This window comes from Nocardia sp. NPDC046473 (assembly GCF_040645995.1).
Classification (GTDB): Bacteria; Actinomycetota; Actinomycetes; order Mycobacteriales; family Mycobacteriaceae; genus Nocardia.
The window spans coordinates 56,903-112,605 of record NZ_JBEYZJ010000013.1; the positions used below are offsets into that span (position 1 = coordinate 56,903).

Annotated in this window: 55 protein-coding genes and 1 riboswitch (2 of these 56 running past the window's edge); of the genes, 37 read left to right on the plus strand and 18 right to left on the minus strand. The window is 67.8% G+C overall.

Features of this window, described 5'->3' with window-relative positions:
* On the minus strand, positions 1-1,992 hold the 5' portion of the coding sequence (locus ABZ942_RS39010; RefSeq protein ID WP_357391279.1) for an AAA family ATPase. 696 nt of this gene lie to the left of the window's left edge; the window shows 1,992 of its 2,688 coding nt (coding positions 1-1,992); the start codon lies at positions 1,990-1,992; its stop codon lies off the left edge, out of view.
* A gap of 119 nt (positions 1,993-2,111) precedes the next feature.
* Here ABZ942_RS39010 and ABZ942_RS39015 point away from each other — a divergent pair, with 119 nt between their 5' ends.
* Together ABZ942_RS39015 and ABZ942_RS39020 are read left to right on the plus strand one after the other, a co-directional pair.
* Complete coding sequence (locus ABZ942_RS39015) at positions 2,112-2,723, plus strand: MspA family porin (RefSeq protein ID WP_357391280.1); 612 nt, start codon at positions 2,112-2,114, stop codon at positions 2,721-2,723.
* A 126-nt stretch (positions 2,724-2,849) separates the two neighbouring features.
* Entirely contained in the window at positions 2,850-4,061 is a 1,212-nt protein-coding gene (locus tag ABZ942_RS39020; protein ID WP_357391281.1) for a DUF2235 domain-containing protein, read from the plus strand.
* Here ABZ942_RS39020 and treY read toward each other — a convergent pair.
* From treY to ABZ942_RS39035, 3 genes are all read right to left on the minus strand, one after another.
* Complete coding sequence (gene treY / locus ABZ942_RS39025) at positions 3,981-6,413, minus strand: malto-oligosyltrehalose synthase (RefSeq protein WP_357391282.1); 2,433 nt, start codon at positions 6,411-6,413, stop codon at positions 3,981-3,983. The genes ABZ942_RS39020 and treY overlap by 81 nt on opposite strands.
* A gap of 11 nt (positions 6,414-6,424) precedes the next feature.
* Positions 6,425-8,545: a glycogen debranching protein GlgX gene (gene glgX / locus ABZ942_RS39030; RefSeq protein ID WP_357391283.1), complete on the minus strand. Its 2,121-nt coding sequence runs from the start codon at positions 8,543-8,545 to the stop codon at positions 6,425-6,427.
* 214 nt (positions 8,546-8,759) lie between these two features.
* On the minus strand, positions 8,760-9,704 hold the full coding sequence (locus ABZ942_RS39035; RefSeq protein ID WP_357391284.1) for a helix-turn-helix domain-containing GNAT family N-acetyltransferase: 945 nt from the start codon (positions 9,702-9,704) through the stop codon (positions 8,760-8,762).
* Positions 9,705-9,869: 165 nt separating this feature from the next.
* Between ABZ942_RS39035 and ABZ942_RS39040 the strand changes: the two genes are divergently transcribed.
* Positions 9,870-11,162: an adenosylmethionine--8-amino-7-oxononanoate transaminase gene (locus ABZ942_RS39040; protein ID WP_357391285.1), complete on the plus strand. Its 1,293-nt coding sequence runs from the start codon at positions 9,870-9,872 to the stop codon at positions 11,160-11,162.
* Positions 11,163-11,193: 31 nt separating this feature from the next.
* Complete coding sequence (locus ABZ942_RS39045) at positions 11,194-13,023, plus strand: glycosyltransferase family 39 protein (protein ID WP_357391286.1); 1,830 nt, start codon at positions 11,194-11,196, stop codon at positions 13,021-13,023.
* A gap of 13 nt (positions 13,024-13,036) precedes the next feature.
* On the opposite strand, the gene ABZ942_RS39050 is transcribed toward ABZ942_RS39045, so the two are convergent.
* Positions 13,037-13,408, minus strand: coding sequence for a cupin (locus ABZ942_RS39050; RefSeq protein ID WP_357391287.1), 372 nt, complete (start codon positions 13,406-13,408; stop codon positions 13,037-13,039).
* Between the two features lie 62 nt (positions 13,409-13,470).
* Here ABZ942_RS39050 and ABZ942_RS39055 point away from each other — a divergent pair, with 62 nt between their 5' ends.
* From ABZ942_RS39055 to bioD, 3 genes are all read left to right on the plus strand, one after another.
* On the plus strand, positions 13,471-13,950 hold the full coding sequence (locus tag ABZ942_RS39055) for a MarR family winged helix-turn-helix transcriptional regulator (protein ID WP_357391288.1): 480 nt from the start codon (positions 13,471-13,473) through the stop codon (positions 13,948-13,950).
* Between the two features lie 54 nt (positions 13,951-14,004).
* Positions 14,005-15,159 (plus strand): 8-amino-7-oxononanoate synthase, encoded by a 1,155-nt coding sequence (locus ABZ942_RS39060; protein WP_357391289.1) that lies wholly within the window; start codon positions 14,005-14,007, stop codon positions 15,157-15,159.
* 121 nt (positions 15,160-15,280) lie between these two features.
* Positions 15,281-15,955: a dethiobiotin synthase gene (gene bioD, locus ABZ942_RS39065; protein WP_357391290.1), complete on the plus strand. Its 675-nt coding sequence runs from the start codon at positions 15,281-15,283 to the stop codon at positions 15,953-15,955.
* 357 nt (positions 15,956-16,312) lie between these two features.
* Here bioD and ABZ942_RS39070 read toward each other — a convergent pair whose 3' ends face one another.
* From ABZ942_RS39070 to ABZ942_RS39080, 3 genes are all read right to left on the minus strand, one after another.
* Positions 16,313-17,338 (minus strand): ABC transporter substrate-binding protein, encoded by a 1,026-nt coding sequence (locus tag ABZ942_RS39070; RefSeq protein WP_357391291.1) that lies wholly within the window; start codon positions 17,336-17,338, stop codon positions 16,313-16,315.
* Between the two features lie 50 nt (positions 17,339-17,388).
* The gene (locus tag ABZ942_RS39075) at positions 17,389-18,339 is read right to left on the minus strand and encodes an ABC transporter ATP-binding protein (protein WP_357391292.1); all 951 of its coding nucleotides are present in this window, start codon (positions 18,337-18,339) and stop codon (positions 17,389-17,391) included.
* Positions 18,340-18,482: 143 nt separating this feature from the next.
* Positions 18,483-19,514 carry an iron ABC transporter permease gene (locus ABZ942_RS39080; protein WP_357391510.1) on the minus strand — a complete coding sequence of 344 codons (1,032 nt, stop codon included), beginning with the start codon at positions 19,512-19,514 and terminating at the stop codon, positions 18,483-18,485.
* Between the two features lie 122 nt (positions 19,515-19,636).
* Positions 19,637-19,694: riboswitch (cobalamin riboswitch) on the minus strand.
* A 114-nt stretch (positions 19,695-19,808) separates the two neighbouring features.
* Here ABZ942_RS39080 and ABZ942_RS39085 point away from each other — a divergent pair.
* From ABZ942_RS39085 to ABZ942_RS39105, 5 genes are all read left to right on the plus strand, one after another.
* On the plus strand, positions 19,809-20,978 hold the full coding sequence (locus ABZ942_RS39085) for an alpha/beta hydrolase (RefSeq protein ID WP_357391293.1): 1,170 nt from the start codon (positions 19,809-19,811) through the stop codon (positions 20,976-20,978).
* Between the two features lie 70 nt (positions 20,979-21,048).
* Positions 21,049-22,143, plus strand: a complete 1,095-nt coding sequence (locus ABZ942_RS39090; protein WP_357391294.1) for an ABC transporter substrate-binding protein — start codon at positions 21,049-21,051, stop codon at positions 22,141-22,143.
* Complete coding sequence (locus tag ABZ942_RS39095) at positions 22,143-23,003, plus strand: ABC transporter permease (RefSeq protein ID WP_357391295.1); 861 nt, start codon at positions 22,143-22,145, stop codon at positions 23,001-23,003. The genes ABZ942_RS39090 and ABZ942_RS39095 overlap by 1 nt, the downstream gene beginning before the upstream one ends.
* Positions 22,979-23,740: an ABC transporter ATP-binding protein gene (locus tag ABZ942_RS39100; protein ID WP_357391296.1), complete on the plus strand. Its 762-nt coding sequence runs from the start codon at positions 22,979-22,981 to the stop codon at positions 23,738-23,740. Before ABZ942_RS39095 ends, ABZ942_RS39100 begins: the two co-directional genes overlap by 25 nt.
* Positions 23,737-25,086, plus strand: coding sequence for an LLM class flavin-dependent oxidoreductase (locus ABZ942_RS39105; RefSeq protein WP_357391297.1), 1,350 nt, complete (start codon positions 23,737-23,739; stop codon positions 25,084-25,086). The genes ABZ942_RS39100 and ABZ942_RS39105 overlap by 4 nt, the downstream gene beginning before the upstream one ends.
* A gap of 32 nt (positions 25,087-25,118) precedes the next feature.
* On the opposite strand, the gene ABZ942_RS39110 is transcribed toward ABZ942_RS39105, so the two are convergent.
* Positions 25,119-25,703 (minus strand): TetR/AcrR family transcriptional regulator C-terminal domain-containing protein, encoded by a 585-nt coding sequence (locus ABZ942_RS39110; protein WP_357391298.1) that lies wholly within the window; start codon positions 25,701-25,703, stop codon positions 25,119-25,121.
* Positions 25,704-25,898: 195 nt separating this feature from the next.
* Between ABZ942_RS39110 and bioB the strand changes: the two genes are divergently transcribed.
* The 5 genes from bioB to ABZ942_RS39135 all read left to right on the plus strand — a co-directional run bounded on the left by bioB (position 25,899) and on the right by ABZ942_RS39135 (position 28,769).
* On the plus strand, positions 25,899-26,912 hold the full coding sequence (gene bioB, locus ABZ942_RS39115) for a biotin synthase BioB (protein WP_357391299.1): 1,014 nt from the start codon (positions 25,899-25,901) through the stop codon (positions 26,910-26,912).
* An 8-nt stretch (positions 26,913-26,920) separates the two neighbouring features.
* Entirely contained in the window at positions 26,921-27,148 is a 228-nt protein-coding gene (locus ABZ942_RS39120; protein WP_357391300.1) for a hypothetical protein, read from the plus strand.
* A gap of 20 nt (positions 27,149-27,168) precedes the next feature.
* Positions 27,169-27,813 carry a DUF2567 domain-containing protein gene (locus tag ABZ942_RS39125; protein ID WP_357391301.1) on the plus strand — a complete coding sequence of 215 codons (645 nt, stop codon included), beginning with the start codon at positions 27,169-27,171 and terminating at the stop codon, positions 27,811-27,813.
* A 94-nt stretch (positions 27,814-27,907) separates the two neighbouring features.
* Positions 27,908-28,441 (plus strand): DUF1353 domain-containing protein, encoded by a 534-nt coding sequence (locus ABZ942_RS39130; protein WP_357391302.1) that lies wholly within the window; start codon positions 27,908-27,910, stop codon positions 28,439-28,441.
* Between the two features lie 160 nt (positions 28,442-28,601).
* Positions 28,602-28,769: a hypothetical protein gene (locus ABZ942_RS39135; protein ID WP_357391303.1), complete on the plus strand. Its 168-nt coding sequence runs from the start codon at positions 28,602-28,604 to the stop codon at positions 28,767-28,769.
* A gap of 19 nt (positions 28,770-28,788) precedes the next feature.
* Here ABZ942_RS39135 and ABZ942_RS39140 read toward each other — a convergent pair whose 3' ends face one another.
* Positions 28,789-29,547 (minus strand): NUDIX domain-containing protein, encoded by a 759-nt coding sequence (locus ABZ942_RS39140; RefSeq protein WP_357391304.1) that lies wholly within the window; start codon positions 29,545-29,547, stop codon positions 28,789-28,791.
* 76 nt (positions 29,548-29,623) lie between these two features.
* On the opposite strand from ABZ942_RS39140, the gene nadA reads away from it, so the two are divergent.
* From nadA to ABZ942_RS39165, 5 genes are all read left to right on the plus strand, one after another.
* Positions 29,624-30,682: a quinolinate synthase NadA gene (gene nadA, locus ABZ942_RS39145; protein ID WP_357391305.1), complete on the plus strand. Its 1,059-nt coding sequence runs from the start codon at positions 29,624-29,626 to the stop codon at positions 30,680-30,682.
* A 148-nt stretch (positions 30,683-30,830) separates the two neighbouring features.
* The gene (locus ABZ942_RS39150; RefSeq protein WP_357391306.1) at positions 30,831-32,459 is read left to right on the plus strand and encodes an L-aspartate oxidase; all 1,629 of its coding nucleotides are present in this window, start codon (positions 30,831-30,833) and stop codon (positions 32,457-32,459) included.
* A 100-nt stretch (positions 32,460-32,559) separates the two neighbouring features.
* On the plus strand, positions 32,560-33,420 hold the full coding sequence (gene nadC, locus ABZ942_RS39155; RefSeq protein ID WP_357391307.1) for a carboxylating nicotinate-nucleotide diphosphorylase: 861 nt from the start codon (positions 32,560-32,562) through the stop codon (positions 33,418-33,420).
* Between the two features lie 102 nt (positions 33,421-33,522).
* Positions 33,523-34,524: a prolyl oligopeptidase family serine peptidase gene (locus ABZ942_RS39160; RefSeq protein ID WP_357391308.1), complete on the plus strand. Its 1,002-nt coding sequence runs from the start codon at positions 33,523-33,525 to the stop codon at positions 34,522-34,524.
* A 77-nt stretch (positions 34,525-34,601) separates the two neighbouring features.
* Complete coding sequence (locus ABZ942_RS39165; protein ID WP_357391309.1) at positions 34,602-35,603, plus strand: prolyl oligopeptidase family serine peptidase; 1,002 nt, start codon at positions 34,602-34,604, stop codon at positions 35,601-35,603.
* Here the strand turns inward: ABZ942_RS39165 and ABZ942_RS39170 are convergent, their stop codons facing one another.
* Complete coding sequence (locus ABZ942_RS39170) at positions 35,604-36,782, minus strand: winged helix DNA-binding domain-containing protein (protein WP_357391310.1); 1,179 nt, start codon at positions 36,780-36,782, stop codon at positions 35,604-35,606.
* A gap of 41 nt (positions 36,783-36,823) precedes the next feature.
* Complete coding sequence (locus ABZ942_RS39175; protein ID WP_357391311.1) at positions 36,824-37,165, minus strand: helix-turn-helix domain-containing protein; 342 nt, start codon at positions 37,163-37,165, stop codon at positions 36,824-36,826.
* Between the two features lie 109 nt (positions 37,166-37,274).
* On the opposite strand from ABZ942_RS39175, the gene ABZ942_RS39180 reads away from it, so the two are divergent.
* The 9 genes from ABZ942_RS39180 to hisH all read left to right on the plus strand — a co-directional run bounded on the left by ABZ942_RS39180 (position 37,275) and on the right by hisH (position 48,981).
* Positions 37,275-38,498, plus strand: a complete 1,224-nt coding sequence (locus ABZ942_RS39180) for an MFS transporter (RefSeq protein WP_357391312.1) — start codon at positions 37,275-37,277, stop codon at positions 38,496-38,498.
* A 458-nt stretch (positions 38,499-38,956) separates the two neighbouring features.
* Positions 38,957-39,949, plus strand: coding sequence for a prolyl oligopeptidase family serine peptidase (locus ABZ942_RS39185; protein ID WP_357391313.1), 993 nt, complete (start codon positions 38,957-38,959; stop codon positions 39,947-39,949).
* 734 nt (positions 39,950-40,683) lie between these two features.
* Positions 40,684-41,550 carry an arylamine N-acetyltransferase gene (locus ABZ942_RS39190; protein ID WP_357391314.1) on the plus strand — a complete coding sequence of 289 codons (867 nt, stop codon included), beginning with the start codon at positions 40,684-40,686 and terminating at the stop codon, positions 41,548-41,550.
* A gap of 73 nt (positions 41,551-41,623) precedes the next feature.
* Positions 41,624-43,372 (plus strand): penicillin-binding transpeptidase domain-containing protein, encoded by a 1,749-nt coding sequence (locus ABZ942_RS39195; RefSeq protein WP_357391315.1) that lies wholly within the window; start codon positions 41,624-41,626, stop codon positions 43,370-43,372.
* 99 nt (positions 43,373-43,471) lie between these two features.
* Positions 43,472-45,106 carry a protein kinase gene (locus ABZ942_RS39200; protein WP_357391316.1) on the plus strand — a complete coding sequence of 545 codons (1,635 nt, stop codon included), beginning with the start codon at positions 43,472-43,474 and terminating at the stop codon, positions 45,104-45,106.
* A gap of 137 nt (positions 45,107-45,243) precedes the next feature.
* A complete protein-coding gene (gene hisD / locus ABZ942_RS39205; protein ID WP_357391317.1) occupies positions 45,244-46,581 on the plus strand; it encodes a histidinol dehydrogenase in 1,338 nt (445 codons plus the stop codon).
* Positions 46,578-47,711, plus strand: a complete 1,134-nt coding sequence (locus ABZ942_RS39210) for a histidinol-phosphate transaminase (RefSeq protein ID WP_357391318.1) — start codon at positions 46,578-46,580, stop codon at positions 47,709-47,711. The genes hisD and ABZ942_RS39210 overlap by 4 nt, the downstream gene beginning before the upstream one ends.
* Positions 47,712-47,731: 20 nt before the next feature.
* Positions 47,732-48,349 carry an imidazoleglycerol-phosphate dehydratase HisB gene (hisB, locus tag ABZ942_RS39215; protein WP_357391511.1) on the plus strand — a complete coding sequence of 206 codons (618 nt, stop codon included), beginning with the start codon at positions 47,732-47,734 and terminating at the stop codon, positions 48,347-48,349.
* A complete protein-coding gene (hisH, locus tag ABZ942_RS39220) occupies positions 48,346-48,981 on the plus strand; it encodes an imidazole glycerol phosphate synthase subunit HisH (protein WP_357391319.1) in 636 nt (211 codons plus the stop codon). The genes hisB and hisH overlap by 4 nt, the downstream gene beginning before the upstream one ends.
* 10 nt (positions 48,982-48,991) lie before the next feature.
* Here hisH and ABZ942_RS39225 read toward each other — a convergent pair whose 3' ends face one another.
* Positions 48,992-49,453: a hypothetical protein gene (locus ABZ942_RS39225; protein ID WP_357391320.1), complete on the minus strand. Its 462-nt coding sequence runs from the start codon at positions 49,451-49,453 to the stop codon at positions 48,992-48,994.
* 149 nt (positions 49,454-49,602) lie between these two features.
* Entirely contained in the window at positions 49,603-50,094 is a 492-nt protein-coding gene (locus ABZ942_RS39230) for a nuclear transport factor 2 family protein (protein ID WP_357391321.1), read from the minus strand.
* A 97-nt stretch (positions 50,095-50,191) separates the two neighbouring features.
* Here ABZ942_RS39230 and ABZ942_RS39235 point away from each other — a divergent pair, with 97 nt between their 5' ends.
* The 4 genes from ABZ942_RS39235 to hisF all read left to right on the plus strand — a co-directional run bounded on the left by ABZ942_RS39235 (position 50,192) and on the right by hisF (position 53,001).
* Positions 50,192-50,632, plus strand: coding sequence for a MarR family transcriptional regulator (locus tag ABZ942_RS39235; RefSeq protein ID WP_357391322.1), 441 nt, complete (start codon positions 50,192-50,194; stop codon positions 50,630-50,632).
* Between the two features lie 62 nt (positions 50,633-50,694).
* Positions 50,695-51,426: a bifunctional 1-(5-phosphoribosyl)-5-((5-phosphoribosylamino)methylideneamino)imidazole-4-carboxamide isomerase/phosphoribosylanthranilate isomerase PriA gene (priA, locus tag ABZ942_RS39240; protein WP_357391323.1), complete on the plus strand. Its 732-nt coding sequence runs from the start codon at positions 50,695-50,697 to the stop codon at positions 51,424-51,426.
* Positions 51,423-52,223, plus strand: coding sequence for an inositol monophosphatase (locus ABZ942_RS39245; protein WP_357391324.1), 801 nt, complete (start codon positions 51,423-51,425; stop codon positions 52,221-52,223). The genes priA and ABZ942_RS39245 overlap by 4 nt, the downstream gene beginning before the upstream one ends.
* Before the next feature lie 4 nt (positions 52,224-52,227).
* Entirely contained in the window at positions 52,228-53,001 is a 774-nt protein-coding gene (gene hisF, locus ABZ942_RS39250) for an imidazole glycerol phosphate synthase subunit HisF (protein WP_357391512.1), read from the plus strand.
* A 130-nt stretch (positions 53,002-53,131) separates the two neighbouring features.
* Here the strand turns inward: hisF and ABZ942_RS39255 are convergent, their stop codons facing one another.
* Together ABZ942_RS39255 and ABZ942_RS39260 are read right to left on the minus strand one after the other, a co-directional pair.
* The gene (locus ABZ942_RS39255) at positions 53,132-53,452 is read right to left on the minus strand and encodes a multidrug efflux SMR transporter (protein ID WP_357391325.1); all 321 of its coding nucleotides are present in this window, start codon (positions 53,450-53,452) and stop codon (positions 53,132-53,134) included.
* A 35-nt stretch (positions 53,453-53,487) separates the two neighbouring features.
* Complete coding sequence (locus ABZ942_RS39260) at positions 53,488-53,838, minus strand: multidrug efflux SMR transporter (RefSeq protein WP_357391326.1); 351 nt, start codon at positions 53,836-53,838, stop codon at positions 53,488-53,490.
* Between the two features lie 71 nt (positions 53,839-53,909).
* Here ABZ942_RS39260 and ABZ942_RS39265 point away from each other — a divergent pair, with 71 nt between their 5' ends.
* Together ABZ942_RS39265 and hisI are read left to right on the plus strand one after the other, a co-directional pair.
* Entirely contained in the window at positions 53,910-54,329 is a 420-nt protein-coding gene (locus tag ABZ942_RS39265) for a MarR family transcriptional regulator (RefSeq protein ID WP_357391327.1), read from the plus strand.
* 16 nt (positions 54,330-54,345) lie between these two features.
* Positions 54,346-54,693: a phosphoribosyl-AMP cyclohydrolase gene (hisI, locus tag ABZ942_RS39270; protein ID WP_357391328.1), complete on the plus strand. Its 348-nt coding sequence runs from the start codon at positions 54,346-54,348 to the stop codon at positions 54,691-54,693.
* Position 54,694: 1 nt separating this feature from the next.
* Here hisI and ABZ942_RS39275 read toward each other — a convergent pair whose 3' ends face one another.
* Positions 54,695-55,135 (minus strand): MarR family transcriptional regulator, encoded by a 441-nt coding sequence (locus ABZ942_RS39275; RefSeq protein ID WP_357391329.1) that lies wholly within the window; start codon positions 55,133-55,135, stop codon positions 54,695-54,697.
* A gap of 201 nt (positions 55,136-55,336) precedes the next feature.
* On the minus strand, positions 55,337-55,703 hold the 3' portion of the coding sequence (locus ABZ942_RS39280; protein ID WP_357391330.1) for a permease. 206 nt of this gene lie beyond the right edge of the window; only the last 367 of its 573 coding nucleotides appear in the window; its start codon lies off the right edge, out of view; the stop codon is at positions 55,337-55,339.

Sequence of the window (55,703 nt, forward strand, 5' to 3'; positions counted from 1 at the left end):
CGTCCACGGCGCACCGGGGGCGGCACCGCCGCCGAACTCCTCGGCGAGTGCCCGGTCGACCAACTCCCGGCATTGCTCCGCCCGACCTTCCAACGCAGCCAGATACGCCAGATACGCCGACAACTGGCTGATCCACTGCCCGTGCCCGAGGTCGGTCGCGATTCGCAGCCCTTCGGTCGCGGCAACTCGGCCCTCACCCGGCCTGCCGAGGAAGGCCTCGGCCTCGGCGCGGAAGAACAGCAGCGTCGGCAGCAACGCGATCCGACCCTGCTCGCGGCATTCGGCGATGAGCTCGCCCGCCGATTCGGCGACCTGATCGTCCTGACCGACCACCAGACCCATCCCGCACAGCTGCACCAGATCCCGGGGACTGTCCGCGCCCGCGTCCTTGGCCGCGGCGGCCGCTGCACGCAGGTCGACTGTGAACCGACCGTTGATCGCCGCGACCATGTACCGCGCGATAGGCGCCAGCGGTTCACCGTCCGGCAGCGCGAGCGCCGTCAGAGAATCGACCACCTCCGCCAACTCCGGCGCACCGAGATACCAGGCCGTGTGCAACGCCTGAGCGAGAATGCGGGCCGCCCGCGGTGGTTCGGACTCGCGCACCGCCGCGGCCGCGCCGAGCAACAGTCGATGCGCCGAAAGTGGCTTGCCCGCACCGAATTCCGCGACACCGCGAACGAGATCGAGACGCGCGAGTACCAGCGGATCGGTCGTCTGCGCCGCCGCACGCTCGGCAAGCTGCCTGGCCAGATCGGGCAGGCCTGTCTCGCCGGCGGTCTCGGCGGCGAGCAGCAACCTGCGCAACCGGTCCGCCGGGACGGTACTGAGTCCGGCCGCGCGCTCGTAGGCCGCGACAGCGCCGTGATAACCACTACGCTCGCGCGCCCGATCCGCCGTGAGTTCCAGTGCGGCAGCGGTGGTTTCATCCGGACCGGTCGCCGCCGAGGCCAGCTGCCAGGCCCGCAGATCGGCGTCCTCGGCCGAGGTGAGTGCCTCGGCGAGTGCGCGATGCGCGGTGAGCCGCTGGGCGAGTGGCGCGCCCTGATAGACCGCCGAGCGCAGCAGCGGATGACGGAAGGTCAGCGTCCGTCCGTCGCTGTGCACCAGCCCGGCGTCTTCGGCGGGCGCGAGATCGGTGAGCTGCGCATCGAGTGCGGCACCCGCGCGCAAGACCGTGCCGAGTTCGGCGTTGCTCGCAGCGGCCGCGACCAACAGCAGCAATCGCGTGCGCGTGGGCAGCCTGCTCACCTGACCGTGAAAGGCGACCTGCAGCCGCTGCGTCAACGGCAGCGGATTCGGGCCTGCCCCAGGCGATTCCGCCGCGAGCACGGCGGGCAGTTCACGCAACGCCAGCGGATTGCCGCCCGCCTCGCCGAGCAGCCGATACCGCAGCACCGGCGACAGATCGGGAGCGTGGCTGTCCACCAGGGCGGCCGCGGCCTCTTGCGGCAACCCGGTCACGATCAGCTCGGGCAGGCCGGGCGCGGGGAAAACGTCCGCGCCCTGGCGGGTCGCGAAGATCATCACCACGCCCTCCGCATCGAGCCTGCGCGCCGCGAACAGCAGGGCCTCGGCGCTCGCGTGATCCAGCCAATGCGCGTCATCGATCAGGCAGAGCAGCGGCCCGTCGGTCGCTTCCTCGGCCAGCAACGACAGCACGGCGAGCCCGATCAGCAGCCGATCACCCGGATCTTGCTGTGCCAGGCCGAAAGCGCCACGCAGCGCGTCGCGCTGCCGATCGGGCAGCGTGTCCAGCAGCTCGATGCCGGGCCGAACCAGCAGATGCAGTCCGGCGAAAGGCAATTCGGCCTCGGATTCGATACCCGCGCTGCGCACCGTCGGAAGGCCTTGGGCCGCCGCGTAATCCAGCAGCGCGGTCTTACCGATCCCGGGTTCGCCGCGTACCACCAGCGCGCTGCTCCGGCCGTCTCGTGCCGCCGCGAGAAGCCGATCGATATGTGCTTGTTCGGCCTGTCTTCCCTGGAGCATCTGCCCACCGTAGCGCTGCGCTGGACGAGCGTTCAGTGTCGGCCCGAGTCGAGGTCGGCGCACGGTTCTACCGTGTCGTACGCAGAGGAAATAGCGATCGGCTACTAAGGTTCGAGGCTATGGGGTCGAATGTGAAAAGGACTGTCCAGGCATTGGCGGGCGTCGCTGTGACCTGCGCGTCCGTTGCTGCCCTGGCGCCGACGGCGACCGCCGAGGTGATCAGCATGCCCCCACACGAGAAGTCGTTCACCCCACCGGGTGACGGCGCTAAGAAGTTCACCATCGGCAGCCGGGAAGAGTACATCTATCGGATCCCGCCGCTGAACTTCATGGGCACCACCCGTGAGGCGCTGGTCAGTTCGATCGGCTACGGCCAGGTCGAGGGCGCGACGGCGGGCAAGCTCCGGATCGGGTATCACGTCGGCTGTGCGGTGACCATCGGCGCAGGGACCCTCGGCGCGACGCCCGACCTCGTCATCGGGCAGCAGCCCAGCTTCAACCCGAATCCGGTCGCCACCCTGAATCTCGCGCCGGGTGAGGTCGGCGAGGTCGCGATCGCGGAGAAGGACATGATCCCCGGCAAGCTGATTCAGCTCAGCTTCCGCGATTTCCACATCAAGGTGAACTCGTGCACCGGCCCGGTCACCCTCCGGCAGTACGCCTACGTGGATTACAAATCCCCCGAGGTCGACGATTCCGGCGCCGTTTTCGGCGAACCCACCTGGCTCTGAGGCGCCGAGTCCCGCCGCTACCTGTTGAAACACGCGTTGTTCATTAACGCTGTTCACCGCGCGCTCGATTATTCGAGTAGTCGAGTACGCGGGCTCACGTAGGGGCCCGGCGGGAGGATCTGGTTCATGAAACGCCTGGTCGTATGTTGTGACGGCACCTGGAAAGCGGAGTCGAGCACGACGGTATCCAACATCATCAAGATCGCCCAGACGATCCGGTACGACGCGCCCGGTCCGCTGGGCGAGACGATCCAGCAGTGGGTCACCTACGTGTCGGGGCCGGGCGCCCGCGGCTTCCTGTCCGATCGGCTGATGGGTGGTGCATTCGGGCTCGGCCTGGAGGCGAACCTGTCGTCCGCGTACTGGCACCTGGCGTTGAACTGGCAGCCGGGCGACGAGATCTACATCTTCGGGTTCAGTCGCGGTGCGTTCACCGCGCGCAGCCTGTCCGGCCTGATCGACCGCATCGGGATCCTGACGCCCGCGGCGATGATCAACGGCAAGTATCCGGAGGCGTTGCGGATTCATCAGCAAGTGGCGCCGAAGGACGGCACGATCCCGCAGGAGTGGGTGGACTTTCGCAGGGACAACTGCCACAAGGTCGCTCCCAAGATCAACTTCCTCGGTGTCTTCGACACCGTCGGCGCGCTCGGCGTGCCGGGACTCACCTCGCTGCGGTACAAGTTCCACGACGTCAAACTCGCACCGAGCGTGCACTGCGCCAGGCAGGCGCTGGCCATCGACGAGCGGCGGCGCAACTTCGAGCCGTGCCTCTGGGAGGTGCCGGTCGAACCGAATATTAAGTACCGCAGGGGATTCCAGCGAGTGAAGCAGGTCTGGTTCGAAGGCGTGCACAGCGATATCGGCGGCGGCTATCAGGAATGCGGGCTCTCCGACATCACGCTGCGCTGGATGGTGCGCGAGGCCGAATCCGTCGGGCTCGTCTTCGACCGGGACCGGCTGGCCGAGCTGTCGAACACCTGCCGGGCCGCCGATGCCGTGCAGCACATGCGGCCGCATCCGTCGCTGGGCCTCGGCTACCGCATCCTGAATGTCGTTCGTACCCTGCGTCATCCGCGCAGCACGCGGTTCTACCTGGACTCGTGGCGCCAGCTGGCCAACGGTCACGAGCAGGGCATCCGGCTGGCCTCGCTGGTCAACGAGGATGACGAGTACTGCCCGCCGAACCTGCGCCGCTGGCGCGCGCGGTTCGGCGGCATGTTCCCCGAGGAGCTGCTGGAGAAGGTCAGTCCGGTCTCAGCGCACCAGCAGGGCGACCGGGAGCCTGCCGAAGAGCTTCTCCAGCCGGGCCCGGCCCTGGAATGTGTGGCCGGTTAGCCGGTCCGTCCAGTTCCCCTGCGGGAGGTCGAGAGTCGTGTCACCCCAGCCGGTTTCGGCGAGATCGACGCTGTGCCTGGTAGTCGCGACGATCACCTCCGGCGCCGCGCCGACGCGGCCCCTGGCGAAGGACACCAGCCTGCTCGCCTGCTCGCCGATGGCGAACAGCGGCAGGTAGGTGCCGCCGACGAAGCAGTCGGGGCGCTCCCGGCGCAGCCACAGTGCGTACGCGACGATCCACATCTTCGCCGCGCCAGTGGTGTCCAGCGCCGGTGTGCCGGTGAGTGATTGCAGCATGCCGGTGCGGACCGCGAAGTCCACCGGGCGCCGGTTGTCCGGGTCGACGAGGGAGTCCTCCCACAGCTCGCAGCCCTGGTAGATGTCCGGGATGCCGGGGCCGCAGAGCTGAAGCAGCTTCTGCGACAACGCATCCGACCACGCGTGCGGCGCCAGCTCGTGCACCAGGTCGCCGAGTTCGGAGCCGACGGGGCCGTCGATCACCGCGTCGATCCAGGTGTGCACCGCGGTCTCGAACTCGGCATCCGGTTCCTCCCACGAGGATTTGGTGCCTGCTTCGCGAATCGACTTCTCGGCGAACTTGTGCAGCCGGTCTCGCAAACCCGGGACCGAGGCGGCGGGCCGGCCGTCGGCGGGCCACACCCCGAACATGTTCTGCAACAAGAACAGCGTGGTCGCGCCGTCCGGTCCCGGCGTCGTCTCCTCCCACGACTCGACGTTCTCCGCCCAGGTGTCGGCGGCCTGGGAGAGCACGCCGATGCGGGCCCGCACATCTTCGCCGCGCTTGGTGTCGTGCGTGGACAGCGTCGTCATGGTGGCCGGCCAGCGCTGCGCGCGTTCGCTGTTGGACAGGTGGAACTCGTTGAGCGAGTGGGCGAATCGCGCCGGATTGCCGCCGACCTCCTGCAGCGACACCAGCCGGGCGGCCTGATAGAACATGGTGTCCTCCACCGCCTTCGCGGTGACGGCGCCACAGACCTGGCTGAACCGCACCGCCGCTTCACCATCCGAGGCGAGCGCGGCGACCAGCACCGCGAGCGGCGCGGTGAGTTCGCTGTTGCGCTTCTCCACCTCGGCGATGACGGCGCCGATCATGCCGGCCAGCGGCGCGTAGTCGGCCCGGTAGACCGGCATGAAGGCGAGCACCTCGATGGTGGCGTTGGTCATCGCCATGGTGTCGAAACTCTCCGCGCCCGCGTCCCGCTTGATCGCCGCGACCAGCCGCCGAACCTCCGGCGCCAGAATGCTTTCCGCGACCGCCCGCTTGATCCGGTGCTCGGTCTCGCCGATCCAGGCACGGTCGCTGCCGTGCCCGGCCACCTTTTTGGACAGCTCGGTCAGCGCCTGCTCGCCGTCCGGGTCGATGAGCACGCCGCCGAGGTCGGCGAGCGCGTCGTAGCCGGTGGTGCCGTCGACCGGCAGGGTCGAATCCAGCGGCTCGCGGTTGGCCAGGATCTTCTCGATCAGCAGCAGCCGGTTCGGGCCGATCAGCCTGCGCACTCGCGCGAGATAGGCGGCGGGATAGGACAATCCGTCCGGGTGGTCGATCCGCACGCCGTCGATGAGGTCGTGTTCGCACCAGGCGGCCAGCTCGCGATGGGTGGCCTCGAAGACCTCCTTGTCCTCCTGGCGGACCGCGGCGAGGCTGCTGACCGCGAAGAACCGGCGGTAGGTGCACACGCCCGCCTTCCAACTCACCAGACGGTAGTGCTGCTTGTCGTGGATGCGCAGCGCGTTGTCGCCGTCGGTGCCCTGCGCGATCGGGAAGCGCAGATCATGCAGGGCCAGCATCGGTTCGGAGCCGGAGCGGTCGACGGTGAGTGCCGCCGGGTCGTTCTCGCTCTGCAACACGGGCAGGGCCAGGCGGCCGCCCGCGCCGTTGGCCGCGCTCCAGTCGATGTCGAAGTAGTGCGCGAAGGCGGATTCGCGGCCGTTGCGCAGCACGTCCCACCACCACTTGTTCTGTCGCGGGTCGGCCACCCCGACGTGGTTGGGCACCAGGTCGACGATCAAACCCATACCGCGGCTGCGCACTTCGTCGGACAGGGCCTTGAGCCCGGCGGGTCCGCCGAGCGCGGCCGAGACCGTGGTGGGGTCGGTGACGTCGTAGCCGTGCGTCGAACCATGTGCCGCGGTGAGGATCGGCGACAGGTACAGGTGCGAAATACCCAGCTGCTGGAGGTATTCCGCGATCGTCCTGGCGTCGCTGAAGGTCAGCGTGTCCGGCCGCAGCTGCAGCCGGTAGGTGCTGCGGATCGTGGTCGGCCGGGCCGGGGTGCGGCGCAGCGAGAGGGGATCGGTCACGTGCGTCTCGGTGGATTCCGGTGTGGTCATGGGTGTGCCGGTCATCCGTCGTGACGCAGGACCAGCAGACAACGGGATTCGACCGGTAGGGTCGCCGCCGCGGGGTAGTCGGCGTCGGACCGGCCGGTCGGCGTCGAGCAGTCCAGTGCGACGGCCCAGTGCGTGCCGTAGTCGGAGTTCGGGAGTGTGAAGTCCATGGCCTCGTCGTGGGCGTTGAAGCACAGCAGGAACGAGTCGTCGGTGATTCGTTCGCCGCGCGGGTCGGGTTCGTGGATGCCCTTGCCGTTGAGGAACACGGTGAGGGACTTGCCGAAGCCGCTGTCCCAGTCCGCGGTGGTCATCTCCGCGCCCTCCGGGGTGAGCCAGGCGATGTCGCGCGCGCGATCCTTCGACCGCACCGGCCTGCCGTCGAGGAAGCGGCGGCGCCGGAAGACGGGGTGCTCGGCGCGCAACGCGATCACGTTGCGGGTGAATTCGAGCAGGTCCGAATTCTGCTGCATCAGTGACCAATCCATCCAGGCCAGCGGGGAGTCCTGGCAGTAGACGTTGTTGTTGCCGTGCTGGGTGCGGCCCATCTCGTCGCCGTGCGCGAGCATCGGCACGCCCTGGCTGAGCACCAGCGTGGCCAGCAGGTTGCGACTCTGCCTGGCGCGCAACGCGAGAACGTGCGGGTCGTCGGTGTCGCCCTCGACACCGCAGTTCCACGACCGATTCCAGCTCTCCCCGTCGCGGTTGTCCTCGCCGTTGGCCTCGTTGTGTTTCTCGTTGTAGGACACCAGGTCCCGCAGGGTGAACCCGTCGTGCGCGGTGATGAAGTTGATGCTCGCGCTCGGCCTGCGGCCGGTGGCCTCGTACAGATCGGAGGAGCCGGTGAGCCGAGAAGCGAACTCGCCCAATGTGGCAGGCTCGCCACGCCAGTAGTCGCGCACGGTGTCGCGGAACTTGCCGTTCCACTCGGTCCACAGGCCGGGGAAGTTGCCGACCTGGTAGCCGCCCTCGCCGACGTCCCACGGCTCGGCGATCAGCTTCACCTGGCTGACCACCGGATCCTGTTGCACCAGATCGAAAAACGTGGACAGCCGGTCGACGTCGTGCAGTTCACGGGCGAGCGTGGCGGCCAGGTCGAAGCGGAAGCCGTCGACGTGCATGTCGAGCACCCAGTAGCGCAGCGAGTCCATGATCAGCTGCAGTGTGTGCGGGTGCCGCACGTTCAGGCTGTTGCCCGTGCCGGTGTAATCCATGTAGTGCGAAGGGTCCTCGTCGAGGACGCGGTAGTAGGCGGCGTTGTCGATGCCGCGGAAGCCGATGGTCGGCCCGAGATGGTTGCCCTCGGCGGTGTGGTTGTAGACCACGTCGAGGATCACCTCGATGTCCTCGGCGTGCAGCGCGCGCACCATTGCCTTGAATTCGGTGACCGCCGAGTCGGCGCGTTTGATGGCGGCGTACTCATTGTGTGGCGCGAGATAGCCGAAGCTGTTGTAGCCCCAGTAGTTTCGCAGGCCCTGGTCGAGCAGCACGCTGTCGTGCAGGAACTGGTGCACCGGCATCAGCTCGATCGCGGTGACGCCCAAGCCTTTCAAGTGCTCGATGATCGCCGGATGCGCGATGCCGGAGTAGGTGCCGCGCAACTCTTCCGGCACGTCGGGGTGGGTGGCGGTCATGCCCTTGACGTGCGCCTCATAGATCACCGTCTCGTGATACGGCCGATTCGGCGCACGGTCGGTGCCCCAGTCGAAGTACGGGTTGATCACCACGCCCGCCATGGTGTGGCCGAGCGAGTCGAGGCCGTGCGTGTACAGCGACGGGTCGTTGTCGAACTCGCCGTCGAACGCCTTGCCATATGGGTCGAGCAGTAGTTTGCTCGGGTCGCAACGTAATCCGTGGTCCGGATCGTAGGGGCCGTGCACCCGGAAGCCGTAGCGCTGGCCCGGTCCGACCGCGGGCAGGTAGGCATGCCAGACGTACCCGTCGACCTCGTCGAGCGGCACCCTGGATTCGGTGCCGTCCCGGTCGATCAGGCATAACTCGACGGCGTCGGCAACCTCGGAGAACACCGAGAAGTTGGTGCCCGCACCGTCGTAGGTCGCGCCCAGTGGGTATGCGGTGCCGGGCCACACACCGAGTGGTGTCGCGTCACCGGACGCGGAGTCGGGCTGAGCCATAGCAACGACATTAGCGGCAGCGCCCTATTACTCGGCGCGGGTGGTGACGACTGGCAGTCTCGGCCGGGACCTGGGCAGCCGTCCAGCCAGCGCTGAGGGTAGTTCAGCGGGACGGTCGATCGGGCTGGTCCGCCCAGTACGACGCGCTGCGTCCAGCGCGGGATCCGGCCGAATAGCAGTCCTGGTAACCCCGCAGCAATGTCGGGATGGGTGCCTATTCGGGCGAGCCCAGTGATCGTCGCCAAGTCTGACCGATCAGGTCGGCGCCCCAGCTGTGGTGCGGACTCTCCTCGGCCAGTTCGAAACCGGCGCGCTGGTAGATGTGCCGGGCCGCGGTGAGGACATCGTTGGTCCAGAGCACTATCTCGCGGTAACCGGCTGCGGTGGCGAAGCGCAGGCATTCGTCGACCAGTGCGGCGCCGACGCCGAGGCCGCGGGCGGTGGGCTCGACCAGCAGCAGGCGCAGCCGTGCGGTGGTGTCGTTCTCGGCGACGCAGAAGATGCTGCCCACCGGTTCGCCGCCGGATTCGGCGATCCAGGCGCGCTCGCGGTGCTCATCGTGTGACGCGAGGTAGTCGGCGACGATGCGCACGATCAGCTCCTCATATGTTCCGTCCCAACCGTATTCGTGGGTGTAGAGCCGGGCGTGGCGCTCGATGACCCACCCGTAGTCGCCCGCTTTCGGTGCTCTGATGACGAAAGGGGGCGCGGCCACCGCATTGGCGGGGTGGTCCAGGATCTGCTGGATGGTCTGCATCGCGGTGACCAGACGGGCCCGCACGGCGGGCGGTTTGGCGTTGAGCAGGTAGCCGATTTCGGCGCTGGAGCGGTGATCGAGGACCGCGGCTATTTCCTTGCCCCGCTTGGTGAGTCGCACTTCTTGGCGCCGGGCGTCGCTCTCGGAGCGGTTGCGCTGGACCAGGCCCGTGTTCTCGAAGCTGGCCAGGATGCGGCTCAGGTACCCGGCGTCGAGATCGAGGGTCTGGCGCAGGGTTACCACCTCGACGGTCCCGGAGTTGGCCAGTTCGAACAGGATTCGGGCCTCGGTGAGCGAATACTCGCTGTCCAGCAGGCCTTCGCGGAGCACACCGATGACCCGGGTGTAGCGGCGGTTGAATTCGCGGACTGCGGCGATATCCGTGGCGGCGACGGTGGTCACGACGGCTCCATTCGTGCGGTGATCGTTGACTCGGTCAAAGAATAGCCCGGAGTGGCCGCCGGACGACAGGAATTTATGTGGATGAGTCTCGCGCCCAGCTCCAGTGGTAACTTGAACGGCGTTCAAGCCCGCCCTTCGGGCCGTCGCTCGACCGCGAGGATTCCTGTGGCACTGACCCTTGACGAGATCGCCGCTATCGATGCCAAGCATGTCTGGCATCCCTACGGCGGATTCCCGGCGACGACCGAACCGTTGGTTGTCGCCGAAGCCTCTGGTACGCGGCTGACGCTGGCCGACGGCCGCGAGGTCATCGACGGGATGAGCTCCTGGTGGGCCGCCATCCACGGCTACCGGCACCCGGTGCTGGACGCCGCGCTGGTGGCGCAGTCGCAGCGGATGAGCCACGTCATGTTCGGCGGGCTCACCCACGAACCGGCCGCGCGGCTGGCCGAACTGCTGGTCGAGCTCACGCCGGGCGGCCTGGACAAAGTGTTCCTGTGCGACTCCGGCTCGGTGTCCGTCGAGGTCGCGGTGAAGATGTGCCTGCAGTACTGGCGGGCGCTCGGCCGACCGGGGAAGCAGCGGCTGCTCACCTGGCGCGGCGGGTATCACGGCGACACGTTCACTCCGATGAGCGTGTGCGATCCGACGGGCGGCATGCACTCGCTGTGGACCGACGTCCTGACGGATCAGTTTTTCGCGCCGATGCCGCCGGCCGACTATCAGGCCGAGTACGCGGCGGAGCTGGAGCGGATGATCAGCGCCCATGCCGACGAGCTTGCCGCGGTCATCGTGGAACCTGTTGTGCAGGGCGCGGGCGGGATGCGCTGGCATCATCCGCGCTATCTGACCGATCTGCGCAAGTTGTGTGACACGCACGGGGTGCTGCTCGTGTTCGATGAGATCGCGACCGGATTCGGCCGCACCGGAACGTTTTTCGCGGCCGATCAGGTAGGCGTCAGCCCGGATGTGATGTGCGTCGGTAAGGCGTTGACCGGGGGATACCTCACCTTGGCCGCGACGTTGTGCACCACGTCGATCGCCGAGACGATCAGTGCGGGACATGGCGGGTTGATGCACGGGCCGACCTTCATGGGTAACCCGCTGGCCTGTGCGGTCGCGGTGGCCTCGCTCGAACTGCTGACCGGTGGGGATTGGCGCGGTGACGTGGCGCGGATCGAATCCGGACTCGAAGCGGGACTCGCGCCGTTGCGGGGGCGGCCCGGTGTGGTCGAGGTGCGGGTGCTCGGCGCGATCGGGGTGATCGAACTCGACCGCCCGGTGGACATGCGCAGCGCGACCGCCGCGGCCGTCGACGCGGGAGTGTGGTTGCGGCCGTTCCGGAATCTCATCTACACCATGCCGCCGTTCATCAGCACCGACGCGGACGTCGCGGCGATCGCGATGGGGATGCGCGCTGCGGTCGAAGCCCAGTCCAGCGCGGCGAAACTCGGTTGACACTGCCTTCGGGCCTCTCGATATTGGTGGGGTGACTGCGGATACGTCAGTGCGTCCGGCCGCGAGCCGGTGGCGATTTTGGCGATCACCGCAGGGGCAGCCCGCGTGGGCGCGCCCGGCGCTGCTCGTGGTCGCCGCGGTCACCGCCGTGCTGTACGGGTGGGGCATCGGATCGGAAGCGCCGCACCTGTATTACGCGGCTGCCGTGCGCTCGATGTCGATGAGCTGGCACAACTTCTTCTTCGCCGCCTTCGATCCGGATGCGAGCATCGGCATCGACAAACTTCCCGGCGCGTTCTGGGTGCAGACGCTGTCGGTGCGGATCTTCGGGCCACACCTGTGGGCGTATCTGTTGCCACAGGTGGTCGAGGGTGTGCTGACGATTCTGGTGCTCTATCGGGCGGTGCGCAGGCTGTCGGGCCCGGTGGCGGCGATCGTGGCGGTGGTGGTCGCGGCGCTGGTGCCGGCGACGGTCGCGCTGAATCGCGGCAATGTCGCCGATACGTTGCTCGTGCTGTTGCTGGTACTGGTCGCCGATCAGGCCGCGGCCGCGATCGAGTCGGGGCGGACTCGAAACATGGTGTACGCGGGCGTGTTTGTCGGACTGGCGTTCCAAGCCAAGATGGTGCAGGCGTGGATCGTGGTGCCGGTCATCGCGATCGCGGTGCTGGTCTGTGCGCCGAGGGTGCAGCTGCGACAACGGATCACCGCCACCGTGTTGTTCGGCGTTGTCGCGCTGACGATTTCGCTGGCGTGGATGTCGGTGGTGAGTCTGGTGCCCGGCCGGGATCGGCCGTATGCCGATGGCAGCCAGGACAATTCGCTGTTCGAGCAGGTTTTCGTCTATAACGCCGCGAGTCGCGCCGATGATTCGTTCACCGTCGGCGCGGCGAACTTCTCCACCGGGAAGTCTCAGGCGGGCTATCGCGCCGAACTGGTGCTCGGGCCCGAGAGCCGGTTCGACCACGTCTTCGGTGGTGGCGGTGGGCGCGAGATCGGCTGGCTGGTGCCGTTGGCGTTGCTCGGTCTGCTCGTGCTCTCCGTGCTCGCGTTACGGCGGCCTCGGGTCGATCCCGGCACCGGTGCGGTGTTCTTGTGGGGTGGGTGGCTGGTCATTCATCTGGCCGCGTTCCTGATCGTCGGCACGGTCAATCCGTACTATCTCGCGGTGTTGACGCCGTCGATCGCGGCGCTGATCGGGATGGGGGTGGTCGCGTTCGTGCGATCGGTGCACGTCCCCGGTGTGCGCGTGGTGGGCATCGGTGCTGCCGTGGTGACTGTCGCCTATGGCGGGTGGTTGCTGGGCGCGGCGTCGAGCGAGCTGCGCTGGGCGACCGTGGGTGTGGCGCTGATCTGTTGTGTGGCAGCGGTATTCGTGCGCGGGGCGCGAGTGTTGCCGGTGTTGCTCGTCGCGGTTCTCGCCGCGCCTGCCGTCGCGTCGGCGTCGGTGGTCGCCGACGACTACGGGCCGCTGGACACGCCGTTCGAATCGGCGCAGGCCCGCCAGGTCACCCAGGGGTTCCTGGCCGGGTCCGTGGATCAGGCTGCGGGGCTGATGGACAAGTTGCGGAAATCGCCTGGGGGCGAGCGTTATCCGCTGATGACGTACACCTCGGTGCTCGCGTCGCCGTTCATCCTGGCCACCGGCACGGAGATCCCGTCGATCGGCGGATTCACCGGTCGATCGCCGGTCCCGACCACCGCCGAGGTCGCCCGCATGATCGAGGGCAACCAAGTCGGCTTGGTACTGATCTCGCCCGCTGATGACGATCGAATCACCTGGATAACGCAGCATTGCAAGAAACTGCCGGATACCGGTAACGGGCCCGGCTTGCTGGCTTACTACTGCGGGCGCAGATAGCTCGCTGTCCGGCTCAGGCGATCCAGGGCGGCACGACCATGGTGTCGCTGCCCGGCACACCTGCCTTGGCGCTCGCCTGCGCGGTGACGATGGCAGTGAAGCCTTCGTCGGTGCTCACCTGACGAAGCACGTCGGCGGGCAGGATCACCGTATCGCCCTCGGCGGCAGTGAGTTTCACGCCATCCAGGTCTATGGTCGCGCGGCCTGCGACGAGGGTCCAGATCTGCTCGGTGTCGATGAAGTGGACCGGACCCGACTTGTCGGCGGGCACCTCGACCCGCCAGAGCGCGAGTGAGCTGCCGCCCTGGGTGGGCGAGGCGAGGGTGGTCATCACGCCGGCGGGGGTTTCGGTGCGACGGGTTTCGGTGTGTTGGATGACGGTCATGCTCGGTGACTCCCGTAAGATAGACAATGAAGTTGTCCATATAGTCAACGAGGTTGTCTAATATGTCAAGTGACTCCGGCGGCTACGAGCTGCCCTTGCGGATGCTGCTCGGGTTTCGTGCCGTCGTTGACGAGGTGCATGTCGAGCTGGCCGAGCATGGGCATGCCGAGTTGCGGCCGATGCACGGGTTCGTGTTTCAGGCCGTGGGCCGGGTCGGCGGGAGGTATGGGTGTACCGCCGCCGACCTCGGCCGTGCCCTCGGGATCTCGAAACAGGCCGCAGGCAAGCACATCGAGGCGCTCGAGCGCCTGGGGTATCTGCGGCGAGGTCATGATCCGACCGATGCGCGGCGCAAGGTCTATACGTTGACCGACCGTGCTGTCGATGTGCTGAACCGGTCCGCGCGGATCTTCGACCGGATTCATGATCGGTGGGCGGGTCAGCTGGGGGCGGGCCGGCTGGCTCAACTCGAACAGGATCTGCGTACCGTGACGCCGGGGGAGGTGTTCCGATTCGATACGCCGAACTGGTTCATGGGCTGAGGTGATGACTCGGGACTATGCACCTTGAACGGCGTTCAAGTATGCTCCGGAGCTGTGACTACCGATCCGTTGAGTTGGTTGGACGAGCGCGCGTCCGCGCGAGTGGCCGCGGGGCTGCGTCGTGAGCTACGTCCCCGTGCGGCGCGGTCGCCGTCGATCGACCTCGCCTCCAACGACTATCTCGGGCTGGTTCGTCATCCCGAGGTGATCGACGGGGCGATAGCGGCGGTGCGCCGGTGGGGCGCCGGGTCGACCGGGTCCCGGCTCGTCACTGGCTCAACTACCGATCATGAGCGGCTGGAGACCGAGCTCGCCGAATTCGTCGGTGCCGAAGCAGGTCTCGTGTTCGCCTCCGGTTATGCCGCCAACCTCGGCGTGGTCACAGCGCTGGCCGGGCGTGGGGCGCTGATCGTTTCGGACGCGGGCAGTCACGCGTCGCTCGTCGACGCGTGCAGGCTGTCGCGGGCCCGGATCGAGGTCGCCGCGCACGGCGATGTCGACGCGGTCGACCGCCTGCTTGCCGCGCGGACCGAAGAACGGGCGCTGGTGCTCACCGATTCGGTATTCAGTGCCGACGGTGATCTTGCGCCGCTTGTCGAACTGCACCGGGTCGCCCGGGCGCGCGGCGCGGTGTTGATCGTGGACGAGGCGCACGGACTCGGGGTGCGTGGCGAGGGTGGCCGCGGGCTGGTGCACGAGCTCGGCCTGGCCGGTGCGCCGGACCTGGTGATCACCGCGACGTTATCGAAATCCCTTGCCGCGCAAGGCGGTGTGGTGCTGGCCAGCGAGCGGGTGCGCGCGCATCTGATCGATGCCGCACGGACCTTCATCTTCGACACCGGTCTCGCACCCGCCGCCGTCGGTGCGGCACGCGCGGCACTGCGGGTGCTGCGTCGCGAACCCGAACTGGCGGCGCGAGTACTGGAGCGTGCCGCCGACATCGCACGGATTGCCGAGGTGCCCGTACCGGATTCGGCGGTGGTATCGGTCGTGCTCGGCAAGGCGCAGGTCGCCTTCGACGCCGCGCAGGCGTGCCGGGCGCAGGGCCTCGACGTCGGCTGCTTCCGCCCACCCTCGGTCCCGGAGGGCACGTCACGACTGCGACTGACCGCCCGCGCCAACCTCACCCCGACCGAACTCGACACCATCGCAACGGTTCTCGGCGAAGTTCTGGTCCAGGCCCGTGGGCTGGATGTGGTGCGCGCGTGAGGATCGAAGACCGTGCGATCGCTCGCGCAGGTCGGTCACGGAAGGTGGCGGGCGTTGTCGCGCTGATCGGTTCCGTGAGCCTGTCCCTGATCGCCGCAACATGTGTGCTGGCGGTGGCCGTATGAGCGTGCTGTTGATCACCGGAACTTCCACGGACGTCGGCAAGACCGTGGTTACCGCGGCCGTCGCCGCGATGGTGTTGGCCGAAGGTAAGTCCGTGGCGGTGTGCAAGCCGGGTCAAACCGGTGTTGCCCCAGGCGAACCCGGCGATCTCGCCGAGATCGAGCGCCTCAGCGGTGCCACTCGAACCCTCGAACTCGCGCGCTACCCGGACCCGCTGGCACCCGACACCGCCGCGCGCCGCGCAGGATTGCCCGAGCTGACGTTGGCCGAAACCGTTGCCGGGATAGACACGCTCAGCGACGCCGATCTCACCCTGGTGGAGGGCGCGGGTGGCCTGCTGGTCCGGCTCGGCGATTTCACCCTCCTCGACCTCGCCCAAAAACTCGACGCCCCCGTACTTTTGGTAACCGCCGCCGGCCTCGGCACCCTAAACCACACCGAACTCACCACCCGCGCACTGCAATCAGCCGGCGTGCGCTGCGCAGGTCTGGTAATCGGCTCATGGCCCACCACCCCCGACCTCGCCGCCGACTACAACCGCATCGACCTACCCCGCGTCACCGGCATCCCCCTCGTCGGCACCATCCCCGCAGCCACCGGCTCATGGACCCGCGACCACTTCACCGCCGCCGCCCCCACCTGGTTCACCCCCACCTGGTCCCCCTTCGCCTGACCCACACCGCATCCCGCGCGCGGTTTCGCGCGCCGCGCACGAATCTGCCAGCAAATCCGTGCGCGTCGAGAGATTTGCCGCGCGGCGTGGGTGCCTAGTTGCGCGGACTGTCCGGGGTTTGCGTCGCGCATCGTTTCGTAGGCCGCGTACGAAGTTGCTGGCGAATCGGTGCGTGGCGGGCGAATCGGTGCGCAGCGTCGAGCGGCGGCAGCAGCGGGCGTTGCGGTCTGCGGATCGGCCGAGCTGTGCGTACGGGTGCCGATTTGCCACTGAGCCGCGTGTTGTTTCGCCTCCCGCGCGTGAGTTTGTTGGCAAATTTGTGCGCGGGAGGCGAGCTGGTGCGCGGCGGGCGCGGTTTCAGCGGATGGTGTCGTCGGCGGGGGGCTGGATGGGGGAGGTGGGGAGCAGGTTCCAGCGTTCGAGTTGTTTGCGGATTTGTTCGGCGGCGTCGATGTTGAGGGGGCCGCTGGTCCACATGGCGTAGGGGAGGTTGAGGAAGCGGCCCTCGGTGACGGCGCGGAGCTGGTTGATGCCGGGCTTGGCGCGCAGTGCGTCGACCTTCTGGGCGAAGGTTTGCGGTGGGTAGTCGACGAACATGATGGCGTCGGGGTCGGCGGCGGCCAGGCGCTCCCAGGACACCCTGGTCCAGGTGTCCGGCACGTCGCTGAGCACGTTGCGGCCGCCCGCGGCGTCCAGGATCGCTTGCGGCGCACCGAAACTGCCGCTGGACATCAGGGAGTCGGTGGCGCTGTCGAACAGGAAAATGGTCGGCTTGCGCTCGGCCTGCGGTGCGCTGGTCAGTGCGGCGAGCCGCTGGTCCAGATCGGCGGTGACCGCGGCGGCGCGGTCGGTGCGTCCGGTGATGGCGCCGAGGTTGGTGAGGTCGTCGCGCAGCGCGGTCCACGGTTCGACGATGCCGCGCGGGCGCTCACCATTGTGCTGGCGGCAACTCTCGGTGAGCGTGTAGGCCGCAATTCCGGCCTTGCTCAACGAATCCGGCGTCAGGTTCTTGGACTCGTCGTACCCGTAGCTCCACCCGGCGACCATCACGTCCGGCCCCTGTGCCAACACGGTCTCTCGCGAAGGATATTCCGGCGCAACAGACTTCAACTGATCGACAACCGGCCCGTAGTGCCTGCGCAACGTGTCCGCGTCCCGCTGCACGCTCGACACGGCGGCCACCTGATCCTGTGCCCCGAGCGCCAGCGCCATCGAGATCAGGTTGCCGTCATTGACGAACAACCGCTTCGCCGGAGCCGGAAACCGCACGTCCACATCGCAATTGCGGATCGTGAGATCCCCGGCGGTCGTCTGCTGCGCGCTACACCCGGCCACCGCCGCGGCCAGCACGACCGCGACCAACACTCGGAAAGTGTGCTTCATCCATTCGCCTCTCTGGGTAAATCAACAGGTCAGTGGTCCGCGACCAGAGGTCATCGGGGAGTGATCAAGAGGTGTGGGTCGCCGGTTTCGGGGTGTGCGATGCGGAGGGCGCGGACGCCGAAGACCTCGTCGACCACCTCGGGAGCAAGGGCGGTGGCGGGTGGGGCGAGCGGGTGAGCGGCGCCGTTGTGTAGCACCAGGATTCGGTCGCAGTAGCGGTCGGCCAGGGCCAGGTCGTGCAGCGCCATGACGACGGTGCGGTTCAGGGTGCGGGCTAGTGCGAGGAGTTCGAGGCGGTGGGTGATGTCCAGGTGATTGGTCGGCTCGTCGAGCAGCAGCACCGGGGTGTTCTGTACGAGGGCGCGGGCAAGCAGCACGCGTTGGCGTTCGCCGCCGGAGAGGCGATGGACCGGGCGGTCGGCGAATCCGGCGAGGTCCACCGTGGTCAACGCGTCCTGAACGGCGTGCTGTTCGCGCGGCGAACCGGCACCCCACGGCGGCAGGTACGGCGTGAGCCCCAGTGCCACCACCTCGCCCGCACGCAGGTCGTCGGGCGGACGCTCGTCCTGCGCCACCATGGCCACCGTGCGTGCCCGCCGTCGCGACGACAGTTCGTGCAGCACTTGGCCGTCCACCATCGCCTGCCCACGCACCGGCCGCCGCACCCCGGCCAGCGTCTGCAGCAGCGTCGACTTACCCGTGCCGTTCGGCCCGACGATCCCGACCGTCTCCCCGGCCTGGATCGCGAAGGTCACGTCGGCGACCACGGTCTTCCGCCCGGCGGCACACGCGAGCCCCTTTACCGCCAATGCCCCAGCCTTGCTCCGGGTTTCGACCGCCGTGTCCGCCTCGCGTCCGTGTTCGTTCGGTCTGGCCGCCCAGTTCGCCTCGCGCTCATTCGGCCCGGCCGCATTGTCCCCGCGTGTTGCGCCTCGCATGTGCGCGGAGCGGCCGTCATCGGACGCAGTCCGGACCGCAGCGTCACTCTGGGCTCGGGTCACGCTGACACTATTCGACGACTCGTCCCCGTGGCGCCCACCGTCATTCGGCTCGGTTGTGTCCGGCTGACCCGCTGCGTCAGCATCGCGATCGTGTTCGGGGCTGTTCGCGGACACGTTGACCGACCGACGGCGGTTGCGCCCGTTCATGATTCACCGAACCGATAGCGCCGCCGTCCCATCAGGATCAGGAACGCGGGGGCGCCGATCAGGCCGGTCAGCACGCCGACGGGGATTTCGGTGGGGCGGACCAGGATTCGGGTGGCGGCGTCGGCGACGACGAGGAACAGCGCACCGCAGAGGGCACAGGCGGGCAGCAGGCTGCGGTGGCGCGGGCCGACCAGCAGGCGGGCGGCGTGCGGGACGACCAGGCCGACGAAGCCGATCCCGCCCGACACGGCGACGAGCACCCCGACTAACACCGCGAGCAACAGGAACAGGGCGATGCGCAGTTCCTTGACGGGAACGCCGAGGGAAGCGGCGGTATCGGCGCCGACGGTCAGCGCATCCAGCCAGCCGCTCGCGAGGAGCAACGCGAGACCGGCGAGCACAACCACGCTCAGCGGCAACGCGATTCGCGTCCAGTCGGCCCCCGCGAGACTGCCGAGCAGCCAGAACAGCACCGATTGGGCCGCACCGGGATCCGGGCGGCGAAAGATGAGATAACTGCTCAACGCGGCGAACGCGGAACCGAGCACAGTGCCCGTGAGCACCAACCGCAACGGCGTCAGCCCGCCCTGCGCGACGGCGATCAGGAACACCAGCCCCGCCGCGACGAACGCCCCGACCAACGCCCCGCCGGACAACGCCCACACCCCGGCACCGGCGAACAGCCCGGAGGTGATCACCGCCGCCGCACCGACACCCGCGCCTGAGGACACCCCGAGCAGATACGGATCGGCGAGCGGATTACGCACCAATGTCTGCATGGCCGCTCCGGCCAACGCCAGCCCCGCGCCGACGATCGCAGCGAGCACGGTACGCGGCACCCGCAACTGCCAGACGATGGTGTCCAGGCCGAAGTCGGACGGCCTCTGCCCGGTGACGCGGTGCCGCAGGACTTCCAACACCGACGAGACCGGCAGCGTTTCCGCGCCGAATCCGGTCGCGAGAATCATCGCGCAGATCAGCAGCGCGCCAAGGATAGGGAAGATGAGCGTCGCGCGGACACGGCTCATGCCGGCGCTCGGCTCCAGCATGCGCCGAGGCGTGCTGGCACATGATTCGCTCGCTACGCGCGCGCGGCGGTAGTGCTCCACAGGCAAGTCGCGGCCTCTCCAGAGTTGTCCGGCAGGGGAGGTCTGACTTTCGCCGTGGTGGCGATCACAGTGGCGCGACCGTTCCGGGATTGCACCGGATTCTCGCACCTGCCAGGGATGACGGCAGAACTCTACCGGTCGGTCGGGTTAACACCCGCCGCCGGGTGGCGAGTGGAATGGCAGCCGCCCACACCCTTACGTACGGTGGGATAGATGTCGCCGTTCGATGACCGGCACCCGTCCACTGTTTCGGACTGGGACGACGCGCGACGCAAAGCCCGGCTACGGGACACCAGCCTGTGGCACGAGTGGAAGACGTTGCGCCGGACCAGGTCGGCAGTCCTGCGAGTGCTCGTACTGCTCGCCGCCCTACTGGTCGTCTTCGCCCAGTACCTGACCTTCGATGTCGAACCCGAACAAGCCCGGCTCGCCCGCACCGAGCCCGCGATCCTGCCCGTCGCCTCGCCGGCCGATGCCAAGAACTGGGACACCGTCGTGGTGGACATGGTCGGCCTCGGCGGCCTGGACGCCAGCGCGACCGCCGCCGCGCTGCCTTCATTGCGCGGCATGGGCGTGGTGTGGGCCATCCGCTACGACAACGAAGGTATTGATACCAAGGTGATCGCCGACCTGATCGTGCGCGCCGCCGAGTTGTCCGGGCTGAAGAACATCGTGCTGGTCGGGCACTCGATGGGCGGCGTGATCGCGCTGGAGGTCGCCAAACACGTCCATCTCGACAGTGACCGCCGCCTGGTCGGCGTGATCCTGGACTGCACCCCGGTGGACCTGAACGCGGTCCGCCCGGAGAGCCGCGGCGCGGGCGAGGACATGGTGCGCTGGATGCGCTGGCTGCCCGGTGCGCGCGAGAGCAGGCTGTTGCGGCTCGCGGTGGAAACCTACGCGCGCCGAGACCGTTTCGTGTACGACGGCGGCGGTGGCGTGCCGCCTGGGATCCGTTTCGCCAAGCTCGGCGAGGTGGTGCACGAGGTGTTGCGGGAGAAGATCTTCTCGCGCAACGCGGCGAGCAACGGTCTGATCGAGGCACAGTTCACCGCGATCGTGGCCGGCGGCGCGACGAGCGACCTGCGGGCGCTGGCCGAGCCCGTGGGCGGAAAGCCGCGTCCCGCTATCGTTTTCATTCGCCCGCGCGACGCGGACGCGGACCGGGTCGTCGATGTCGAGTACTCGCATCGGGTACTGATCGAACAGTCCGGTGGCGTGGCCGGCACGCTGTCGGTGGTGCTCGCGCGAAACACCGGGCACGCCAACCCGATGCAGCGGCCGACCGAATACAACACGTTCATCGATCAGCAGATCGTGCCGTTCGTCCAGCGCTTCCAGGTGCAGGTCCGGGACGCTCCGCTCGCGGCGGCGCCGCGATAGCGGCCGAGCAGTTCGAACCAGCCTGAGACAAACGGTGTTCGGGCCGGTTTTGTCTTGTTTGAATCCGTGTATGTACCGACCACGCACGTTTTTGTTCGGCCGCCATGGCCGCACCACCGCCGCATTGCTCGCCGTGGCAACCGTTGCGACCCTCGGACTCACCGGCTGCGCGAACAAGGACAAGCCGGTCGGTCCCGTCGCCGCGGACACGCCACTGCCCGTTGAAGTTCCCGCTGGAACCAAGCTCGTTGTCGCCGATCAGTCCGAGCGGCTGCAGCAGGTGCTCCGGCAGTCCGGCGAGCTGGACACGCTGCCGTTCAAGGTCGAGTTCGCCAATTTCACCGGCGGCCCGGCCATTCTCGAGGCGTTCCGCGCGGAAGCCGCCGACGTCGCGGTGGTGGGCGACGTGCCGCCGATCCATGCGCTGATCGCCGGGCAGGACGTGCCGATCGTGGCCGCCTACCAAACCAGCACCTCAGCACTGAAACTGGCGGTGGCGCCGGGGAAATCGGTTGCCACGCTTGCCGATCTGAAGGGCAAGAAGATCGCCTACGCGGAAGGCACCGCGCAGCAGGCGGCGGTGCTGCGCGCCTTGGACAAAGCCGGGCTGAAACCCGGTGACGTGCAACTGATCCGATTGCAGCTCGCCGAGTTCCTCGACGCCGTTCGCACCGGTCAGGTCGATGTCGCGCCGCTGATCGAGCCGAATGTCACGCGGTTGCTGCGGACTCCGGGCGCTTCGCTGATTCCGGATGCACAGACCGACGGAATCTACGGCGGTCTCGGCTACCTGTACGCCCGCCGGGCGGTGGTTCAGGACCCGGCCAAGGCTGCCGCGACTCGAGCCCTCGCCGCTGCTTTCGTACGCTCCTTCCAGTGGTCCAATACCCACCAGGAGGAGTGGGCGCGCAAGTACTACGTGGAGAATCAGAAGGTCGGCCCCGAGGATGCCAAGCGCATCGTGGATTCGCTGGGTACCTTCGTCTTCCCGCACCTGGATCAACAGCTCGTAGACCGGCAGCAGGCCACCATCGACGTCCTCGCCAAGGCCGGTGAGCTACCGAAGAAGGTGCAGGCGGCCAACGGCTTCGACCTGCGTTACGACGCCGCGATCACCGAGGCGGTCACCGCGAGCGGCGCCGCGTTCGAACCGAAGGCCCGTTGATGGCCACGGTCGATGCCGGGGTATGGCACCGGCTCGGACGCACTGCCGCACCGGCGCGGGAGCTGGCCAAGCGCAAGCCCGCCCGGCCGCGACTCGGACCGGGACGACCGATTCCGTTCGGCGCCGCCATCGGGCCGACGCTGTTGATCCTCGCCTGGGTGCTCGGATCCGCCTCCGGCACACTGGATTCGGAGACGCTGCCCGCGCCGTGGACGGTCGCCGCGACCGCCGGTGACCTGATCGCCGACGGCAGGCTGCAATCCAATCTGCTCACCTCGGTGCAGCGGGCTGGTATCGGGCTGGCCATCGGTGTCCTCATCGGGCTGGTGCTCGCGCTCGTAGCGGGCCTGAGCCGGATCGGTGAAGCGCTGGTGGACGGGCCGATTCAGATCAAGCGCGCGATTCCGACGCTCGCGTTGATCCCGCTGTTCATCGTGTGGTTCGGCATCGGCGAGCAGATGAAGCTGGTCGTCATCACGACGAGCGTGGCGATCCCGATCTACCTGAACACCCACGCCTACCTGCGCAGCGTCGACTCCAGATACGTGGAACTCGCACAGACGGTTGGTCTTTCGCGCTGGGGTTTCATCCGCCGGATCGCGCTGCCCGGCTCGCTGCCCGGCTTCTTCACCGGACTGCGGCTCGCGGTCACCATCGCCTGGCTGGCCCTGGTCGTGGTGGAACAGGTCAACGCCACCAGCGGCATCGGCTACCTGATGACCCAGGCCCGCACCTACGGGCAGATCGACGTGATCGTGGTCGGGCTCGTGATCTACGGCCTGCTAGGACTTTTCGGCGATCTCGCCGTGCGCGCGGTGGAAAGGAAGGCGCTGTCGTGGCGACAGACATTGGGGGACTGAGCGTCGTCCGCACGCGCGAACTGCGGCGCGGGTTCGGCGACCGGGTCGTGTTGCGCGACATCGATCTCGATATCGCGCGCGGGGAATTCGTTGCCCTGCTCGGGCGTAGCGGTTCGGGCAAGAGCACGCTGCTGCGCGCACTCGCGGAACTGGACTACGACGTGCCCGGCTCAGGCGAACTGACGGTGCCCACCGAACGTGCCGTGGTGTTCCAGGATTCGCGGCTGCTGCCCTGGATCCGCGTGCTCGACAACGTGACCCTCGGTTCGAGCGGGCACGGCGCCGCCGAGCGGGGCCGCGCCGCCCTCGCCGAGGTCGGCTTGGCCGGTCGCGAAAGGGCCTGGCCCAGGCAGCTTTCCGGCGGCGAGCAGCAGCGTGTCGCACTGGCTCGTTCGCTGGTACGGGAGCCGGAGCTGCTGCTGGCCGACGAACCGTTCGGCGCGCTGGACGCGCTCACCCGGATCAAGATGCACGCGCTCTTGCAGGACCTGTGCGCCAAGCACCGGCCTGCCGTCCTGCTGGTCACCCACGACGTCGACGAGGCGGTGCTGCTCGCCGACCGCGTCCTCGTGCTCGACGCGGGCCGCATCGCCGTCGACCAGCGCATCGACCTGGAACGTCCACGCACACACAGCGATCCGGCCTTCATTCGGCTCCGGTCGCTACTGCTCGCCAGTCTCGGCGTCGGCACCGACGACCTGCCGAGCCGCCATGAAGAAGAGAAGCAAGCCTCATGAGTACTCCGCGTCAGCTCAGCCTCAACGCGTTCATCTACCCATCCGGTCACCACGAGGCGGCCTGGCGGCATCCCGACAGCCGGCCCGGTCGGATCTATGACGTCGACTACTACCAGGAGATCGGCCGCACCGCCGAGGCGGCGAAGCTCGATGCGGTGTTCTTCGCCGACGGGCCCGCGCTGCGCACCAACGTCAAACACAACGCGGGCTCCGGTCTGGAGCCGATCACCCTGCTCACCGCCATCGCCACGGCGACAACGCATCTCGGGCTGATCGCGACAGCCTCGACCACCTACTACGAGCCCTACAACTTGGCGCGGCTGTTCTCCACGCTGGACCACATCTCCCGCGGCAGGGCCGGCTGGAACATCGTCACGACCGGAACCGACCTGGCCGCCGCCAACTTCGGCCTCGACAAGCACCCCGACCACGCCGAACGTTACGCGCGGGCACGGGAATTCGTGGACTCCGTGGTCGCGCTGTGGGACAGCTGGGAGGACGACGCCATCCTGCTGGACCAGGCAGGCGGGGTGTACGCCGATCCGGACAAGATCCACCCGATCGACTTCGTCGGCGAACACTTAAGGGTGCGTGGGCCTTTCAATGCACCGCGCACGCCCCAGGGCTACCCGGTGCTCGTGCAGGCGGGCGCGTCCAACGAAGGTCGTTCGTTCGCCGGTAAATACGCGGAGGCGATCTTCACCGCGCACCAGCGACTCGAGGACGCACAGAAGTTCTACGCCGACATCAAAGCGCAGGCACAGGGTTTCGGCCGCAACCCCGACCACGTCAAGATCCTGCCCGGCATCAGCCCGTTCATCGGCGACACCGAGGCGGCGGCCAAGCGGCTGGAACGCGAGTTCAACGAGCTCACCGTGCCGGAATACGGTCTGACACAACTGGAGAACATCGTCGGCAAGAGCCTGCGGCACCTTCCGCTCGACGAGGCGGTTCCGGTGGATCTGTTCGATGACGCGGGTGACGTCACCGACAACGCCCGCAGCCGACTACAGGTCGTCGCGGGCATCGTGCAGCGTGAGCGGCCGACCGTGCGTGGGTTGTTGCACAAGCTGGCCGGTGCGCGCGGGCACCGGGTGTTCGTGGGCACGCCCGAGCAGGTCGCCGACACGATCGAGGAATGGTTCCGCAACGGTGCGGCAGACGGTTTCAACGTGATGCCGCCGTACTACCCGGGCGGACTGGAGGTATTCGCCGAGACCGTCGTCCCGATCCTGCAGGAGCGCGGCCTGTTCCGCACCGAATACACCGGCACGACGCTGCGCGACCACTTCGGCCTGCCGCGTCCGGCTGGCCGGTCCGCCCGCCAACCGGCCCTGGCCCCGTGACCGAGGCGGACTGTCAGTGCGCGGGGCGCCGCTCAGCGGATGCGCGTGCCCAGTAGGTGGCGGACGCCTGCGATGAACAGTTGCAGGCCGAAGTCGAAACGGGCGGTGGGGTCGGGGGTTTCGTCGAGCGGGGTTTCGTCGTCGGGGAGGGCGCCCGCGGAATCCATTTGCATTCTGGACTGTTCGTCGACGGTCTGGCCGAGGACGTAGTACAGCAGCGTGAACGAGGTGAGTTCGGCTTCGGGGCGGGGCATGCCCGCGCGAATGGCCGCGCTGGCCATCCGTTCCCGGCCCTTGCTGGTGGTGAGCCTGGATGCGTAAGTGGCCGAGACCAATTCGGCGCCGTCACGATAGGCGAGCAGGCAGTCGCGCAGCCGATGCGCCAATTCGCTGACCTGGCCGGACCATTCGGTGGCGACGATCGGATCGTCCATCGGCAGCAGGATCTTGTCCGCGACCGCGCCGAGCAGGGCCTGTTTGTTGGGGAAGTGCCAGTACAGCGCGCCCGGCTGCACCTGGAGCGAGCCGGCCAGCCTGCGCATGGTCAGGTCGGCGAGGCCGTACTGGTCGAGGATCGCGACGGCACCGTCGACCACGTCCGCTCTGTGCAGTTGCACCCGAATTCCTTCCCTGTCCGATGGCGGCACTCGCGGCCCCCGTCGTGGTTACGCAGGTTACCGTCGGCGGCCCGGTCCGCCCCCGTCACGGTGGCGTACCCGGCCCGCAGTGTTTTGACTCACTGTCCCGGCTACCCTAGCCTGAACACCGTTCAAGTTGCCCGGCCACCTCGGCCGACCGAAGGGATTCGTGCAGTGACCCAGGCTTCCGTTGACACCTCCATCTTGTCTATCGCCCGCGAGCAAGTGCTCGAGCGCGGCGAAGGACTGACCCAGGAGCAGACCCTCGAGGTGCTCCGCCTCGGCGACGACCACCTGGAAGAACTGCTGGCCCTGGCGCACGACGTGCGGATGAAGTGGTGCGGCCCCGAGGTCGAGGTCGAGGGCATCATCAGCCTCAAGACCGGCGGCTGCCCCGAGGACTGCCACTTCTGCTCGCAGTCCGGCCTGTTCCAGTCGCCGGTGCGCGCGGCCTGGCTCGACATCCCCAGCCTCGTCGAGGCCGCCAAGCAGACCGCGAAGACCGGTGCCACCGAGTTCTGCATCGTCGCCGCGGTGCGTGGCCCGGACGAGCGGCTGATGGCGCAGGTCGCGGCCGGCGTCGAGGCCATTCGCAACGAGGTCGACATCCAGGTCGCGTGCTCGCTCGGCATGCTCACCCAGGACCAGGTCGACCAGCTCGCCGCCATGGGCGTGCACCGCTACAACCACAACCTGGAGACCTCGCGCTCGCACTTCCCGAACGTGGTCACCACGCACACCTGGGAAGAGCGCTGGGACACGCTGCGGATGGTCCGCGCGGCCGGCATGGAGGTCTGCTGCGGCGGCATCCTCGGCATGGGCGAAACCCTGGAGCAGCGTGCGGAATTCGCGGCCGACCTGGCCGAGCTCGAGCCCGACGAGGTGCCGCTGAACTTCCTCAATCCGCGCCCGGGCACTCCCTTCGGCGACCTCGAGGTGCTGCCCGCCGCCGACGCGCTGCGTGCCGTCGCCGCGTTCCGGCTCGCGTTGCCGCGCACCATCCTTCGCTTCGCCGGCGGTCGCGAGATCACCCTCGGCGATCTCGGCGCCAAGCAGGGCATCCTCGGCGGCATCAACGCCGTCATCGTCGGCAACTACCTGACCACCCTCGGTCGGCCCGCCGAGGCGGATCTCGATCTGCTCGGCGAATTGAAGATGCCGATCAAGGCGCTCAACGAAACCCTTTAGGGAGACCCATGAGTAATGTCATGGGCATGGACGAGCGCTACAACCCGTTCACCGGCAAACGGATCGTGCCCGGCCTCGATGACGCCGTGCCCGCGGCCGCCGCGCTCGGCTTGGAGCCGCCGCGCTTCTGCGAGCACTGCGGTCGCCGGATGATCGTGCAGGTGAGCCCCGACGGCTGGTGGGCCAAGTGTTCCAGGCACGGCGTGATCGACGCGGCCAGTCTGGAACTGCGCTAGTGCAGGCGTCGCGGAATGGCATGCGGCGCGAGGTGCGTGCCGCGGTGGTGATCGCGGTGGCCGTCATCGTGGTGAGTGCGCTGGCCGGTGCCGGGTGGGGTCTGCTCGCGCCGACCGAGCAGCTGTTCGTGGTCGAGCCGGGCCGAGGTGCGGTGTTGACCGGGGAGAGTGGGCACCAGTTCGACGCGGTGGCGATGTTCGTGTGTTTCGCCGCGGTGGTCGGGGTGCTGACCGCGATCGCGGCGTGGCGGTGGCGCGGCGTGCGCGGGCCGCTGTTGCAGCTCGGGTTGCTCGTCGGCTCGCTGATCGGCGCGCTGGTGATGGCGCGACTCGGCGAGCAGGTCGCCGAGTGGTACCACCCGCGGCCGCACGATCCGCCGGTCGGGCAGATCGTCGAGCTGCCGACGGAGGTCGGCGCCTGGGTCGCGCTGGTCGTGCAGCCGCTGCTGGCGTCGCTGCTCGTACTGTTCTTCGCCGCATTGAATTCGTCGGAGGATCTAGGTACCGGCACTGCCGTCGAGACCGGATCGCATGATCCGGCAGGCACGTTCGGACCGTACGGTGCGGCGTACCCAGCGGGCAGTGGCCCGCTCCCTTACGGTAGTTACGAACCGGCCAGGGAGGCCAGTTCCGGTTCGCTCCCGGAGACTCGTCCCCACCGCTGACGCGTTGTCCGAACCGTTGCCCGCGGGACGGTACCGGCGTACCAAAAGAGCCTAGAATTGTGGGACACGCTGTGCGTTCAGAGAGGAACGAGTCGTGGCGTTCGTCGGTAGCGGGCTGGTGGTCGAGGAGCTCGACGCCAAGTTCTGGCGAGTGGTCGAACCGCTCGTCTATCAAGGTGATTCCCAAGAATTCGTGATCCCCGCCGGGTTCCGGACCGACTTCGCCTCGGTGCCACGCGCTTTGGTGTGGCTCGTGCCCCGCTACGGCGCCTACACTCGCGCCGCTATCCTGCACGATTTCCTGCGCAGCTCGAATGCGGTGGAGGTGGCGGACGCGGACGGCCTCTTCCGGCGCTGCCTGCGCGAACTGAATGTGCCCTACGCGCGGCGCTGGATGATGTGGGCGGGAGTGCGATTGGGCAGCGGCTTGCGTGGCGCGAGCTTCGGCGATGTCGCGATGTGGCTACTGATCGCCGTGCCATCCGTGGTGTTCCTGGCGATTCCGGTGATAGTCGTGCAGGTGTTCCTGGCGCTGTTCTGGTTGGTGGAGTTGGCGTTCTGGTGTGGCGACCGACTCTTCACCCGCACCGTGGAACCGCCACCCGCGCCACAGATGAAGACCGCCTGAGTCGGTCTCGGGGTAGCGCTTCCGGCATGTCGCTTGGTTGTGCGGCTGCTCGTAGTGGGCCCTGGCTGATCAGCCGCTGCACGGAATAATTGGCTGGAGAGGGTGTTGGGGGTGGAGGTAGCGTTGCCGGGTTGGTCGGCCTGTGGAAGGGGGTCCGGTAGTGAACGAGAATACGAAGGCGGCGGATCTGCCGGTCGAGCAGGAGCGGGCTGATCTGGTGGCTTGGCGGCGGCGGGATGCGTTGCGGCGCAGTAGTGCCGCGCAGCCGGTGGCGAACAAGCGGCGGTATCGGCGGGGGAGTAAGCATCGGAAGGCGATCGCCGAATAGTGCGCTTCGCCTGAGATTGTCAGGTCGGTGGGCGCAGGGCGGCGAATTCGTCGGTGACGCGGATGCCGGAGTCGGTGTAGCGGTAGACGGCGGCGGGACGGCCGCCCGCGCGGCCGGGGGCTCGGGTCTTGCCGGTGGGGGTGATTACCTTGCGGCGGGACAGGACTCGTTGCAGGTTTGTTGTGTCCACGTCGTAACCGAGTGCGGCACAGTAGATTTCGCGCAGCGTGGACATAGTGAAGTCGGCGGGGGCGAGTGCGAACGCGATATTCGTGTAGGAGAGTTTGGCGGCCAGGCGGGTACGGGCGTGGTCGACGACGGTGCCGTGGTCGAAGGACATGAGGGGCAGCGCGGAGAGCGGATGCCAGGCGGTGTCGTCGGGTAGCTGCGGGTCTGCTGTGAGCGGCACCAGGCCGAGATAGGCCGAGGCGATGCGGCGCGGGGCGGGCACGCGGTCGGGCGCGCTGAAAACCGACAGCTGTTCGAGATGGGCCAGTTCACGCACATCGACCTTCTCCGCGAGCTGGCGACGGGCCGAGGTGTCGAGGTCCTCGTCGTCGCGCAACCGGCCGCCGGGAAGCGACCAGGTGCCCTTTTGCGGGTCGAGCGCGCGCTCCCAGAGCAGCACCGCCAATTCAGTCCGCTGTCCAGGCGGGCACCGACCGATAACCTCGTTTCCGGCGTCGGCAGGGCTTGGACCTGCGGCGACGTTCGCGGGGAAGCGGCGAACCTGGAACACCGCGGTGAGCGATTCGTGGATAGTGCTACTATGGGCCACGTTTTCGATTATAAGTCGAAAACCTGGTTTGGTGCGAATCGGCGGAGTAGCCACTCGCACGACGAAGGGAGCCATCATGGCGACTATGGGTGCGAAACTGGCGCCTCCGCTGATGGGGCAGGTGTTCGACGGGCCGTCGGGGTTCAGTGGTGTCGAAGCAACCCCCGAGTGGGCGCAGGAGATCAAGCGACTGGCCCGCGAACGAAACGCGACGATCCTCGCGCATAACTATCAGTTGCCGGAGATCCAGGACGTGGCCGATCACGTCGGCGACTCGCTGGCATTGTCCCGCATCGCCGCGGAGGCGCCGGAGGACACGATCGTGTTCTGTGGCGTGCACTTCATGGCCGAGACCGCGAAGATCCTCAGCCCCGCCAAGACCGTCCTGATTCCCGATCAGCGGGCAGGCTGCTCGCTCGCGGATTCCATCACCGCGGACGACTTGCGTTCCTGGAAGGCCGAATTCCCGAACGCGGTGGTGGTGTCGTACGTGAACACCACCGCGGAAGTGAAGGCGCTCACCGACATCTGCTGCACCTCGTCCAACGCGGTCGACGTGGTCGCCTCGATCGACCCGGACCGCGAGGTGCTCTTCCTGCCGGATCAGTTCCTCGGCGCGCATGTCAAGCGGGTCACCGGCCGGGAGAACATGCACATCTGGGCCGGCGAATGCCACGTGCACGCGGGCATCAACGGCGACGAGCTGACCGAGCAGGCGCGCACCCACCCGGACGCGGACCTGTTCGTGCATCCCGAATGCGGTTGCGCCACTTCGGCGTTGTACCTGGCGGGCGAGGGCGCGTTCCCGGCCGAGCGGGTGCACATCCTGTCCACCGGCGGCATGATCGACGCGGCCAAGCAGGTGCAGCAGCAGCGTGGGCTGTCGACCCAGGTACTGGTCGCCACCGAGATCGGCATGCTGCACCAGCTGCGAAAGGCCGCCCCCGGCATCGACTTCCAAGCCGTGAACGACCGGGCGTCGTGCAAGTACATGAAGATGATCACCCCGGCGGCGCTGCTGCGCTGCCTGGTCGAGGGCCGCGACGAGGTCCATGTCGATCTGGAAACCGCTGCGCGCGGACGTAATTCGGTGCAGCGAATGATCGAGATCGGCACGCCGGGCGGTGGTGAATGACGCCGACCGCTGCCCTGCGGGCGGTGGTCGGACGGCGGTTCCAGCAGGTTCGGCAGCACGCGGTCGTCTCGGCGAAAGCCGGGACGGTCGGCCGAACCCGCATTCTCGGCGCGGGTAATCCGCGAAAAGCACAGAGAGGCACGGGCTGATGACTCCAGTGTCGATCGATTGGGAGACCGAGGCCGATCTGGTGGTGATCGGTGGCGGCGTCGCGGGACTCACCGCGGCGCGCACCGCGTCGCTGCGTGGTCTGCGGGTGCTCACGCTCAGCAAGGGTGGCGCCACCGATACGTCCACCCAGTACGCGCAGGGTGGGATCGCTGTTGTTGCGCCGCACGGTGATTCGGTGGAGTCGCACGTGCAGGACACGGTCGAGGCCGGTGCCGGGCTGTGTGACGTCGACGCCGTGCGATCCATCGTTGAAGGCGGACAGGCCGCGGTCGCGGCGCTGACCGACCTGGGCGCCGTGTTCGATCTGGGTCGGGACGGGCAGATTTCGCGGACCCGCGAGGGCGGACACAGCACCCGGCGCATCATCCACGCGGGCGGTGATGCCACCGGTGCGGAGGTGCAACGCGCGCTGAATACCGCTGGGCTGCCGGTGCTGTTCGGTGCGGCGGCCTGCGAGGTCCGCACCGGTCCCAGTGGCGTGCAGGGCATTCTGGCGTTGTCCGACAAGGGATTCGGTGTCGTCCACGCACCGGCGGTGCTGCTGGCGACAGGTGGTCTCGGTCAGCTCTACGCGCTCAGCACCAACCCGCCGGGCGCGACGGCTGACGGTGTCGCACTCGCGCTCTGGGCCGGTGCCGCGGTGGCGGATCTCGAGTTCTTGCAGTTCCATCCGACCGTGCTGTACACGCCGGGTGGGGTCGGACGTCGGCCGCTGATCAGCGAGGCCGTACGCGGCGAGGGCGGCATTCTGGTGGACTCCGAAGGTGATTCGGTGACCGCCGGGATTCATCCGCGCGGTGACCTGGCTCCCCGCGACGTGGTGTCGCGTGCCATCGCGGCTCGTATGCGTGCCCTCGGCACGGATCACGTCTACCTCGATGCGCGCGCCATTGATGGCTTCCCACAACGGTTCCCGACGATCACCGCCTCCTGTCGGGCCGCGGGCATCGACCCGCAGACCGACCTGATCCCGGTTGCTCCCGCGGCGCACTATCAATGCGGCGGGGTGGTGACCGACCCGCATGGGCGCACTGCGGTCGCTGGTCTCTACGCCGCGGGCGAGGTGGCGCGCACCGGCCTGCACGGCGCGAATCGCTTGGCGTCCAACAGCTTGCTCGAAGGTCTCGTCGTCGGCGAACGCGTCGGTGCGGCGGCTGCCGAGCGTCTCGGCGAGCGCGCCCGAGTGACCGACGTACCTACCCGGATCGTCGAACGCGCGGATCGTGATGTGCTGCAGCAACTGATGACCGACCACGCCTCGGTCGTGCGCGACCGTGCCGGGCTGGACGAAGCCGTCAAGCGCATGAAAGACGCCGTGACGCAACGCGAAACAGGATCCTCCGGGCCGAGTTTCGACGGTCTCGCCGAGACTGCGGGACGGCCGGGACCGCAGGCGACTCCCGGTACCGAGATCGCGCGGCACATAGCGGGAATCGAGGATGCGGCTCTCACCCTGACGGCGCGCACGTTGCTGCTCGCCGCCTCCGCCCGCACCGAAAGTCGTGGCTGCCACACCCGTTCCGACCATCCCGCCCCGGACGACCGGCTCCGGCACAGCCTGCCGGTCGTCCTGGACGTAGACGGTCGCCCCCGGCTCGACCGATAAACCCCCGACCGATGCGATCGAGTGGCAAACAGCGAGAAGATCCCGCCATGGTGTGCCACTCGACCTCGTTACGTACGACGAATAGATAGAGGAGTGGTTGATGGCTCTGGATAGTGGGTTGGTTCGGGATGAGGTGGTTGCCCTCATTCGGACCGCGCTCGATGAGGACCTGCGCTACGGCCCGGACATCACGACCGCGGCGACGGTGCCCGCCGACGCGGTGGTGAAGGCGTCGGTGGTGCCGCGGCAGGCGGGGACGGTTGCCGGTCTCGACGTCGGATTGCTGGTGCTCGACGAGGTGATCGGCGCGGGGAACTACGAGGTCACCGGACGCGTCGCCGACGGAACCCGAGTCACCCCAGGACAATCCGTGCTCACCCTGATCGCGCCCACCCGCGGCCTGCTCACCGCCGAACGCACCATGCTCAACCTGGTCTGTCACCTCTCCGGCATCGCCACCGCGACCGCCGCCTGGGTCGATGAGGTCGCGGGCACGAACTGCAAGATCCGGGACAGCCGCAAGACCCTGCCCGGCCTGCGCGCGCTGCAGAAGTACGCGGTCCGGGTCGGCGGCGGCGTGAACCACCGGATGGGTCTCGGTGACGCCGCGCTGATCAAGGACAACCACGTCGTCGCGGCGGGCTCGGTGGTCGAGGCGCTGCGCGCGGTCCGCGCGCTGGCCCCCGACATCGCCTGCGAGGTGGAGGTCGACAGCCTCGAACAACTCGATGCCGTCCTCGCCGAGAACGTGGAACTCGTGCTGCTCGACAACTTCCCGCTGTGGCAGACCCAGGCCGCCGTGCAACGCCGCAACGCGGTAGCGCCTGAGACGAAGCTCGAATCCTCCGGTGGACTCAGCCTCGAGGTGGCCGCCGAGTATGCGGGGACCGGCGTCGACTACTTCGCCGTCGGCGCGCTCACCCACTCGGTGCGGGTGCTCGACCTGGGCTTGGACATGTAGCGGAACGACCTCGGGGGCCGATCAAAAGACGTGTTGTCTCGTCTTGGTCGCTTTCCCGTTGATACACAGCGCAATCCGGTCGGCGGGTGTCACCATGCCGGGATGAACGGTGGGTGTCGTCTGCTTGCCTCGGTGCTGTCGATCGTGACAATGCTTGCGCTGTCGTGGCTCGCTGCGCCGTCGGCGGCTGCCGAGCCCGACTGCGCGGGGGACGTAGCGATGCGGCCGATCGCGGTCGCCGTTGATAAGGAACAGTCGAACGGGTGGGCCTACGAGCCGTTTCAGTGCGCGCCCGGAGATCTCGCGCCGCAGCGGTTGATCATCGCGGTGCACGGTTTCAACGAGAAGTCCGGTGACTATCCGGACGTCATGTCCGCGATCGCGCGGCGAACCGGCGCGACGTTGCTGACGCTCGATCAGCGCGGCGGGGACAGCGTGTGGAAAACGGGGGAGTGGAATCCGTGGGCCGGTTGGCATGACGTGGTGGCCACCGCGCAGTGGTACAAGAACGAGCATCCGTCGGTCGGCAAGACGGTCTTGTGGGGGTGGAGCCAGGGTGGCATGACGAGTGGGCTGGCATTGGCTTATGGACCTGCTGGGTTGTTCGACTATTGGGTCGATACGGCGGGCCCGTCGAACACCGTCGACTACTGGAATCTGGGCAACACGCTGAGGCTGCCGCAGGTATCGCAGATCGAGCGAGACGCCGGAGACTGTACGCCCGCGGTCTGTCCGCAGGCGTACGCGGACCGCTCCACGGCAGCGCTCGCGGCGAAGATGACCGCGCAACGCGTGTTCCTGGTGCACGGCACCGCGGATCCGATTGTCCCGTACCAGCATTCGCTCGATCTGAAGAACGCACTCGCGGTGGCGGGGGAGCCGTACTCGATGTACACGGTGGTGACCGGGCGCGGTCCGGACGGGGCCGTATTGCCGGGGACGCACTGGATCGGCCCGGTCTGGTTCCAAGGGGCCTGCGTGGTGGAGCGAGTGCTCACGGATCTCGAGCCGTTGGACGGTGCGGTCCGCGAGTACGTCACCGATGTGCTGGCGGGTGTCGACACCGCGCCCGCGTCGCCGCCGGGCGCGACCTGCGCGGCGTGACGTGGCCGACTCCGAGCGGACGGCTGCGGTCTCCGGTTGTTAGCCGAGTAGTTGCCGTGGCTGGGTACGATGCGGTGATGACTGGTGGCCGTCGCGCGCTTGCGTGGTTGTTGTCGATCGTGACCATGCTGGTCGCGTCGTGGCTGGTCGCGCCGTCAGTGTCGGCTGAGCCGGACTGTGCTGGGGACGTGGCCGTGCGGACGGTCGCGGCGACTGTCGACGGTGAACAGGCGACCGGGCGGGTGTACGAGCCGTACCGGTGTAGCCCTGGCGACCTCGCTCCGCGCAGCCTCATCGTCGCGGTGCATGGTTACAGCGAGACGGCTGCGTCCTATCCGGACGTCATGTCCGGGATGGTTCGACGCACCGGAGCTGCCCTGCTGACCTTGGATCAGCGCGCCGAAAACAGTGTGTGGAAACCCGGCGAGTTCAATCCGTGGGCCGGTTGGCACGACACGGTGGCATTCACGCAGCAGTACAAGACCGAGCATCCGTCGATCGGGAAGACCGTGCTGTGGGGGTGGAGCCAAGGCGGACTGACGGCCGGCTTGGCGTTGGCGTATGGGCCTGCCGGGCTGTTCGACTATTGGGTCGACGCGTTCGCTCCGACGAACGTCGTCGACTACTGGAATCTCAGCAGCGCGTTCTTTCCGGCGCAGCGGGCGCAGATCGAGCACGACGCGGGTGGTTGCACACCGCGGGAATGTCCGCAGGCCTACACCGACCGCTCACTGGTCGCCATCGCGCCGAAGCTGGACGCCGAGCGCACCTTCCTGATCCACGGGCTCTTCGATTTCGATGTGCCATACCAGCATTCGGTCGATCTGAAGAACGCGTTGGCGGTGGCGGGCAAGCCGTATTCGATGTACACGGTGGTCACCGAGCGAGGTCCGGACGGGAGCATTCAACCCGGCCTGCACGACGTCGGGCCGACCTGGCAGCAGGGTATCTGCATCGTCGAGCGGGTGGCCGAGGGGCTGGAACCATTGGATGGCGCGGCTCGGGACTACACCATCAACGTGCTGGCCGGTGTCGACACCGCGCCGCCGCCACCGCCGGGTGCGACCTGCACAGGGTGATCACGCGGTCAGTTCGCGTTGTAATGGGGTGCGGAAACGGGGGATAGCGCGCACGCCACCGAACCATTCGGTGGTGCGCGCGGCCTCCGCTTCGATCATCGCGACGGCGTCGGTGCCCACGTCTTCCAGTAAGCGATAGACGATTTCGCCGTCGGTGCGCTGCGCCCAACCGCCGACGATGCGGCCGTTGCACCAAATGGTCGGTCCGACATTGCCGTTGGTGTCGAACAGGGCTGGCGCGTGCGGGCCGAGGTACCAGTCGCGGGACTGCCAGCCCATCGGAGTGGGATCGAGGGCGGGCAGCAGCGCGGTCCAAGGTTCCGGTGCCGCAACGGGTTCCAGGTCATCGGCGAGCAGCAGTCCGGTGCTGCCGTCCAGGTCGACCTCGACCACGTCGAGATCGGTGAGCGCTTTGCGGACTTCGCCGAGGCCCCAGCCGGTCCACCACTTGAGGTCGGTGATCGGTGCGGGACCGAAGGCGTACAGCCATTGCCGGAGCAGTTCGGCGCGAGCCTGTTCGGCGGGCATCGCCGGAACGCCCTGGGGCAGCCAGGATTCGATGGGCTCCCAGGTGTATTGGCTGCTGGTCCAGCTGCCTTTCGGGCGGCCGCGGACGATCCGGCCTTCGCAGCCGAGGGTCAACAGCACCCAGGTGGTGATGTTGGTCGGCTTCGAATATGCCTTACCCGGAGCGGTATTCACCTGGGTACGCAGCCGCGGTACATCCTTGCTCAGCTGTATGCCGGTGGCCGCGCCCCTGGTGAGCAGCGCGTCGTGTGTTTCGGCTTCGACCTCGCTGAGCCAGCTCTGCACGTCGCCGTCGACCGCTCCGGACTGCTCGATGTACTTACCGTAGGTGCGACGTTGCTTGTGCGCCAACGCATCCGCGCACGACGCCTGCAACACCGGGACCAGCTCGGTGGGCGCGACGTACATGGTCCGCCGCATCGCCAGCATGCGCAGCAGCGTCCGCTCGTCGTAGAGCGTCTGCTCCACGTCTGCCGGGGTGACGGTGTGGCTGCGGGCGCCGACGGACAGGTATACGGTCGCCGGATCGGTCGCGTGCAGCACCACCAGCGACCGGGCGATCTCGGTGATCTGATCGGTGCGGGTCGCCGCCGCGAGCCGGTGCCGCACCGCGAGCCGAGCCTGCCGCTCGGCCACATCAATCGAACGCATAAGCGAATCTTAGCGGGCTCGGCCGCCGAACGATTCGGCCGTCAGTGCTCGGGTTGCCAGTCGCGGACCAGGTTGAGCAGGCCGGGGAAGCGAGCGTCGAGGTCATCGATGCGTACCTTGCTTCGGCGCTCCAGTCCGTAGCGCTGCTGCCTGGTCACGCCTGCTTCGCGCAGCACCCGGAAGTGGTGGGTGAGGGTCGATTTCGGCCGGTCGATGTCGAACCAGCCGCAGGAGCGGTCGGTGTGCGGGGATTCGATCAGCAGCTTCTGAATCATGGTCAGCCGCAGTGGGTCGCTGAGTGCGGCGAGCACGTGATCGAGGCGTAGGTCGGCGCGATCCGGCTCGGGGAGTCGGGTGTCGGGGACATCGGTGACCGATGGCATCGCGGGTCTCCTCGGGCGGTAGGTGCCTTGTACGTGTTTTATCGTACTAGATGCTAAGTTCGACTCCGTTCGTATCTGTACGAGAAAAGTCGAACTAATGGAGGTCGGGATGACGACGGTGACTGAGCACCGGGAAGCGGTGGCACGGGCGACGAACGGCATCGTGTGGCTGGCGGCCTGGCCGGTCATGGCGGTGTTCGTGCTGTCGAACGCGGCGACGCCGCTGTATGTGGTGTGGCAGCGTGAGCTCGGCTTCTCGTCCGGCACGTTGACGGTGATCTTCGCCAGCTACATAGTCGGACTGCTCGGTGCGCTGTTGGTCGTCGGTGTGGTGTCGGATCGGGTCGGCCGCAAGCCGGTGCTGTTGCCCGCGATGGCGCTGGCGATGGTGGCCTGTGTGCTCTTCGCCACCGCGAGTTCGGTTGCGGTGCTTGCCGTTGCGCGGCTGCTCACCGGCATCGCGGTGGGCGCGGCGGTGTCCGCGGGCATGGCGGCGGTGACCGATGTGGGCGGGCCGGAGCGCAAACGGGTTGCCGCACTGGCCGCTTCGTCGGCGATGGTGCTTGGCGCCGGGTTCGGGCCGCTGCTGTCCGGTGTGCTGTCGGAGACCGTGCCCGGCCCGACGGTGACCATCTTTGTTCTCGAAATCGGGCTGCTCGCTACGGCTTTCGTGGTGGTCGCCCGGCTGAACCTGCCGAAGGGCGTCGGCGGGCGCGGCCCGTGGATTCGGATTCCCGCCGTGGCACCGGGCGGACGCACGGCCGTGCTGCTCGGTATCGCGGTGTTCGCGCCGGGCATCACCTCGACCTCGTTCGTGCTGTCACTGGGCCCGTCGCTGCTCGCGCATCTTCTCGGCGCCACCAACCGCGTGCTCGCAGGCGGCCTGGCCTTCGTGATGTTCCTGGGCGCCACCGGCATTCAGTTCGCCGTTCGTCGCCTGCCGGTACGCACGATCCTGCTCGGCGGCGCAGCCGCGACGACGGCAAGCATGCTGACCTTGGTGCTGTCACTGCAACTGTCATCGCTCACCTTGTTCGCGACGGCTGCCATCCTCGCCGGAATCGGCCAGGGCCTAGGCCAATTCGGCGGCCTCACCGCGATCAGCGCCAGCGTCCCCGCCGATCGCCTCGCCGAGGCCAACGCCGCCCAGAACATCGGCGGCTACCTACCCGCCGCCATCCTCCCGCTCAGCGCCGGATTCCTCAGCGACACAATCGGTCTAACCGCCGGCACAACAACCTTCGCAATCGCAGTAAGCGCAGCAGCGATCACGGGCGGCACCATCGTCGCGTTCCCTCCACAACGCGACATCACGCGCCTGACGTGCACCTAAAGTCGGGTACGGCACACGACGCGCCCAGCACTACTCACAGGAAAACGTGGATAGGTCTTCAGCTCATTGAGCTGGTCACCTTGGGAAATCCTTAGGTGCACTTGCCCGGATAGGTATACCTATCCAAGGGAATGACCAAGTGCTGAGCACGTCAGGTGGGTCCCCGGCTTTCTCTTCCGCAGCCTGTGATGGGCAACGCTCGTGTTCCAGCGTGAGGACTGGCTGTGGTCCGGTTGAAAGAGGCTGGGGAAATCGAGGCGAGTCAAATGGTCGTTGATGTCATCGAGGCGAGTCAAATGGTTGTAGTTGAAGATCTTTAAGCGACCATATGACTCGATTCGATGGGGTGGCAGGGTTCGCTGGTGCGGGAGGAAGGTTCGAGCCCGGGTTGTCTGGCGCGGTGGTGGTGGTTCGGCGCGTGCGTCGGTTCTGGTGTGGTGGCGTGCCATTATTCGAGGATGAGGCGCGGATATGTACTGGTGGCGGTGGGTGCGCTGGTGGCTGCGGTGGTGAGTGCTGTCGCACCTTCGGTTTCGGCTGAGCCGGGGTGTGTGGCGGAGGTGGTGGTGCGGCCGGTGACGTTGACCGTCGACGGTGAGGACGCTACGGGGCGGGTGTATGAGCCGAGTCGGTGTGGCGGGGGTGAATTCGCGCCGACGGATCTGGTTGTCGCGGTGCACGGGCATGATGGGTCGGCCGCGGACTATGAGGGGTATCTGACGTCGATCTCTCGGCGTACCGGAACTCCGGTGCTTTCGATGGATCTGCGGTCGGCGAGCAGTGTGTGGCGTACCGGCGAGTGGAATTTGTGGGCGGGCTGGCGTGACATCGTTGCCGCAACCCAGTGGTACAAGGACGAGCACCGTTCCATCGGGCGCACGGTGCTGTGGGGTTGGAGTCAGGGCGGCATCATGAGTGGGCTCGCGGCGGCGCACGGGCCGCGTGGGCTGTTCGACTACTGGGTCGACAATTACGGTCCCGCAGACGATTTCACGATGTGGTTGGCTTCGGCGTCGGTCGATCCCAAGCTGCCCGCGCAGATCGAGCGGGACGCGGGTGGCTGCACACCGCTCGTCTGTCCGCAGGCCTACATCGAGCGCTCGCCCGCACTGCTGGCCGGTCGAATGGACGTGCGCCGCGCGTTTCTGATCCACGGCACCGGCGACGACGTCGTGCCCTATCCAGTGACGCTCGAGATGCGCGCCGGGCTGCTCGCCGCAGGCAAACCCACCTCGATGTACACCATCGTCACCGGCCACGACCTGAACGGAGCCGTGGTCCCTGGCGACCATAGCGTCGGCCCGGCCTTCTTCGAGGGCGGCTGCGTAGTCGAGCGCCTGATCCTCGGCACGGAACCCGCGGAGGGCCCCGATCGCGACTACTTGGTGGACATCGCGCACGGCATCGCCACTGGACCTGCCGCGCCACCGAACGCCAAATGCGCCGCTTGATCGGCTCGAATGGTGCGGTGTTGCGTGGTCGGTTCGAATGGTGCGGTGCTGTGTGGTCGGTTCGAATGGTGCGGTGCTGCGTGGTTGGCTCGAATGGTATTGCGTCGCGTGGTCTGTTCGAGCGGTGGGCACCGGCGGGTCAGATTGAACGACACCGTATCGCGTGATCGATCCGAATGGCATTGACCCGCCTCATCGTTCCGAACGGCCGGGTGCTGTGTGGTCGGTTCGGATGGTATTGCGTCGCGTGGTCTGTTCGAGCGGTGGGCACCGGCGGGTCAGATTGAACGACACCGTATCGCGTGATCGATCCGAATGGCATTGACCCGCCTCATCGTTCCGAACGGCCGGGTGCTGTGTGATCGTTCCGAACGGCACTGCGCCACCTGATCGGTTCGAACGGCATTACGTCGCCTGTTCGATTCGGATGGCACTGCGCCACCTGATCGGTTCGAATGGCATCGCGCCGCCCGATCGTTCCGAACGGCACTGCGTCGCCTGATCGGTTCGAACGGCATCCCGCCGCCCGACCGTTCCGAACGGCATTGCGCCGCCCGATCGTTCCGAACGGCACTCACCGCGTGATAACAGCTGGCCAGTGGTGTCGCGACGGTGAAGGATTATTGCCTTGTTGCGGATCGGTGTTGACATGGCGAAGCCCACACGCCGACGGGAACAGGATCGCGACCAGCTGCGGTTGACGTTGACGACACCGACGACGAAGTGAGGGTGACATGAGTAAGCCGACGGATCCGGCGTACCACTGGGATGGCGCGGAACTGGACCTCGACGGGTATCTGACGCGAATCGGGTTCGACGGCGACCGGGCACCGACGGTGGAGACGCTGCGGAAGTTGGTGCGAGCGCATACCACCTCGATTCCGTTCGAGAATCTGGAGATCCTGCTCGGCCGCCCGATCGTGCTCGATCTGGAGTCGTTGCAGGACAAGTTGGTTCGGCGACGTCGCGGCGGATACTGCTATGAGCAGGTCGGCTTGTTCGCGGCGGCGCTGGAGCGACTCGGCTTCGGCATCACGGCATTGAGTGCGCGAGTCACGATGGGGGCGGACGAGGGGCTGCGCCCCTCGACGCACGCCCTGCTGCGGGTGACGACCAGCGACGACGACCGAGTGTGGTTGTGCGACGTCGGATTCGGCTCCGGTCCGCTCGAGCCGTTCGAATTGTCCACCGAAACAGGCGAATTCACGGCGGGCGACTGGCAGTTCCGGCTGGAGCTGACCCGTGGCGAGCTGGACACCGAGCTGTGGGTGCTGCACCAGTTCGGCAAGGATGGCTGGATCAGCCGCTACACCTTCCCGACGGCCCCGCAGTACCGCATCGACTTCGCGGTCGGCAACCACTTCGTCTCGACCTCGCCGCGCTCACCGTTCACCACCCGCCCCTACGTACAACGGTTCGGCCCCGACATCCACCTGATCGTCGACGGCACCACCTTCACCACCGAGCGCCCCGACGGAACCAGCGAAACCCGCCTGATCGAGGCGACCGAATTGCCGAAGATCCTCGCCGAGGAGTTCGACATCGACCTCAGCGAGACCGACGCCGCCGCGCTGGCCACCGGCTCTTGGCGCACCGCCTGAACCGGCCATGCGAGCGATCGACCCCGGCACCGCCTCGCCCACCCGGCCGGGGTCGGCAGATACAGTCGGCGGGGTGCGTACCCGCCGGAATTACCTCGTCCTGTTCGCCGCACCCACCCTCGTGCTCGCCGCGTGCTCGTCCGGCCCGGACCAGCCCGACACCGTCGCAGGCCAGTTCGCCGACGCGCTGAACCGCGACGACGTCGCCGCCGCGGCCAAGCTCACCGACGACCCGACGAAGGCCGCCGACACCCTCGGCAAGCTCTACGACGGCCTCGGCAAGGAGGTGCGCTTCGACGTCCGCTCGATCGACAAGAACACCTTCACGCTGGCCGCCACCTGGAAGCTCGGCAAGGACGGCAAATCCGAGTGGACCTACACCACCACCGGCACCGCGGCCGACAGCGACGGCTGGAAGGTCAAGTGGAACCCGGACACGGTCGCGCCGGGCCTGGCCGCAGGCCCGCTCAGCTACAGCCCGGTCTACCCGCAGCCCGCCCGCATCCTCGATTCCGCCGGCGGTGAGTTGATGGCCCAGCAGGTGGTCACGCTGGTGAACGTGAGTCCCGGCGCCGACACCGCCGCGCTCGCCGGGCTGCTCGGCCCGATCTCGCCTGGCATCACCGCGCAGTCGCTGCAGGCCGATCTCGCTGGGGCGCAGGGCAAACCGATCACCGCGATCAGCCTGCGCGACGCCGATATCGCGCCGATCCGAGCGCAGTTGTCCGGCATGTCCGGAGTGACGCTCGCGCCGCAGACCCGGTTGCTCACCACCGACAAGTCCCTCGCCTCGCCCACCCTGTCCGGCCTGGCCGAACTGTGGCAGAAGAACGCCGACGACAACGCGGGCTGGGCAGTACGCGCACAGACCGGCGACGGCACGCAGCGCGTCGGCGGCCAGGATCCCAAACCGACCGCGGACATCGCGTCCACGCTGAACATCGACATCCAGCAGGCGGCCGAGGCGGCGCTCGCACCGATCCCGCAGCCCGCGGCGATCGTCGCGTTGCAACCGTCCACCGGCAATGTCGTCGCGGTCGCGCAGAACAACGCCGCGGACGCGCAGGGGCCGATCGCCCTCACCGGCCTGTATCCACCGGGTTCGACCTTCAAGACGGTCACCGTCTCGGCCGCGCTGCAAGCGGGCATCGCCACCCCGGACACGGTGCTGCCGTGCCCCGGCGTCGCGAACATCGAGGGCCGCAAGATCCCCAACGACAACAATTTCGACCTCGGCCAGGTCCCGCTGCACACCGCGTTCGCGCGTTCCTGCAACACCACCATGGGCGAGCTCGGCGTGAAATTGCCCGCTGACGCGCTGACGAACGCAGCCGCACAACTGGGTCTCGGCATCGACTACGTCACACCCGGCCTGACCACCGTCACCGGCAAGGTGCCGTCCGCCGACACCCCCGCCCTGCGGGTCGAATCCGCCATCGGTCAGGGCAAGGTGACCGCGACACCGTTCGGTATGGCACTGGTCGCCGCGTCCATCGCCCACGGTTCGGTGCCCGCGCCGACCATCGTCAAGGGCCAGCCCGGCACACCGGACAAAACGCCGGCTCCGCTGCCCGCGAGCGTCGCCGACCAGGTCAAGGCCATGATGCGGGAGACCGTCACCGCCGGAACCGCGACCCAGTTGCGCGATATCCCCGGCCTGCTCGGCAAGACCGGCACCGCCGAATTCATCGACGACACGCACGCGCACGGCTGGTTCGTCGGCATCGCCGATGACCTGGCATTTGCCGTGTTCATCAACGATGCGAACAGCTCAGGACCCGCGGTCGACGCGGCCGGACGGATGCTGCGGGCGGCGCGCTAGTTCCGCCGCGCCGATCTGGGCGGAGAATATGCCCGTGCTGGCGCGGACCGAAGTCGCGCGGCCAGCTACACTCGTCCCCGGACCGCGTCTGTAAGCAATATGCGGGATGTCACGATTTCGAGAAGGTTCGGAGTAGGCGCCATCGATACCGGTCAGTTGATCGCGGAGCATTACCGCCTGGTCGAGCGGATTGGTAGCGGCGGCACAGGTGTAGTTTGGCGTGCCATCGACGAGCGTCTGCAACGCTCGGTGGCCGTCAAGCAGATCCACATCAAGCCGAGCCTCCCCGAGGCCGAGCGTGATGTGGTGCGCCAGCGCGCCATTCGGGAGGCGCGTAATGCCGCCCGATTCCAGCATCCGAACGCCATCGTCGTTTTCGACATCACCGAGCATCAGGGTGATCCCTGCCTGGTGATGGAGTACCTGAAGTCCAACAGCCTGGCCGGCGTGCTGTCCGCGCAAGGCCCGCTGCCGTTGACGCAGGTCGCGCGGATCGGTGAGCAGGTCGCCTCCGCGTTGATCGCCGCGCACGACGCGGGCATCGTGCACCGGGATGTGAAGCCGGGCAACATCTTGCTCGACGACCACGGCACCGTGAAGATCACCGACTTCGGTATCTCCCGTGCCGCAGGCGATGTCACGCTCACCGAAACCGGCCTGATCTGCGGCACCGCCGCCTATCTCGCACCGGAGATGGCGCGCGGCGCCGACCCGACCCCCGCTTCGGACGTATTCGCCTTGGGGGCAACGCTTTTCCATGCGCTGGAGGGCGAGCCGCCGTACGGCGCGAACGCCAACCCGCTCGCGGTGCTCTACGCCGCCGCCAACGGTCAGGTCAGCGAGCCGCGAAACGCCGGTCCCGCAACGGATTTCCTGCTCGACCTGCTCAGTCCGGAACCGCAGGACCGGCCGACCATGCGCGCGGCCCTCGACCACCTCGCCGCGTTCGCCGACTCCGGCCCCGCCCCGGTGGCCGCCGGATTCGTGCCCGCCAGTGAGGCTTTCGTGCGGCGCCGCAACGGGGCGCCCGAATCCGCCACGCGCGCACTGCGTCCGTCGGCGGTGTCCGCACCGGTGCACCAGCCGACCGAACGTCAGCCGCGTCCGCAGAAGCAGGCACCGCGCCCGCAGCACGCGCCGCGACGGCCCGCGCAGTCGAACACGGCCACCCACCCGCGCACCCAGGCCCAGCCGCGCCCGGTGCCGCGTAAGTCCGGCGGCAAGAGCAAGGCCATCATGATCGGCGCCGCGATCGGCGCGGTCGTGGCGGTGGCCGCGATCCTCATCGGCGCGCTGAGTCAGAAGGACTCGAATTCGCCGACGGTACAGGCGGGTCCGCCGTCGACGAGCTCATCGACCGGTGGCACGACTTCGGCCGCACCGTCCGGAACACCCGGTAAGACCACCAGCGATGGCAAGGTGACCGAGGGGCCGGGGACAGCGCTGGTGAAGAAGTTCTACGACGACGCGTCCGGATCGTGGTCCATTCTGACGCCGGCGGCGCAGAAGCTGTACGGCACCGAGACGGCGTTCCGTTCGTACTGGGATGCGCACACGGTCGAAAACTTCGCCGGTCTCCGGCGGGCCGCCGACAACAACCCGGACGGATCGCTCGACATCAAGCTGGACAGCCTGATCGTCGACGGCCAGGACAAGCCGCTCACCCTGCGGGTCGTCAGCTCCGGTGGAAAGCTGCTCATCGACAGCGACACCCGCTTCCCCAACCTTTCCTGAACGGGCTCGATGCCGCGCAGCTGGAGCCGCCGATGTCTGGTAGGCCACCGTGCGGATAACGGCTGGCGTCGGCCTACTAGGCTGGTAGCTGCAACTTTCCTGTTGCGGATTCGGCTGAGGACAAGGATCGACACCACATGACTACCCGCATCGAGCTCGCCCGCGTTGATCTGCGCGGTCGCACTCCCTCCGTTGCCGAGCTGCGCGCCGCGCTGCCGCGCGGGGGAGTCGACGTCGACTCGGTGCTGCATCATGTGCGACCGGTGGTCGAGGCGATTCGGGATCGCGGCGTCGCGGCGGCGCAGGAGTACAGCGAACAGTTCGACGGGATCAGCCCGGCGACGGTGCGGGTGCCTGCGGCCGAGCTGGTAAAGGCGCTGACCGAGCTGGATCCAGCCGTGCGTGCGGCGCTGGAGGAGTCCATCGCCAGGGCCAGGAAGGTGCACGCCGATCAGCGGCGCACCGACAAGACCACCGAGGTGGTGCCCGGCGGCACGGTGACCGAGCGCTGGGTGCCCGTCGAACGGGTCGGGCTGTATGTGCCCGGCGGCAATGCCGTTTACCCGTCCAGCGTGGTCATGAACGTGGTACCCGCGCAGACCGCGGGCGTCGGCTCGCTGGTGGTGGCCTCGCCGCCGCAGGCGCAGTTCGGTGGGCTGCCGCACCCGACGATCCTGGCTGCCGCGCAGTTGCTCGGCGTCGACGAGGTGTGGGCGGTCGGCGGCGCGCAGGGCGTGGCGCTGCTGTCCTACGGCGGCGTCGACACCGACGGCGCGCAGCTGGAGCCGGTCGATCTGATCACCGGGCCTGGCAACATCTACGTGACGGCTGCCAAGCGGCTGTGCCGCGGCCTGGTCGGTATCGATGCGGAGGCGGGGCCGACCGAGATCGCGATCCTGGCCGACGCGACCGCCGATCCGGTGCACGTGGCGGCGGATCTGATCAGCCAGGCCGAGCACGACGTGCTCGCGGCGAGCGTGCTGGTCACCGACAGCGCCGAGCTGGCCGACGCGGTGGACGCGGCGCTCACCCGGCAGCTGACCGTGGTCAAGCACGCCGACCGGGTGACGGAAGCGTTGCGCGGCAAGCAGTCCGGCACGGTGCTCGTCGACGACATCGCGCAGGGCCTGCGCGTGGTGAACGCCTACGCGGCCGAGCATCTGGAGATCCAGACCGTCGACGCGGCCGCCGTGGCCGCCCAGGTGCGCAGTGCCGGCGCGATTTTCGTCGGCGCGTACGCACCGGTGAGCCTCGGCGACTATTGCGCGGGCTCCAACCACGTGCTGCCGACCGCCGGATGTGCCAGGCACTCCTCGGGTTTGAGCGTGCAGACGTTCCTGCGCGGCATCCACGTCGTCGACTACACCGAGGCGGCGCTGAAGGATGTCGCCGGTCACGTGGTCGCGCTCGCCAATGCCGAGGACCTGCCCGCACACGGCCAGGCCGTGCAGGCGCGTTTCGAGGCGTTGTCATGAGCAAGCAGGCCACCGTCCCAGGCGCGGATATCAGCCTGGACGACCTACCCCTGCGGGAGAATCTGCGCGGCAAGAAGCCTTACGGCGCACCGCAATTGACGGTGCCCGTCCAGCTGAACACCAACGAGAACCCGCACCCGCCGAGCAAGGCGCTGATCGATGACGTCGCCGAATCGATTCGGATCGCCGCCGCCGACCTGCACCGCTACCCGGACCGGGACGCGGTCGCGCTGCGCACCGACCTGGCCGAATACCTCACCAGGCAAACGAGTGTCGCGGTGGACACCGACAATGTCTGGGCGGCAAACGGTTCCAACGAGATCCTGCAGCAGCTGCTGCAGGCCTTCGGCGGACCCGGTCGCAGCGCATTGGGTTTCGTGCCGTCGTACTCGATGCACCCGATCATCTCCGAGAGCATCGACACCGAGTGGATCGAGGCCAAGCGCAACGCGGACTTCTCCCTCGACGTCGACTACGCGGTGGCCGCCATCGCGGAGCGTTCGCCGAACGTGGTGTTCGTGACCAGCCCCAATAACCCGACCGGACACAGCATTCCGCAGGACGACCTGGCGCGGATCCTGGCGGCCGCGCCGGGCATCGTGGTGGTCGACGAGGCTTACGGCGAGTTCTCCGCGCAGCCGAGCGCCATCGCGCTGATCGACCGTTTCCCGGCCAAGCTGGTGGTGACCAGGACCATGAGCAAGGCGTTCGCCTTCGCGGGTGGCCGGCTGGGCTACCTGGTCGCCGCGCCCGCGGTGATCGACGCGATGCTACTGGTGCGGTTGCCGTATCACCTGTCGGTGGTCACCCAGGCGGCCGCACGGGCGGCGCTGCGGCACGCCGACGAAACCCTCGGCAGCGTGGCACAACTCGCCGCGCAACGCGATCGGGTCGCGGCGGCGCTGGCCGACCTCGGCTTCGACGTGATCCCCAGCGACGCGAACTTCCTGCTGTTCGGCCGATTCACCGACGCGGCCGCGAGCTGGCAGCGCTACCTGGACCACGGTGTGCTGATCCGTGACGTCGGCATTCCCGGCTACCTGCGCACCACCATCGGTCTGGCCGCGGAGAACGACGAATTCCTGAAGGTCAGCCGAGTCCTGGTCGGCACCGACCTGACGCCCCGATGAATCCGCCTGTGGAGGAAGCAATCATGAACCGAACCGCGCGGGTGGAGCGCGTCACCAAAGAGTCCAGCATCGTCGTGGAGCTGGACCTGGACGGCACCGGCAAGACCGAGATCGCCACGGGCGTCCCCTTTTACGATCACATGCTGACCGCGCTCGGCGCGCACGCCAGCTTCGATCTGACCGTGCGGGCCGAGGGCGACACCGAGATCGAGGCGCACCACACGGTGGAGGACACCGCGATCGTGTTCGGCCAGGCGCTGGGAAAAGCGTTGGGCGACAAGGTGGGTATCCGCCGGTTCGGTGACGCTTACATTCCGATGGACGAGACCTTGGCGCACGCCGCGGTCGACGTGTCCGGGCGGCCCTACTGCGTGCACACCGGCGAGCCGGACCACTTGCTGCACGCCGTGATTCCCGGATCCGGCCCCGGCGCACCGTATTCCACGGTGCTCAACCGGCACGTCTTCGAGTCGATCGCACTGAACGCCCGCATCGCGCTGCACGTGCGCGTCCTGTACGGCCGCGATCAGCACCACGTCACCGAAGCCGAATTCAAGGCCGTGGCACGGGCTTTGCGTGCCGCGGTCGAACTCGATCCACGGGTGCAGGGTGTTCCCTCGACGAAGGGGACGCTGTGACGGTGAAATCTGTTGCCCTGCTCGATTACGGCTCGGGCAACCTGCACTCGGCCGAGCGCGCGCTGGTGCGGGCGGGCGCGAAGGTCGAGGTGACCGCCGATCCGGCGATCGCGCTGGCCGCCGACGGTCTCGTCGTGCCCGGCGTCGGCGCCTACGCCGCCTGCATGGCCGGACTGCGAAAGGTGCGGGGCGAGCGGATGATCGGCCAGCGATTGGCCGGTGGTCGCCCGGTGCTCGGCATCTGCGTCGGCATGCAGATCCTGTTCGAACGCGGCGTGGAATTCGGCGTGGAGACCGACGGCTGCGCGGAATGGCCTGGCGTGGTGGAGCGTTTGTCCGCGCCGGTGCTGCCGCACATGGGGTGGAACACCGTGTCCGCGCCACGCGACAGCGTGCTGTTCGCGGGCATGGACAAGGACACGCGCTTCTATTTCGTGCATTCCTATGCCGCGCAGACGTGGGATCTTCCGCCCGGCGAGCATTTCGCGACCCCGAAGCTGACCTGGGCCGAGCACGGCGTGCCGTTCCTCGCCGCGGTGGAGAACGGGGCGCTGTCGGCGACCCAGTTCCACCCGGAGAAGTCCGGCGACGCCGGGGCTCAGCTGCTGCTCAACTGGGTGCAGGCGCTGTAACCGAACGGGCCTACTTGGTTTCGGCCCGGTTGACCAGCCAGCGACCGTTCACGTTCTCGACGGTGCACAGCAGCGACATCTTGTTGGTCTTCGGCATGCCGCCGGTCTCGTCGCTGGTCGTCGTGCGCACCACGTCGACGGTCACGTCCGCGTGTGCCTCGTCACCGGAAACGATCCGGCAATCCACCGAATCGGCCGTCGCGCGAACGTGACTCGCGGCGGCGTTCGCCTGAATGGTCGGCCGGGCGTCCTCGAATTCCGCCCGGAACATGCCGGTGGTGATGTCGAGCATCTTGCCCGCGTGCTCGCCGAAATTCGCGTAATCGTAGGTCCCCGCGATGGTGCCGAAATCGCATCCGGCCAGCCGCGCCTCCTCGGGCGGGGCAGCCGCGGCGGTCTGCGCGGTGGCGAGCACCGCGGTGCAGGAGGCGGCCGAAAGCAGGAGCACGGCAGCGAGGGTCGAGCGCGACATACGAGATCCCTAAGGAGAGTACGGAAGCGGCGAACGGAGTGGTCGCCGAGGCGAGACACTACCGGCGAATCCTCGGTCACGGGGGCCGCCCGCTGACTTGCTCGAATCGGGGGCGATCCGGACCGGTGGCGGCTACGTCGGCCGGGACGTCAAGGGCGGGTGCCGGTGGACCACAGCGGGGTGGTCTCGACCCGCGACAGTCGCCAGCCCGCCGCGGTGCGGAGCGCACCGAATCGGTAGATCTCGCCGAGGGTGTACTGCGGTTCGGCGATGGTTCCGGTGGCCGAGGCGAAGGTCGCGATCAGGTTCGCTCTGACCTCGGCCTCGTCCTTGTCGAGGTCGATCATCACGTTGCTGATGAAGTGCTGAATTCGCTTGTCGGCGGAGTGATTCCGGCGCGCCTGGGCGGTCAGTGCGTCGCGTCCCTCGGCCTTGCCGCCGGGGGTCTTCGCTGTCGCATCGGGTGTGTAGAGGGCCTGGAAATCGTCGAAGCGTCCCTCGTCCAGCGCGCGGCCGAGCCGGTCGACCAAAGCGGTGATCTCGTTGCGGTCCAACAACTCTCGCAGCTGCCGCGGTGTGGTGTCCGCGGTTGCCCGGGTGAGCAGGGGCCGGGGGCGTGCGGGGAAACGGATCTTGCTCATGGGGTTGCCTTTTCGACTTGAATGTTGGCCTGTCCAACGTTGGTATCGCCAACGTTAACATATTGTGGGTGCGACCAACAAGAGTTAGATTGCTGCCATGGAGATCTCGCACGAGGGTGCTCCCGCCAGGCTGCGGGCGCTGCCCACCCGGCTGGTCAATCAGGTTGCCCTCGTCGCCAACCGGGCCACCGAGCGCGCGCTGAACGCCACCGGCTCCCGGCGCTATCACTACGCGCTGCTTGCCGCGCTCGGTGAGTTCGGCTCGATCAGCCAGGCCGACCTGGGGCGACGCACCCGCATCGACCGCAGCGATATCGTCGCCACCGTCAACGAGCTGGCCGACCGCGGTTTCGTCGAGCGCAGTCCGGACGAAGGCGATCGCAGGCGCAAGATCGTCACCATCACCGACGCGGGCACGGCGCATCTCGCCGAGCTCGACGAGCGGCTGGCCGGTGCGCAGGACGAACTGCTCGCCGGTCTCAACCCGGCGGAGCGCGCTGAACTCGTCCGACTATTGACCCGCATCCTCGATCGGTGATCCAGCTCCTATTTGCGCAGGCCGGAGACCGGGCGGTGAGAGCTAACTACTAGGGTGGTTGCGTGAGTCTTGTGCTGCTACCCGCCGTCGATGTTGCCAATGGAGAGGCTGTGCGCCTCGTGCAAGGGGAGGCCGGTAGCGAAACCAACTACGGCTCGCCGCGCGACGCAGCGCTGGAATGGCAGCGCGCGGGCGCGGAGTGGGTGCATCTGGTCGATCTCGACGCGGCGTTCGGTCGCGGCTCGAATCGTGAACTGCTGGCGGGGGTTGTCGGCGAACTCGACGTCAAGGTGGAGCTGTCCGGCGGCATCCGCGACGACGAGACCCTGGAGGCCGCACTGGCCACCGGTTGCGCCCGGGTGAACCTCGGCACCGCTGCGCTGGAGGATCCGGTGTGGTGCGCCAAGGCCATCGCCAGGCACGGCGAGCGTGTCGCGGTCGGCCTGGACGTGCGCATCATCGACGGCGACTACCGGCTGCGCGGCCGCGGCTGGGTCAGCGATGGCGGCGACCTGTGGGAGGTGCTCGAGCGCCTGGAGCGCGACGGCTGCTCCCGCTACGTGGTCACCGACGTCACCAAGGACGGCACGCTGACCGGCCCGAACCTGGACCTGCTTCGCGAGGTGTGCAACGCCACCGACGCGCCGGTCATCGCCTCCGGCGGCGTCTCGACCATCGAGGACCTGATCGCGATCGCCGAACTCGTGCCGGAGGGCGTCGAGGGTTCGATCGTCGGCAAGGCGCTCTACGCGGGCCGGTTCACGCTGCCCGAGGCGCTGGCCGCGGTGAGATGAGCCCGGACCTATCGGCACTGCTCGCTGTCGCCCGCGAGATCCTGGACTCGGTCACCTCACGCTTCATCGAGGGGGTCGGCGCGCCGAGCGCGGTCACCAAGGGCCGCAACGACTTCGCCACCGAACTCGACCTGGAGCTGGAACGCACCATCTCCGCCCAGTTGGAGCGGCGCACCGGAATCAAGGTGCACGGCGAGGAATTCGGCGGCCCGCAGCTCGTCTCCGGCACCGCGTGGGTGCTCGATCCGATCGACGGCACCTTCAATTACTCGTCCGGACACCCACTTTCGGGCATGCTGCTCGCGCTGGTGCACGACGGTGCGCCGGTGCTCGGCCTGACCTGGCTGCCGCTGCTCGGGCAGCGCTACGCCGCGATCGAAGGCGGGCCGGTCCTGTTGAACGGCCAACCGCTGCCGCCGTTGCCGCACGGGAAGCTGGCCGAGGCGATGATCGGGTTCGGCGCGTTCAATGTCGATGCGCGGGGGCGGATCCCCGGGCAGTTCCGCTTCGATCTGCTCGGACCGCTCAGCAGGCTCTCCTCCCGCGTGCGGATGCACGGCTCCACCGGCATCGACCTGGCGTTCACCGCGTCCGGCGTGCTCGGCGGGGCCATCGTGTTCGGCCATCATCCGTGGGACAACGCCGCGGGGGTCGCGCTGATCCGCGCCGCGGGTGGCGTGGTCACCGATCTGGCCGGCGCGCCGTGGACCATCACCTCGGGCTCGGTGCTGGCCGCCGCGCCCGGCGTGCACGAAGAGCTGCTCGAAATGATCTGCACGGTGGCCGATGAAGGGTGAGGCAATGACGTTGGCGGTACGCGTGATTCCGTGTCTGGACGTCGACGCGGGCCGGGTGGTCAAGGGCGTGAACTTCGAAAACCTGCGGGACGCAGGCGATCCCGTCGAGCTGGCCGCGGCCTACGACGCGCAGGGCGCCGACGAGCTCACCTTCCTCGATGTCACCGCCTCCACCGGCGACCGCGGCACCATGATCGACGTGGTCACCCGCACCGCCGAGCAGATCTTCATCCCGCTCACCGTCGGCGGCGGCGTACGCACCGTCGAGGACGTCGACCGGCTGCTGCGGGCCGGCGCCGACAAGGTCTCGGTCAACACCGCCGCCATCGCCCGGCCCGAGGTGCTGCGCGAGATGTCGGAGCGGTTCGGCTCGCAGTGCATCGTGCTGTCCGTCGACGCGCGCACGGTGCCCGCCGGTCAGCCCGCCACGCCCTCCGGCTGGGAGGTCACCACTCATGGCGGCAAACGCGGCACCGGCCTCGACGCCGTCGAATGGGCAACGCGCGGAGCCGAATTGGGCGTCGGCGAGATCCTGCTCAACTCGATGGACGCCGACGGCACCAAGGCGGGCTTCGACCTCCCGATGATCCGCGCCGTCCGCGCCGCGGTCTCCGTCCCGGTCATCGCCAGCGGCGGAGCGGGCAGCGTCGAACACTTCGCCCCCGCCGTCCAAGCGGGCGCCGACGCAGTCCTGGCCGCCAGCGTCTTCCACTTCGGCGACCTCACCATCGGCCAGGTGAAGGACTCCATGCGCGCCGAACACATCGTCGTCCGTTAGCCGACGAACAGCGCACCTGGCAACTACTCGGCGAACTGAACCGCACCGCACCGCGATACGCGAACGACCCGTTCGGCCATTGCGCCGAGCGGGTCGTTCGCGCGTGAAAGTGCGCCGGAGCGAGGGTGTTTCAGGCTCCCGAGGCCACCTTCAGTAGTACCGCGCCCGCGATGATCGCGGCGAAGGACGCGACTTTGGGCAGGGTGACCTTCTCGTGGTAGACGAGGGCGCCGAGGATGACCGTGCCGATGGCGCCGACGCCGGTCCAAATGGTGTATCCGACACCGACATCCAGCGTGCGCAGCGCCAGGCTCAGGGTGAAGATGCCGCCTGCCGCGGCGAGCAGGGTGAAGACCGACGGCCAGAGTTTGGTGAAGCCGTTGGTCGCGTTGGTGCCGAGCGCGAACGCGATCTCGAAGACGATGGCGATGCCGAGGAAGAACCAGGCCATGACGAAAACTCCTGTGCGGGTGGTGAAGTGGGGGATCAGGCGGCAACCGGCGCGGCCGCGCGGTTCGCGAGGGTGTCGGCGAGCTTGAGTCCGAGCACGCCGCCGATGATCAGCACGAAGGCCAGCACCTTCCAGACATTGAGCGTCTCGTGGAAGATCACCGTGCCGAGGGTGACGGTGCCGACCGAGCCGATGCCGGTCCACACCGTGTAGCCCACCCCGACGTCGAGGGTGCGTAGTGCCAGGCTGAGGAAGAAGATGCCGCCCGCCGCGGCCGCGGCGGTGAGTAGTGACGGGCCGAGCACGGTGAATCCGTGCGTGGCATTGGTCGCGAGCGCGAAGACCACTTCGAAAACCGCCGCGATCATCAGGTAGATCCAGGCCATGGAAAACAGCTCCTTTAGTTGTATGTATATGCAACTATCTTGCGTGACGAGAAGTATGCATGTACAAATAAATGGTGTCAAACAGCGAGCACGACGAGCAGATGTGGAACCGGTTGATCGCCCTGCATGCCCAGGTAGAGGGCAAATTGGCGGCGGCGGTACAGCGCGGCTACGGCCTCGGGCTCTCGGAATTCCGGGCGCTGGGCTTCCTGGCCGAGGCATCGGACGGCGAGCTGCGGATGCAGGACCTGTCCGCGCGACTCGGTCTGAACCAGAGCTCGGTGACCAGGCTGGTCGGCCGGCTCGACGCCGCCGGGCTGGCCTACCGCGACCTATGTCCCGATGATCGGCGCGGCGTCTACACGGTGATCACCGACAAGGGTCGCGAACGGCACCGCGCGGCCAGCGACACCTACCGCGACACGCTCACCGTCGCGCTCGACGAATCCGACGACGACACCGTGGCCGCCCTGCGTCGCGCCCATGTCTGACTGTTATAACGGTGCTATGACTCTCGATCCCGCCATCGCCACCAGGCTCAAGCGCAACGACGCCGGTCTGGTCGCCGCCGTCGCGCAGGAACGCGGCACCGGCGACGTGCTGATGGTCGCGTGGATGGACGACGAGGCGCTGGCCCGCACGTTGGAAACGCGCAAGGCGACCTATTTTTCGCGTTCGCGTCAGCAGTACTGGGTCAAGGGGGAGACCTCCGGCCACACCCAGTACGTGCACGAGGTCCGGCTCGACTGCGACGGCGACACCATCCTGTTGGTGGTGGATCAAGAGGGTGCGGCGTGCCACACGGGGACGCATACCTGTTTCGACGCGGATGTGCTGCTGGCCGATCCGGCCTGAGCTAGGAGTTCGCGGGCCGATCTTCCTGGTCTGTCCCACCGGCTCGGCTCAGCGCATCGGTGAGATGGTCGGCGAGCAGCTCGCTCAGCTCCGCCAGTTGCGCCGTCTGCTCCGGCTCCAAACCGTCGAATACCAAGCGGCGCACCGCATCCAGATAACCGGGCGCCGCTTCGATCACCTTGTGGTAGCCGTCGTCTGTCAGTACCGCCTGTACGCCGCGGCGCCCGGCGGTAGCCGAGCGCTCGGCCCAGCCCATCCGCTCCAGCTTCGACACGACGTGCGAAAGCCGTGATAGCGATGCATTTGCCTTGTGGGCGAGGTCACTCATCTGCAGCCGATGGCCCGGTTCCTCGGAAAGCAAGGTGAGAACCCAATACTCGAAATGGGTGACCCCGGATTCGCGCTGCAGCTGGGTATCCAAAGCGCCTGGTAGGCGGGTCATCAGCGCGACAATCGCGCGCCAAGCTCGTTGTTCTACGGGGTCGAGCCACTTCGTCACTGTGTGCCTTCTTTCAAGCCAAGTGACGTGGTTTTGTTAGGAAGCCTACCGATTATTGAAAAGCATGTTCACAGTCACCCGTGGCTTTGAGTTTGCCACGACTTCGCTCGCTCGTCATGCAGTTGTCGAGTAGCGTGAGTTCACTCACAAACCGTCCGGGCGAGTCATGGCCGGATCGGCGGTGGTCGGCGGGGTGGTTTGCCGCTTCGGATGCCTGCGCCGCCACCAGCGCACGACGATCAGCGCCAGCGCCGCGAGCCAGATAGCGGCGGCCGCGATCGCACCGGCCATGGTGGCGCCGCGGAAGGCGGGCGCATCGACATCGAGAATCCGTTGTCCCGCATGGGCGGCATTGCTGCCGCCGAGCACGATGGTCAGCGTCATCAGATTGGGAATCGCGACGAGCACGGCGATCACCACGGCCGCGCCCGCCATGAACCGGCCGCCCCGGCGCCGCCACACCCGCAGCGCGAACAGCAGCAGGAACAGTGGGATCACCGTGCACACGCCG

Excerpts from the sequence above, each read along its gene's own strand:
- ABZ942_RS39225 (WP_357391320.1), bottom strand. The coding sequence starts at position 49,453 with ATGTCGCGCTCGACCCTCGCTGCCGTGCTCCTGCTTTCGGCCGCCTCC.
- ABZ942_RS39255 (WP_357391325.1), bottom strand. The coding sequence starts at position 53,452 with ATGGCCTGGTTCTTCCTCGGCATCGCCATCGTCTTCGAGATCGCGTTC.
- ABZ942_RS39150 (WP_357391306.1), top strand. The coding sequence starts at position 30,831 with ATGACTCCAGTGTCGATCGATTGGGAGACCGAGGCCGATCTGGTGGTG.
- hisD (WP_357391317.1), top strand. The coding sequence starts at position 45,244 with ATGACTACCCGCATCGAGCTCGCCCGCGTTGATCTGCGCGGTCGCACT.
- ABZ942_RS39175 (WP_357391311.1), bottom strand. The coding sequence starts at position 37,165 with ATGCCATCGGTCACCGATGTCCCCGACACCCGACTCCCCGAGCCGGAT.
- ABZ942_RS39125 (WP_357391301.1), top strand. The coding sequence starts at position 27,169 with ATGCGGCGCGAGGTGCGTGCCGCGGTGGTGATCGCGGTGGCCGTCATC.
- ABZ942_RS39090 (WP_357391294.1), top strand. The coding sequence starts at position 21,049 with ATGTACCGACCACGCACGTTTTTGTTCGGCCGCCATGGCCGCACCACC.
- ABZ942_RS39050 (WP_357391287.1), bottom strand. The coding sequence starts at position 13,408 with ATGACCGTCATCCAACACACCGAAACCCGTCGCACCGAAACCCCCGCC.
- ABZ942_RS39080 (WP_357391510.1), bottom strand. The coding sequence starts at position 19,514 with ATGAGCCGTGTCCGCGCGACGCTCATCTTCCCTATCCTTGGCGCGCTG.
- ABZ942_RS39230 (WP_357391321.1), bottom strand. The coding sequence starts at position 50,094 with ATGAGCAAGATCCGTTTCCCCGCACGCCCCCGGCCCCTGCTCACCCGG.
- ABZ942_RS39165 (WP_357391309.1), top strand. The coding sequence starts at position 34,602 with ATGACTGGTGGCCGTCGCGCGCTTGCGTGGTTGTTGTCGATCGTGACC.
- ABZ942_RS39170 (WP_357391310.1), bottom strand. The coding sequence starts at position 36,782 with ATGCGTTCGATTGATGTGGCCGAGCGGCAGGCTCGGCTCGCGGTGCGG.
- hisI (WP_357391328.1), top strand. The coding sequence starts at position 54,346 with ATGACTCTCGATCCCGCCATCGCCACCAGGCTCAAGCGCAACGACGCC.
- ABZ942_RS39095 (WP_357391295.1), top strand. The coding sequence starts at position 22,143 with ATGGCCACGGTCGATGCCGGGGTATGGCACCGGCTCGGACGCACTGCC.
- ABZ942_RS39210 (WP_357391318.1), top strand. The coding sequence starts at position 46,578 with ATGAGCAAGCAGGCCACCGTCCCAGGCGCGGATATCAGCCTGGACGAC.
- ABZ942_RS39085 (WP_357391293.1), top strand. The coding sequence starts at position 19,809 with ATGTCGCCGTTCGATGACCGGCACCCGTCCACTGTTTCGGACTGGGAC.
- ABZ942_RS39105 (WP_357391297.1), top strand. The coding sequence starts at position 23,737 with ATGAGTACTCCGCGTCAGCTCAGCCTCAACGCGTTCATCTACCCATCC.
- hisF (WP_357391512.1), top strand. The coding sequence starts at position 52,228 with ATGACGTTGGCGGTACGCGTGATTCCGTGTCTGGACGTCGACGCGGGC.
- nadC (WP_357391307.1), top strand. The coding sequence starts at position 32,560 with ATGGCTCTGGATAGTGGGTTGGTTCGGGATGAGGTGGTTGCCCTCATT.
- ABZ942_RS39185 (WP_357391313.1), top strand. The coding sequence starts at position 38,957 with ATGAGGCGCGGATATGTACTGGTGGCGGTGGGTGCGCTGGTGGCTGCG.
- ABZ942_RS39180 (WP_357391312.1), top strand. The coding sequence starts at position 37,275 with ATGACGACGGTGACTGAGCACCGGGAAGCGGTGGCACGGGCGACGAAC.
- ABZ942_RS39190 (WP_357391314.1), top strand. The coding sequence starts at position 40,684 with ATGAGTAAGCCGACGGATCCGGCGTACCACTGGGATGGCGCGGAACTG.
- ABZ942_RS39265 (WP_357391327.1), top strand. The coding sequence starts at position 53,910 with ATGGTGTCAAACAGCGAGCACGACGAGCAGATGTGGAACCGGTTGATC.
- ABZ942_RS39160 (WP_357391308.1), top strand. The coding sequence starts at position 33,523 with ATGAACGGTGGGTGTCGTCTGCTTGCCTCGGTGCTGTCGATCGTGACA.
- ABZ942_RS39055 (WP_357391288.1), top strand. The coding sequence starts at position 13,471 with ATGTCAAGTGACTCCGGCGGCTACGAGCTGCCCTTGCGGATGCTGCTC.
- ABZ942_RS39120 (WP_357391300.1), top strand. The coding sequence starts at position 26,921 with ATGAGTAATGTCATGGGCATGGACGAGCGCTACAACCCGTTCACCGGC.
- ABZ942_RS39200 (WP_357391316.1), top strand. The coding sequence starts at position 43,472 with ATGCGGGATGTCACGATTTCGAGAAGGTTCGGAGTAGGCGCCATCGAT.
- ABZ942_RS39260 (WP_357391326.1), bottom strand. The coding sequence starts at position 53,838 with ATGGCCTGGATCTACCTGATGATCGCGGCGGTTTTCGAAGTGGTCTTC.
- ABZ942_RS39235 (WP_357391322.1), top strand. The coding sequence starts at position 50,192 with ATGGAGATCTCGCACGAGGGTGCTCCCGCCAGGCTGCGGGCGCTGCCC.
- treY (WP_357391282.1), bottom strand. The coding sequence starts at position 6,413 with ATGACCACACCGGAATCCACCGAGACGCACGTGACCGATCCCCTCTCG.
- bioD (WP_357391290.1), top strand. The coding sequence starts at position 15,281 with ATGAGCGTGCTGTTGATCACCGGAACTTCCACGGACGTCGGCAAGACC.
- ABZ942_RS39020 (WP_357391281.1), top strand. The coding sequence starts at position 2,850 with ATGAAACGCCTGGTCGTATGTTGTGACGGCACCTGGAAAGCGGAGTCG.
- ABZ942_RS39015 (WP_357391280.1), top strand. The coding sequence starts at position 2,112 with ATGGGGTCGAATGTGAAAAGGACTGTCCAGGCATTGGCGGGCGTCGCT.
- nadA (WP_357391305.1), top strand. The coding sequence starts at position 29,624 with ATGGCGACTATGGGTGCGAAACTGGCGCCTCCGCTGATGGGGCAGGTG.
- ABZ942_RS39070 (WP_357391291.1), bottom strand. The coding sequence starts at position 17,338 with ATGAAGCACACTTTCCGAGTGTTGGTCGCGGTCGTGCTGGCCGCGGCG.
- ABZ942_RS39245 (WP_357391324.1), top strand. The coding sequence starts at position 51,423 with ATGAGCCCGGACCTATCGGCACTGCTCGCTGTCGCCCGCGAGATCCTG.
- ABZ942_RS39275 (WP_357391329.1), bottom strand. The coding sequence starts at position 55,135 with ATGACCCGCCTACCAGGCGCTTTGGATACCCAGCTGCAGCGCGAATCC.
- glgX (WP_357391283.1), bottom strand. The coding sequence starts at position 8,545 with ATGGCTCAGCCCGACTCCGCGTCCGGTGACGCGACACCACTCGGTGTG.